The sequence below is a fragment of the Cupriavidus sp. a3 genome (assembly GCF_051015765.1).
Classification (GTDB): Bacteria; Pseudomonadota; Gammaproteobacteria; order Burkholderiales; family Burkholderiaceae; genus Cupriavidus; species Cupriavidus oxalaticus_A.
In genome coordinates, this window is record NZ_CP170643.1 from 1,079,107 (window position 1) to 1,135,986 (window position 56,880).

Genomic DNA, 56,880 nt, shown 5'->3' on the forward strand with positions numbered 1-56,880 from the left:
TGGGCAGCGCTTCCAGCTCGGCGCCAAGGTCCTGCAGGGCGGTCATGTCGCGCTTGCGCTGCGACTTGCTTTTCGGTTCGTCGTCTTCGGGCTCCGGCGAAAACGCGCCGGGGAAGCGCGAGCCTTGGGAATTACGGGAATTTCGCGTCATGACCGGCATTTTATCTTGCTATGATTCCCGCTTGGACTTTTGATGACCCCCAGGCACGGATCCCCCATGGACCAGATCGCAGAACAGACCGCGCATTTCACCTACACCCAGGCCCAGCTCAGCGAGATGGCCGCCGATGTGCTGCGTGTGGCACGCGAGCTGGGCGCAACGGACGCCGCCACGGAGATCTCCGAAGGCAGCGGCCTGTCCGTATCGGTGCGCAAGGGGCAGGTGGAAACGATCGAGCAGAACCGCGACAAGGTGGTCGGCGTCACGGTCATGATCGGCAAGCGCCGCGGCAATGCCAGCACCTCGGACTTCTCGCCGGCCGCGCTGCGCGCCACTGCCGAGGCAGCCTACAACATCGCCCGCTTCACCGCGGAAGACGAGTGTGCGGGCCTGGCCGAGGAAGAGCTGCTGGAGCGCTCGCCGCAGGACCTGGACCTGTTCCATCCGTGGACCATCGATGCCGAGGCCGCCATCGACATCGCCACCCGCGCCGAGGCCGCCGCCTTCGCGGTGTCGCCGCGTATCCGCAACAGCGACGGCGCCAGCGTGTCGGCACAGCATTCGCAGTTCGTGCTGGCGACCACGCGCGGTTTCTCGGGCGGCTATCCGTATTCGCGCCATTTCATCTCGTGCGCGCCGATCGCCGGCAGCGGCAGCGGCATGCAGCGCGATGACTGGTACTCGTCCAAGCGCGCGCCGCTGGCACTGGCCAACCCCGAGGACATCGGCCGCTACGCCGCCGAGCGCGCGCTGGCGCGGCTGCAGGCGCGCAAGCTGTCCACGCGCCGCTGCCCGGTGCTGTTCGAGGCGCCGCTGGCCGCCGGCCTGCTGGGCGCCTTCGTGCAGGCGGTGTCGGGCGGGGCGCTGTACCGCAAGTCCACCTTCCTGTGCGATACGCTGGGCAAGGCCGTGTTCGCGCCGCACGTGCAGATCCACGAGCAGCCGCACACCCCGGGCGCGATGGGCAGCGCCCCGTTCGACGAAGAAGGCGTGCGCACGCGCGAGCGCGACGTGGTGCGCGACGGCGTGGTGCAGGGCTACTTCCTGTCGACCTATTCTGCGCGCAAGCTCGGCATGAAGACCACCGGCAACGCCGGCGGCTCGCACAACCTGACGCTGCACAGCAACCTGACCGAGCCTGGCGACGACTTCCCGGCGATGCTGCGCAAGCTCGGCACCGGCCTGCTCGTGACCGAACTGATGGGGCAGGGCGTCAACTACGTCACCGGCGATTATTCGCGCGGCGCGTCGGGCTACTGGGTCGAGAACGGCGTGATCCAGTACCCGGTGGAAGAAATCACCATTGCCGGCAATATGGCCGAGATGTTCCGGCAGATCGTTGCGATCGGCGCCGATTCGCTGATCCGCGGCACCAAGGAAACCGGCTCGATCCTGATCGAGCAGATGACCATCGCCGGCAACTGATCGGCACTGACCGACTGGCGAGCCGCCTGCGGGCGGCTCGCTTGCGTTTACGCGAGGAACATGCGGTACGCCGGGTTGTCGCTGACTTCCTGCCACGGATAGCCCAGCGTGGCCAGCCGCTCGCGGAAAGCCTGCACCTGGCCGTCGGTCACCTCGTCGGTCACCTGAATGCCGGCCAGCACCGATCCCGTATCGCCGCCCTGGTTGCGGTAGTGGAACAGGCTGATGTTCCAGTCCGGCGCCAGCGCCGACAGGAAGGCCATCAATGCCCCCGGCTTCTCGGGGAATTGAAAGCGGAACAGGCGCTCGCCGCGCGCCAGCGGCGAGCGGCCGCCGATCATATGCCGCACGTGCTCCTTGGCCACCTCGTCGGCGGTCAGGTCGATCGCCGGGAAGCCGTCGGCGTGCAGCGTGTCGAGGATCTCCGTCGCCTCGCCGGCCGTGCGCAGTTGCATGCCGACAAAGACGTGCGCGGTCTGCGCATCGGCAATCCGGTAGGTGAACTCGCTGATCTGCCTGTGGCCCACGCGGGCGCACAGGCGCCGGAACGCGCCGCAGGTTTCGGGCAGCGTCACGCCGAACATGGCTTCGCGCGCATTGCCCAGTTCGGCGCGATCCGCGACGAAACGCATGCGCTCGAAGTTGATATTGGCCCCGGAGGTCACCGCCACCAGCGTCTGGTTGCGCAGGCCCTCGCGCATCGCATACTGCTTGGCCGCTGCCACCGCCAGCGCGCCGGCGGGTTCCAGCACGCTGCGGGTGTCCTCGAACACATCCTTGATCGCCGCGCACAGCGCGTCGGTGTCGACGGTGACGATCTCGTCCAGATAGCGCCGGCACAGCCTGAAGGTCTCTTCGCCGACCAGCTTGACCGCGGTGCCGTCCGAGAACAGTCCCACTTCCTCCAGCTCGACGCGCCGCCCTGCGCGCACCGATTGCGCCATCGCGCACGAGTCGTCCGTCTGCACGCCGATGACCCTGATCTCCGGCCGCACCGCCTTGACGTAGGTGGCCACGCCCGCGGCGAGGCTGCCGCCGCCGATCGGCACGAAGATCGCGTGGATCGGGCCGCGGTGCGCGTTGAGGATTTCCGCCGCGACGGTTCCCTGGCCGGCGATGACATCGGGGTCATCGAATGCCGGGATGAAAGTCAGTCCGTGCTCGGCCTGCAGCTGCATCGCATGACGGTAGGCGTCGGTATAGGAGTCGCCGGCCTGCACCACCTCGACGGTGGGCCCGCCGTGCGCGCGCGCTGCGTCGACCTTGACCTGCGGCGCCGTGGTCGGCACTACGATCAGCGCGCGCACGCCGAGCCGCGCCGCGGACAGCGCCACGCCTTGCGCATGGTTGCCGGCCGAGGCGGTGATGACGCCGCGCCGCAGCGCTTCGGGGCTCAGCTGCGCCATCTTGTTGTAGGCGCCGCGCAGCTTGAACGAGAACACCGGCTGGGTGTCTTCGCGCTTGAGGTAGACCTGGTTGTGCAGCCGCGCGGACAGGTGCCTGGCAAAGTCCAGCTCCGTCTCGCGCGCCACATCGTAGACGCGCGCGGTCAGGATGCGCTTCAGGTAGGCGTGATGGTCGGATGCGGCGGAGGTGGCGACTTCGGTGGCGACTTCGGTGGTCGCTTCGGCAGTGGCTTGCATGGAGTGGCTCCGGGATTCGTTGTCGATTGCCCTGGAGCCGGAAAACAAAACACCCGCCTGCAGGGCGGGTGTTTGCGGAAATCTGGTTCTGGACGCGCGCTAACCCACCATTCGGAGAATGGTGCGAATAATTCGCGCGATGGGGAGGTGACGGCGGTCCATGGGGCAGACTTTGGGCGATGCGGCGGGATTTGTCAATGCCGCCGGCATCGGCTCAGGACTCTTCCGAAGGCGGCCGATCGTAGGTGACGAACGCATAGTCGAAGCCGTTGGCCTCGGAATGATGCGTCTCGCGCGCGGTTTCCAGCCATTGCGTGCGGTCGATCGGCGGGAAGAAGGCGTCGCCTTCCACGTCGGCATCGATTTCGGTCACGACCAGCCGGTCGGCGCTCGGCATCGCCTCGGCATACAGCTGCGCGCCGCCGATCAGGAAGATCTGGTCGACGCCCACGCACAGGCGCTGCGCGTCTTCCAGCGACGTTGCCACCTCGGCGCCTTCGATGCGCAGGTCCGGGTTGCGGCTGACCACGATATTGCGCCGGCCCGGCAGCGGGCGGCCGATCGAGTCCCAGGTCTTGCGGCCCATGATCACGGGCGCGCCCATGGTGGTGCGCTTGAAATGCGCCAGGTCTTCGGGCAGGCGCCACGGCAGCGTGTTGTCGCGGCCGATGGTGCCGTTGCGGGCCTTGGCGACTACCAGCGTCAGGATCGTCATACGGCCACCGGTGCCTTGATGGCGGCATGCGACTGGTAGCCGTCCAGTTCGAAGTCTTCGTAGCGGTAGTCGAAGATGCTGTCGGGCTTGCGCACGATCTTCAGTCGCGGCAGCGGCAGTGGCTCACGCGCCAGCTGGGTCTGCACCTGCTCGAAGTGGTTGTTGTAGATGTGGCAGTCGCCGCCGGTCCAGATAAAGTCGCCCACTTCCAGCCCGGCCTGCTGCGCGATCATGTGCGTCAGCAGCGCATAGCTGGCGATATTGAAGGGCACGCCCAGGAAAATATCGGCGCTGCGCTGGTACAGCTGGCACGACAGCTTGCCGTCGGCCACGTAGAACTGGAAGAACGCGTGGCAGGGCGGCAGCTTCATGCGCGGGATATCGGCCACGTTCCAGGCCGACACGATCAGCCGGCGCGAGTCCGGGTTGGCGCGGATCTGCGCCATCAGGTCGGTGATCTGGTCGATATGGCGGCCATCCGGCGCCGGCCACGAGCGCCACTGCGAGCCGTACACCGGGCCCAGTTCGCCGTTCTCGTCGGCCCATTCGTCCCAGATGCTGACGCCGTTTTCCTGCAGCCAGCGCACGTTGGTCGAGCCCTGCAGGAACCACAGCAGTTCCAGGATGATGGACTTCAGGTGCAGCTTCTTGGTGGTCACCACCGGGAAGCCTTCGCGCAGGTCGAAGCGCATCTGGTAGCCGAACACCGAGCGCGTGCCGGTGCCGGTGCGGTCGGCCTTGTCGGTGCCATGCTCGTACACATGGCGCATGAAGTCGAGATACTGTTTCATCGGCGCGGGGCAGGGGATGTGACGCGGGCGCTGGGACCCGCAAAGCAGGCATTTTAAAGCAAGAAGGGCCACCCTTCCGGGCGGCCCTTCCGTCAGCGGGCCGGGGCGGCTGCCCCGGCACGGCGGCAAGCCTTAGTGGCTGCCAGCCGGTTCCTGCTGGTCGCGGCGCTTCTGCACCAGGTAGCCGGCACCCAGCACGCCGCCGATGATCAGCACGTACAGGCCCCAGTTGACTACCGGGTTGGCCTCGAAGAAGGCCTTGACCAGCGGCTCGTGCACGATCATCTTGACCGCCGTGAACGCCAGCACGCCCGCGCCCACGTAGATGATGGCCGGGAAGCGCGACATCAGCTTGAGCACCAGGCTCGAGCCCCACACCACGATGGGGATGCTGATCAGCAGGCCCAGCACCACCAGCAGGAAGCTGCCGTGCGCGGCGCCGGCCACGGCCAGCACGTTGTCCACGCCCATCACCGCATCGGCGATGATGATGGTCTTCATCGCGCCCCACAGGGTCGCGGCGCCCGAGCCGTGCCCTTCTTCACCGCCTTCGTCGGAGAGCAGCTTGTAGGCGATCCACACCAGCGCCAGGCCACCGACCAGCAGCAGCCCGGGGATCTTCAGCAGCCAGACCACGCCGATCGTCATGGCCGAACGCACCACCACGGCACCGATGGTGCCCCAGATGATGGCCTTCTTTTGCAGGTGCGGGGGCAGGTTGCGTGCCGCCAGTGCGATCACGATGGCATTGTCGCCGGCCAGCACCAGGTCAATGACGACGATCGACAGCAGCGCCGTTAGGAACTGCATCGTGAACAGATCGGTAAACCACTCCATGAACTCTCCTCAGGGTACAAAACAGCGCAAACGCGCACGCTTAACGTTGGTTCGCCTGGATTCGCGGAGCACGGGGCATGGGGGCGCCTTTGCAAACCATGAAGTCCAGGTTGCAAAGGTCTTGCTCGACCACAAGCGCGGTATGCGCACCGGTGGTCAGCACAACCGGAGACGAAGTCCCGGAATGACGATTGTGCTAAGGGCATCAGCCCCGGAGCTACTCCCCTTTGAGGGTCGCGGGCCACGGAGGCCGCGCTGGGCGGCATTATAAACGAACTGTTGCCGGTGTGGCGCATTAGGGGAGATACCGACTCAAGTTGCGGTGGGTGCTGCATCGTGCCCCTCCCGGCATGCAACGGTGCGCAATCCGCCGGATGCACCTATCCTTGAAGCTCGGTTCCGCCCGATGCGCGCCGGACAGCACAGGAGCGGGTTGCGGAGACCGGCGCGCACGACATGCACAGCGCGACCTTGGGGAATACGCAGTGAAGCAGTGACCATTCGCGACCACACAAGGAAACGTCATGCCGGCTGTCCCGAACCCGCCGAACGCCCCTTCCCAGCACACCCAGCAGACCACTCCCCGCAACCACCACAACGGCCATGCCGTCTCGCCGGCGCCCGGCGCCCAACCCGCGCTGGTCGCCCTGGCCGACGGCCACGCCCACCGCCCGCCGCCACAGCCCGAGTTCGTGCAGCAGTATTGCGAGGACAGCGGCGCCCTGCGCCGGCAAGTGCTGGCCGGGCTGTGCGCCGAGCCGGCCGCGATCAGTCCCAAGTTCTTCTACGACGTGCTGGGCTCGCGCCTGTTCGAGGCGATCACCGACCTGCCCGAGTACTATCCGACACGCACCGAGGCAGCGATCTTTGCCAGCGCCGCCCCCGCCATCGCGGCACGCGCCGGCAGCGGCTGCGTGCTGGTGGACCTGGGCGCCGGCAATTGCGAGAAGGCCGCGCGCCTGTTCGGCAGCCTGCGGCCGGCACAGTACGTGGCCCTCGATATCTCGGTCGATTTCCTGCGCACGACGCTGTCGGCGCTGCAGCAGCAACATCCCGCCATCCCGATGCTGGGGCTGGGCGCCGACCTGTGCTCGCCGTTCGACCTGCCGCGCAATGTCAGGCGCGGCAGGCGGCTGTTTTTCTACCCGGGCTCGAGCATCGGCAATTTCTCCCCGATGGAAGCGCTGGCGCTATTGCAGCGGCTGCGCGGCGCGGCAGGGCGCGGCGATGGCGTGCTCATCGGCGTCGACCTGCACAAGGATGAGGCGGCGCTGGTGTCCGCCTACGACGATGCGCTGGGCGTCACCGCTGCCTTCAACCGCAATATGCTGCGCAACGTGAACCGGATCGTCGGCACCGACTTCGTGCTGGCAGACTGGCGCCACGTGGCCAGCTTCGACCGCGAGGCGTCGCGCATCCAGATGCACCTGGCGGCATGCCGCGACGTGCGCGTGCAGTGGGAGGGCGGCGCGCGCGAGTTCGGCGCGGGCGAGCGCATCCACACCGAGGATTCGTACAAGTACAAGCCTGACGATTTCGCGCTGCTGCTCGAAGCGGCCGGGTTTGAGGACCCGGTCTGCTGGACCGATCCGCGCGGCTGGTTCGCGGTGTTCCACGCGCGCGGCTGAGCCTGCCGGCCCTGCCCCGGGTTGCCGCCGGGCTGCTCCGGGCAGGGCCGGCAGGTGGTGTCATAATGGCCGCACCGGCGTGCGCTGCAGGCTGCACGCCGGTGCGGCCATTGCCTCCCCACTCCATCTAACTGCGAACTGCGCGGACTTGTCGATGAGCGGCTTTCCCATGCTTCCCGATCTCTATTTCACCGGCGGCAAGGCGGCCTGGTCCGACCCGCGCCGGCTGCCGCGCGAAGGCCTGGCGCAGGCGCTGGTCGAGACGCGCAACCGCACGCTGGCATGGCTGGCACCGTTCGGCCAGACCCGCCGCGCCTGGGACGTGCCGCGCCAGTATGACGCCGACCCGCCGCTATGGACACTGGGCCATGTTGCCTGGCATGCGGAGTGGTGGTGCCTGCGCGGCGTGCGCCAGGTAGACCGCGGCGGCGTGCCGGTGCCGGTGGCGTCCGAGCCCTCGCTGCTCGACGGCGCCGACGAATGGTTCGATCCCGACCGTATCGGCCCGGACGAGCGCTGGGAAGTCACGCTGCCCGACGTGGCCGTGGTCAAGCGCTATGCCGCCGATGTGCTCGACGGCTTGCTGCGCCGGGTGGCATTGCTGCCCGGCGACAGCGACCTGACCCTGTACCCGTACCGCCGCGCGCTGTTCCATGAAGATGGGCAGGGCGAGGGGCTGGCCGCGCTGCTGCAGGCGCTGGGCATGGCGCCCGCGGAATCGGCGCCCGCCACGGGCCTTGCCCGGCCAGCCGGGCAGGGCGGCACGCTGCAGTTCCCGGGCGGGCGCTTCACGCTGGGCTGGAGCGAGGCGGACGGCTTTGCGTGGCCCGACGAACTGCCGCCGCAACCGACCTATGTGCCGGCCTTCGAGATGGATGTCGCGCCGGTCAGCAACGCGCAGTTCCTGGAATTCATCGAAGACGGCGGCTACGAGCGGCCCGCGTGGTGGTCGGCGTCGGGCCGCCAGTGGCTGATGACGCAGGAGCGCTCGTCCCCGCGCTACTGGTCACGCCATCCGGACTCGCGCCAATGGATGGTGGAGCGCTTCGGCACGCTGCGCACGCTCAATCCCGACGAAGCGGTGCGCCACGTGACGCTGTTCGAAGCACAGGCGTGGTGTGTGTGGGCCGGCCGGCGCCTGCCGGCGGAATCGGAATGGGAGCTGGCAGCCACGCAGAACCGCGGGCTGCAATGGGGCGCGTTGCGCGAGTGGACGGCGACGCCGTACGAGCCTTACGCGGGCTTCAACGCGGCGCCGTCGGACGGCGAGTTTGTCGGCCGCTTCAGCACGCACCAGGCGGTGCGCGGCGTATCGTTCGCCAGCCCGTCGCGGCTGCGCCATGCGCGGGCGCGCTGGGCGCTGCTGCCGGAGGATGACCTGGCGTTCGTCGGCTTCCGGACCTGCGCGCTGTAGCGTCTTTCGCGCGCATGCAAAAAGGGCACCCTCGGGTGCCCTTTTTGCTGCCGGTGGCAAGGTGCGCTCAGCGCACCGGCCCATCAACGCTCGTAGCGCGAGCGGCTGTTGCGGTTGCCGCCATTGCCACCGTTGCCACCATAACCGCCGCCAAAGCCGCGGTTGCCGTCACGGTTGCCGAAGCTGCGGCCTTCGCCGTTGCCGCGGTAGCCGCCGCCGTTGCGGTTGTCGTCGCCGAAGCTGCGGGCGCCATCGCGGTTGCCGAAGCCGCCGCGGTTGTCATCGCCGAAGCTGCGGCCGCCTTCGCGGTTGCCGAAGCCGCGAGCGCCGTCGTTGGCGCCACGATAGCCACCATTGCCGGCGGTGCCGCCCTGGCCACGGTAGCCGCCTTCACGGTTGCCGAAGCCGCCGCGGTTGTCGTCGCCGAACGGGCGCGCGCCTTCCGTGCGGTTGCCGAAGCCGCGGCTTTCGCCGCCGAACTTGCGGTCGCCAAAGCTGCGCTCGCCGCCGTTGCCGCCGAACTTGCGGTCACCGAAGCTGCGTTCGCCGCCACGGTAGCCGCCGCCATTGCCACGGAAATCACCACGGCCGCCCGGCTTGCCGCCGAAGTTCGAGCGCGGCTTGGGCTGGCGGCGCGGCTCCAGGCCTTCGATCACCGAAGCGTCGACGCGCTGGTTGGTAAAGCGCTCGATGCGGCGCCACTGGAACACGTCGCCGTGGTTGACCAGGTTGATGGCGATGCCCGAGCGGCCCGCGCGGCCGGTGCGGCCGATGCGGTGCACGTAGTCCTCGGCCTGCTTGGGCAGGTCGAAGTTCACCACGTGGGTGATGTCGGGCACGTCGATGCCGCGTGCGGCCACGTCGGTGGCCACCAGGATGCGCAGGTTGCCGCGGCGCAGGGCCGTCAGCGTGCGGTTGCGCGCGCCCTGGGTCATGTCGCCGTGCAGCGCGCCGGCGGCAAAGCCGGTGTCGGACAGGCGCTCGGCCAGCGAGTCGGCATCGCGCTTGGTCGCGGTGAAGACGATGGCCTGCTTCAGGCCGACATCGCGCAGCAGGTGGTCAAGCAGGCGCTCCTTGTGCGACATGTCGTCGGTGTAGTGCAGGCGCTGCTCGATATGGCTCTGGTCGGCGCGGGCCGCGGCGATCTCGATGCGTTGCGGATCCTTCAGCTGGCGCGAGGCGAGCTGGGCGATGCGCGCATCCAGCGTGGCCGAGAACATCAGCGTCTGGCGAGAAGCCGGCGTGGCGTTGACGATGGCGTCGATGTCGTCGGCAAAGCCCATGTCGAGCATGCGGTCGGCCTCGTCGAACACCAGCATCTGCAGTGCCGACAGGTCGATGCGGCCGGCGTCGATATGGTCGAGCAGGCGGCCCGGCGTCGCCACCAGGATGTCAGGCATCTTGGACAGCGCGGCCAGCTGCTTGGGGTAGGGCATGCCGCCCAGGATGCTGGCGCAGACGATGCGGCGCAGGTTGCGGCCGTACTTGGCGGCGGCTTCGGTCACCTGCAGCGCCAGTTCGCGCGTCGGGGTCAGCACCAGCAGCGCGGGCTGGGCCGGCGACGGACGGGGGCGCTTGCCCTTCATGCGCTTGGCGGGTTCAGTCGAGCGCTGCGGCGCCGGCATTTCACTGATGCGCTGGATCGCCGGCAGCATGAATGCGGCGGTCTTGCCCGAGCCGGTCTGGCTCGACACCAGCAGGTCGCGGCCGGCCAGGAAGGCGGGAATGGCCTGGGCCTGCACCGGAGTCGGCGTGTTGTAGTTCAGTTCGGAAAGCGCGCGCAGGATGGCCGCGTCGAGGCCAAGCTTGGCAAAGCCGCTTTCGGTCGCAGCGGTTTCAGTGGCGGCCTGGGCTTCGGCTGCCGGGCTGCCGTTGAGCATGGCGTCGAGCTTGTCGAGCGGGCTCTCGATAATCTGGGCAGCGTCGGAAGTGATCGAAGCGTCGGTCGCGGAGGCAATAGCTTGCTCCGCACGAATGTCGTGCTGGGTCATGTCGTAATGATCAAATAAATGCATGGCACCCCGAACGCAGAATGGGGTGGGCGCAGTGCAAAGTCTTAAAAAGGCTTCGGCGCCAATCGGTGAGGCCGTTACGACAGACACAGCTGGCAGTACGGCGGCAGGCAGGGCGTTGGCTGGTTCCGCTGGGCGGTCCGGCCATGTCCCTGGCAGGCAAACAGCTCAGGTTTCAGGCTGTTCAACAGGATCGGAGACGAGGCGACGTCAGGTGAGCGGTGCGTTCTGCTGGGCGGCTGGCGCAAACAACAACTAGGCGTCCGGCAGCGAGGAAACAGAGCTTGGGAGGGCAGCGGATTCGCCGCGGCATTGAGGTGAAGCCGGTGCCGGGCGGTTGGCGGATCTCACAGTTGCGAAACTCACGGCGCGGATTATAGCAGAGTGAGAAAATTTTGTTGCACTGCGAAAACGTAACCAGATATGTCAGCCTGGCGTCACCTGCATGCGCCGCTGGCGACACCCTGGCGCGCCGCAGGCGCCGGCCGGGTTGAAAGGCCGCGGCCCCTGCCTATACTGGAGGCGCGAGCACACAGGATGCCCGCACGGGGCGGACGAAAAACGTTCCCGCTTTGACCTCCTCCAGCGGCATTGCGCCACTGCTAGCGGCAAGCATTGCGGTCATTGCCCCAAGCGCCAGTCTTCCTGCGACTCTCCGGGTGGTCCGGATGGGCGTCCGCTTCATGGGCGGAATCATGGGAAGCCTGCCTGGCAAAGAATGACCGAACTGTTGACCGCGTGACCGAGAAGGTCCGGGCCCGTCCGCAACCAAGCCCGCCAGTGACTGGCGGGCTTTTCATTTGATCGACCGCTTCTCTCTACCCGTTGCCGCCCGCGCTTAGCCGCCCGTCCCCTTGTCTGCAGGTTTTCGGGGCAACCGGCCCAGCGGGACTTCCCGCGGCATCACGTGGCGATTGCCGGGCAGGCCGCCCGGGTAATCGACGATGCGCGCCGGTCCGCTGCGCCGCAGCCCATGCCATCCCTGGCCGCCGGCGGTGCGCCCGCCGCCCAGGATGGCGGTCATGGCCTGCCGGTCGAGATCCACGCTGTCGGACAAATCCTTGATGACGATTACTGCCATGGCTGTCTCCGGTAATGCGGCGCCACGGCCATGCGGCCGCGGGACCGCTTCAGTATAGGCGGCGGCCCGCGGTGCACTTGCGGGCCGGCCGCCGCTCCCCGTATTACCCAGGCGCTCAGACCGCGGCGAAGTTGCCGGCCCATTGCGACGGGTTGACATCGACGCTCACAGGGCCTGCGCCGTGGCCGACGAAGCTGTTGTTGAGCGTGTTGACATTGATGCTCTGCAGCTGGGCGATGTTCTGGTTGACGTTGACGGTCACGTTGGCCAGCGGGCCGACGTTGCCGACACCGCGGGTGAGCCAGGAATTGCCGCCGCGCACGGCGCGCAGCGAGGCACGGTCGAGGTCTTTGCTGACGGCGAGGTCGCGAACGATGATGGATGACATGATGGCGCTCCTTCAGGTGATTCGATGAGGGTTCCGGAGCGGCTGGCGCGGGGCTTGCATATGGCCACCGCGCGCCGCGGCCGTGGCTGGATCAGCCGTAGATGTTGTTGGTGGCGTTCTGGTTGGTGTGCACGTTCGACTTGACGTGATCCAGGAAGGCCGAGCCGTTGCCGTTCAGGTTGGTAACGGTCTGCATCTGTGCGATCGACTGCTTGGCGTCGATGCTGCCGTCGAACGCCAGCTTGATCGGCGCGTAGACGGCGGCGAAGGGCAGGTAGGCGAGGCCGCCGCGCACGGCGTGCATGCGCTTGCTGTCGAGGGTTTCGGCGGCGGACAGGTCTTTGATGGTCAGCGTGGTCATGATGGTCTCCGGGTCTCGGTATGTGTGAGTGGGCAGCTATGGCGCGGGGCTCAGCCGTAGATGTTGTTGGTGGCGTTCTGGTTGGTGTGCACGTTCGACTTGACGTGGTCCAGGAACGCGGAGCCGTTGCCGTTCAGGTTGGTGACAGACTGCATTTGCGCGATTTCCTGCGTGGCGGTGATGCTCTTGTCGATCGACAGCTTCAGCGGCATGTACACCGCGGCGAACGGCATGTAGGTCATGCCGCCGCGCACGGCTTGCATGCCCTTGCGGTCCAGGGTTTCGGCGGAGGACAGGTCCTTGATGGTCAGCGTGGTCATGATGGTCTCCAGTGGCGGAAGGTATTGCGTTTGGGTTTGGATTCGAGCATCGGGTTGGTGTCGCGCTCGGTTGGGATATCGCAGGGAGCGTGCCAGCGCCGCAGCCGGCTGCGCGCGCCGCGCGCAAATGCCTGAAAACAAGGGGTTTTTGACGGGCATGTCGGCTTTCCGGCACCGGTCGTGTGCGCCATTGCGGGCCACTGGATGGCGGTGCCCGGCCAACATGTGTGGCGCCGGTGTTGGCCCCGCAGTGACAGTCGGCGCCGATCGCGGCCGACGAATGCCGGCGCCGCACGCGCACGGCGTTGCGTGCCGGCAGCGCAGCGCAAGCGCACGGATTGCGCATGCCATGGGTGCGCACTAGTATCCATCGAAGACAGGGCAATTTCGCACTGCACACAGCGCGGGCAACCCTGCCCGAAAACCATGTCAGGGCGAGCCGTGGCCAGTCTTAAAGACCTGATCCGAAAGTTCCAGAGCGGCGGACTGTCCGACGACGAATTCGTTGCGTCGTTCGAGACTGCGCTGGCCCAGGACCCCACTTCGCCCAGCCAGGCGGCGCGCGTGGTCATCGAGGAAAACACCCGATTCCCGTTCCCGCCCGCGGTCTATGCCGAAGTGATGCGGCGCATCGAGCGCCGCAGTGCGACCCAGTACGAGGGCGTTACCGAAGCCACGCGCATGGCCACCGGGCCGCAGACAGGTTCGCTCTACGCGACCTCACCCGAGGCCGGCACCTTGCCGCCGGCGGCACATGCCAAGGGCGTGGGCGATACGCTGAACGGCCGCTTCGTGCTGGAAGAGTGCCTGGGCGTGGGCGGCATGGGCACGGTGTACAAGGCGCTCGACCTGCGCAAGCTGGAGGCGTCCGACCGCAAGCCCTATATCGCCATCAAGGTGCTGAACCTGCAGTTCAGCGGCCATCCCAAGTCGCTGATCGCGCTGCAGCGCGAGGCGCGCAAGGCGCAGACGCTGGCGCACCGGAATATCGTTACCGTTTACGACTTCGACCGCGACGGGCCGGTGGTCTTCCTGACCATGGAATACCTGTCGGGCAATTCGCTCAACCACGTGCTGAAGGCGCCCGGCTTCAGCGGCATGCCGATGGCGCGCGCCATGCCCATCATCAACGGCATGGGCAATGCACTGGCCTATGCGCACGAGCGCGGCTTCGTGCACTGCGACTTCAAGCCTGCCAACGTGTTTCTGACCGACAGCGGCGAGGTCAAGGTGATCGACTTCGGCATCGCGCGCGGCTTCCTGCCGCCGGCTGACGAGTCCGACCGCACCGTGTTCGATCCCGGCTCGCTGGGCGGCATGACGCCGGCGTATGCGAGCCCGGAGATGTTCGAGCACCGCGAGCCAGACCCGCGCGACGATATCTACGCGCTGGCCTGCGTGACCTACGAACTGATCACAGGCAAGCACCCGTACCAGCGCATGTCGGCCAACCAGGCGCGCGAGGCGGGCGTCAAGCCGCCGCAGCCGCCGCAGCTCAGCCGCACGCAGTGGAAAACGATGCGCGAGGCACTGTCGCTGAATCGCGCCACGCGCACGCCAACCGTCGCGCGTTTCCTGCATGGCATGAGCGCGGTGCCGATGACCACGCCGTCGCAGCGTTCGCCGATGATGATCGGCGGTGTCGCCGCCGTGCTCGCCGGGGTGTCGGCGATCGGCTACTACGCCTGGCATGCGCAGCGGCAGCCCGCCACGGCGCCGGCCGAGACGCGTGCGGAGGCGCCCCCCACGCAGCCTGTCACACCTCCCGCGCCGCCAGAAGCGCCAGCGCCGGCGCGCCCAGCGGTGTTTTCCATGGCCGAGGTTACCAAGGCGCTCGCCGCCGTGCCGTGTTCGCTGCTCAACGCCAGCGAAAAGGCCCATACGCTGCGCGTGCGCGGCTTCCTGGCCGAAAGCGTGGGGCCGGCGCGCCTGCGCGAGCAGTTGGCGAAGTTGCCCGGCGTGAAGGGCGTGACCGTCGAGACGCAGCCGCTTGCGGATGATAAGTGCGAGGTGGCGAAACTGGTCGCGCCGTACTGGTCAGGCAATCGCGAAGGCGGCACCGCCTCGTCGTTGCGGTTGCGTGGCAAGAGCTCGCAGCTGACCGATGGCTCGCCGCTGGTGCTGGAGCTGCGTACGCCGGCGCAGGAGTCCTATGTCTACGTCGATTACTTCGCGGCCGACGGCAAGGTCGCGCACATGGTGCCCAGCTCGCGGGTGTCCGCCCACCAGGCTCCGGCAGGGCACCAGGCGACGATCGGCGAAGGTGGCGCCTGGGTTGTGTCGGCCCCCTTCGGCACCGAGCTGGTGGTGCTGCTGACGACGCCGGTGCCGCTGTTCGAAGGGCGCCGCACGGAGGTGGAAGGGCAGCAGGATTACCTGCGCGCGCTGGAAAAGCCGCTGGCGCAGATGGCGCGCACTTATGGCAACGACCGCATCAGCGCGGACGTAGTGCAGATCTCGACGCGTGCGCGCTGACGGGCGCACGCGTTGGCTTGCGCTTCACCGACGGGCTTCGTGCGCGCACGCTATTTCATGTCGCGCGCCACGCGGAAGCCGTTCTGCGACTGCCGCACGCTCGGGCTGTACTTGAAGCGCGTGGAAGACACCATGTAGCCGGCCCCTTCGCGCCACGAGCCGCCGCGGATCACGCGCGAGCCGCACGCGTTCTCGTTCCAGGCGCGCCCGTCCGCGGGAGCGCCCTTGTACGAGCTGTGCCAGCAGTCGGCCACCCATTCCCACACGCTGCCGTTGACGTCATGCAGGCCCCACGGGTTGGCGGCGAACGAGCCCACCGGCGCCGGCGCATCGTTGCTCCACGGATCGCCGCAGTCCTTGCAGTTGGCGTTGCCCTTGCGCATCTGGTCGCCCCACCAGAACGCGCTGGCGGTGCCGCCGCGCGCCGCGTATTCCCATTCCGCTTCCGTCGGCAGGCGGTAGGCCTTGCCGGTGGTCTTGCTCAGCCACTCCACGTACTGTTGCGCATCGTCCCAGCTGACATCGCGGACCGGTGAGTTCTTCGCGCTTTCAGCAATGGTCGGCACGCGCTGGCAGCCGCCGGCGTCGACGCAGGCATTCCACTGCTCGACCGTGACTTCGAAGCGGCCGATCGCGAACGGCTGGCCGATGGTGACGTGATGCGGCGGCTTCTCCGCCGGGTCGCTGGCACTGCTGCCCATGGTGAAGCTGCCCGCGGGCAGCGGGATCAGCACCGGGCATGTCGGGCAATCGCGAATTTCGCCGGCGCGGGCTGGCGGTGGCGCAACGCTGATCGAGCCACCGGCCGCGGCGCCGGCCTTGGGTGCTGCCGCTGAGGGCGGAGCAGGGGCCGGCTCGGAACGGGCAGCGGCAGGTGCCGACGCGGCCGGCGCTCGCGAAACCTGCCCGCCCGAGGAAGTGCCGGACCGGGGCGGCGGCGCGGCCTGCTTCTGTGCCTTAGGCGCGGGCGCAGGTGCCGGCGCCGATGCCGAAGCACGCAGCCGCTCGAGCCGTGACTTGGCCAGCACCGCGAAGCGCCCGTTGGGATATTGCTTCAGGTACGCCTCGTAGTCGGCGGCATAGTTGCTGTTCTTGATCGATTCCCAGAAGCTGAGCTCATACTGCTCGTCGGTGTTCTTGGGCAGGATGCCGGCCAGCAGCAGCGTGTCCGTGGACGCAGCGGACGCCGCACCCATGGAAAGTGCGGTGGAGGCGAGAATCCCGGCCATCGCGGCCAGATGCACGACTGGTAGATTGCGCCACATCTTCACACCTCGTCGGACGGCAGCGAACCCGATTGCATGCCGGCACATGCGTTGCGGACGCTTTGTGGTGTTGCCGAGACCTAGACCGGCTTGCTTCAAGATAGCACAGCGCCTGTGTCCCGGGCCAAGCATTGCAAAGCCGCCCCGCTTCGCCGGGGTCGCATTTTCCGGGCTTGCGTCCTAACCTGAATGACGAATCGCCGAGCGCTGGCCAACAAGCAACAAGAATGGGCTGACGGGACAACGTGATCGGGTTTCGGGCAGATCTCCGGGGAGGGCGTATGTCCAGACGATTCCTGTTCCGCCTGGCGGCGGCCGCCGTGTTCGCGGCCGCGCCATCGCTGTCGCTGTCGACAGCCGCGCCACCCAACGCCGAGGCCTACATCATCTGGCCGCACGACGGCACGGTGATCACCGGCGGCAAGTTCTGGGTGCGCATGGGGCTGCGCAACATGGGTGTGTGCCCCAAAGGCATCGAGCTGCCACGCTGCGGCCACCACCACCTGTTGATCGACGTCGAGCTGCCGCCGCTGGATAAGGAGATCCCGAACGACCGGAACCACCTGCACTTCGGCGCGGGCGAGACCGATGCGCGCATCGAACTGCCACCGGGCAAGCACACTTTGCAACTGCTGATGGGCGACGCCAAGCACATACCGTTCGAGCCGCCGATCTATTCGAAGAAGATCACGATCACCGTGCGCTAGCGTTGCGTGCGGCGTGGCATCGCACGGCCACCACGGGAGAGGGTTATGTCCAGATCCAGACTACTTGCTGCCGCTGCGCTCGCTGCCAGCGTGCTGGTGTCGTTCGCAGCCCAGGGCGGATCCACGCCGGCGCCGCCGAATGCCTATCTCTATATCGGCTGGCCCAATGACGGGCAGGTGATGCCTGCCGGCAAGCCGTTCAAGGTATGGTTTGGATTGCGCAACATGGGGGTGGCGCCAAAGGATGTGAAGTATGCCAACACCGGGCACCACCACTTGCTGATCGACGTCGAGCTGCCGCCAATGGACAAGGAAATCCCGAACGACCGGAACCACCTGCATTTCGGCGCGGGAGAGACTGAAACCATGCTGGAACTGCCGCCCGGCAAGCATACGCTGCAGCTGATCATGGGGGATGACAAGCACATCCCCACAAATCCGCCCGTGTATTCAAAGCGAATCACAATCTACGTAAAGTAAAACGCCCCCCATGTGACCGGCGCGCAGCGCAGCCGAAGGCGTTCCTGCGTTGCCGTCAGCAGCAGGGTACCGGCCCTGCTGTCACAGCACACCCAACACACACCCTCAACGTGTTGGGTCGAACCCACCAGCCAGTGCCCTTCAAAAGCAGCGGCAACCTGAGCCTGAAGGGCAAGGTCGAATAAAAAATCCCTTATTTTCAGGCGTTTACAAAACGCCAACCCCCAGCCGCACCCTCCTGGCACGCTCCCTGCGATATCCCAACCGAGCGCGACACCAACCCGATGCTCGAACCCCAACCCAGGCAACACCATCCTCACCAGGAGCCCATCATGACCACGCTGACCATCAACGACCTGACCACCATCGACACCCTGGACCAGAAGCGCATGCACGCCGTCCGCGGCGGCTTCGCCTATGTCCCGTTCGTCGCCGCCTACATGCCGCTGAAGCTGTCGATCGACAAGAGCATCACCGCCACGCAGGAAATCGCGCAACTGCAGAACGTCACCAACATGAACGGCAACGGTTCGGCGTTCCTGGACCACGTCAAGTCGAACGTGCACACCAACCAGAACGCCACCAACAACATCTACGGCTGAGCCCCGCGCCATAGCTGCCCACGCACCCACGCACACATCGATACCCGGAGAACGATCATGCTGACCATCAAAGACCTGGCCGCCACCGAAACCCTCGACAGCAAGCGCATGCAAGCCGTGCGCGGCGGTCTCGCCTACATGCCCTTCGCGGCGGTCTACGCCCCGATCAAGTTCAAGCTAGACAGCAGCATCACCGCCACGCAGGAAATCGCGCAGATGCAGACCGTCACCAACCTGAATGGCAACGGCTCGGCCTTCCTTGACCATGTCCGTTCGCATGTGGATACCAACCAGAACGCCAGCAACAATATCTATCGTTGAGAAGCTTGTTGAGATGGCGCCGCGCCGCGAGGGTGTCCTCGCGGCGCGCTTCATGTGCCCATCCATGGCCGACTGCATCGGATTTCGCCTGATGCAGATCGGGGTTGGAGCGCGCGCCCGCGCGCACCACAATACAGACAGACCTCCGCGGCCACGGCACGCCAGTGCGTTCCCCGCCGCGCACGCACGCAGGATCGCACCGTGCCCGTATCCCTTACTGCCGCTCCCCGGGTCATGCCGACCCAAGCCTCGCGCCGCCTGGCCTGGCTCGCTTCCGCCGCATGCGCCGCGCTGCTGGCCGGCTGCGCCGATTTCCGGCCGCCGGTGTACCAGCGTCCGGAAACGCCGGCCAAGGCCGAATGGTCGCGCCAGGATTCGATCACGGTGTCGCCAAAGGACGCGGTGCAGCCCAACTGGTGGCACAACTTTAACGACCCGTACCTCGACGGCCTGATCGACCAGGCGCTGGCCGGCAACTACGACATCAAGGTGCTGGCCGCGCGCATCCGCGTGGCGAATGCGCAGATCGGCGAAGCACGTGCCGGCGGGCTGCCGGTGATCGATATCGGCGCCGGTGCGAGCTTCGAGAAAAGCACCGGGCAGAAATCCACCTGGACCTACAACGCGGGCGCGCAGCTGAACTGGGATATCGATATCTGGGGCAAGGTCGAGAAGGGCGTGCAGGCGCAGACCGCCGAGTTCCGCGCCACCGAGGCCGACTGGCGCGCCGGCTACCTGACGCTGGTGTCCAATGTATCGACCACTTACTTCACGATCCTGCAGTTCGACGAGCAGATCGAGCAGCAGACGCGCACCGTCGCCAAGAACGGGCAGATCCTCACCACTTACCAGGCCATGTACCAGAATGGCCTGGCGCCCAAGATCCGCGTCATGCAGCAGCAGGCTGAAATCAACCGGCTCAACAAGGATTTGCTGGAGCTGCGCCGTTCGCGCGATGTGGCGGAAAACGCGCTGGCCACGCTGGTGGGCGTGCCCGCGGGCAACCTCAAGGTACCGGCGGGACGCCTGCAGGACCGCGTGCAGCCGCCCAGCGTGCCGGCCGGCCTGCCGTCGCAGTTGCTGGCGCGCCGGCCCGACATCGTCGCGGCCGAATATCGCGTGCTGGCGGCCTACAACATCGTCGGCCAGGCGCGGCTGGCGCAGCTGCCCAGCATCAGCCTGACCGCGCGCGGCGGCACCGCCAGCTTTGCGCTGAGCGACCTGCTCAAGTCCTTCACCTTCGGCTTTATGCCGAGCATCAACCTGCCCATGCTCGATCCCAGCGTGCGTGCGCGCGTGAAGACCACCGAAGCGCAGGTGGGCGTGGCGGAAAACGAATATGGCCGCGCCGTGATGACGGCGTTCGAAGAGGTGGAGAGTGCACTGGTCAACGTCGATGCGCACAAGAAGCAGCGCGTAGAGCTGCAGCAGCAGGTGGAGCAGCTGCGCGTGGTGTCGGCGCAGATCGAGGCGCAGCTCAGGGAAGGCGTGGTTTCGCAGCTCGAAGTGTTCGAGACCGAGCGCTCGCTGCTGAACGCACAGCTGCAATTGTTGGCGGTCCACCAACAGATTCTGGCCGACACTGTCACGCTGTACAAGGCGCTTGGCGGCGGCTGGCCCGACACCGAAGTGCGCAACACGGCGGCCAGCCAGCCGCAATAGTGCGCTCGCTGCCGCGCGGCGCGGGCCGGTGCCTGCGGTACCTGCCACGACCTTCACGCGCGGCGTGACGCATGCGTACGCAACGCGTTGCGCAATGCCTTGCGCCACGCGTGCAGCCCTTGCCTCTTTCCCTGCCCGACTCAGTGAAAACACGCGCCTGCACGCGTGCCGCAGCCGATTGACTAGCCTAAGCCGTCGCCTACTATGTTCTTAGTCGCTTCACCCCCCTTGGCCGGCCGCCGCGGCAGCCGCGCTGTTGGCTCCCTGGAAACATGGCTCCTGACGAAGCACTGATCATGGAAATGCCGGTGAAAATGGCCCAGGGGATCGCTCGGGAGTCGAGCCAGGAACTGGCAAGGGAATTCGATGTGTTCCTGACGCCGGTCTCGCGGCCGGACCTGGGCGAGATCCGCATCGACGAAGACCTGTTCCCGGTCGGCCGCACCGAGCTGCCATTCGCCGCCTATCCCGAAGACCTCGCGGCGCCGCTGTCGCGGCGCCATGCGCGCATCTTTGCCGAGCAAGGCGCGGTCTATGTTGCCGACCTGGGCAGCAAGAACGGCACGCGCGTGAACGGCGCGGCGGTGGCGCGGCAGCCGGCGCAACTGCGCGATGGCGACGAGCTGGCATTCGGCCCGGCGCTGTCGTTCCGCGTGCGGCTGTCGCCGCGGGCACCGCAGCCGGAGCCGCCGCGGGTCGCGCTGACGCTGCTGCCGGAACGCGACGATGTCGGGCTGCAGCCGATTCATGTCGACGGCTTCCCGTACCTGATCAGCAAGGCCGACGATGCCTTTGCGCGCTATCGCGACAACTATCCGCAGCAGGTCAACTACCTGTCGCGCCGGCACGCGCACGTGTACCTGAAGGGCGGCGTGCCGTTCCTGGAAGACCTGGGCAGCACCAACGGCACCTTCGTCAACGGCAGGCGCCTGGCGGACCACGGCGTGCCGCTGGACAACGGCGACCGCATTGCGTTCGGCGGCAGCCATTTCGTCTACAAGGCCGAGGTCCGCCGCGCCGGCGACGACGATGCCACCGCGACGCGGACCACGCTGGAGCCCGCCGTACCGGCGCAGGTGCCGGCTGAACCGGCCGCACACGACGCCGCACACGACGAAGATGACCGCACCACCTTTGTCGGCGCCGCCGATTCCTTCCTGGACATCTTCTGCGTCGACTACGCCTCGCACCAGGAAGACGAAGTCAACGCCGACGCCGAAGCCCAGGCCGCTGCCGCGACCGCCGCGCCAGACCGCGCGCATCCGCCGCGCAAGCGCGGACGCATTGCGCTGCTGCTGGCGGAGGCGGCGCGCAGCTTCGGCCTCGACGACGGCGCACGCCTGCGGCGCGCCGCGCGCTGGGGCGGCGCGCTGTTGCTGCTGGCCGTGCTGGCCGGCGCGGCGCTTTACTGGCGCGGCGCCGACGAGCGCGCGGTGCAGACCCTGCATGCGGCGGGCGACTACGCCGGCGCGGCGAAGGCGGCCGACCGCTATCTCGCACGCCATCCCGGCGATGCAGAGGTGCAGGCGCTCGGCACCGAAGCGCTGCTGCGCGCCTACGTGCCCGGCTGGGTCGCGAAGCTCAAGGCCGGCGACTTCGGCGGTGCCGATGCCGCGCTCGCGCAGATGCGGCAGCTCGGCGCGAATAACGCCGACGCCCGGCCGCTGGTGGCCGAACTCGAATGGATCGGCCGGCTCGAACGCTATGCCGCGCAGCGGGGTGCCGATGCGCCGATCCGCCTCTACGCCGATGAGGCGCCGATCCGCGAGCTGCTGGCGCACTGGAACCAGGACACCATCGCGCACCAGCGCGCGCTGGGCCGCATTGCCGCCGACGTGCCGGCATTCCGCGACCTCTATGCCGATGCGCTCAGCGACGTGCGCCGGCTGCAGAACGATGCGTCTGTCTACCTGGCGGCGATCGGGCGGCTCGACACCAGCATCGCCACCGAACTCGGCCGCGATCGGCCGGAAGCGCTGCAGCCGGTGATCGCCGACTATCGCGAGAAATACCCGCGGCTGGCGGGCCTGGACCAGGTGCAGGCGGACCTGGACCGCTACACCGCGCTGCTGCAGGCCTTGCGCGCGCGCCGCCCCGGCACGCTGGTGGCGCGGCTGGCGGACAGCCGCTTCGCCACGCCGCCGTTCCAGGCGCAGTTCGCGCAACTGTCGCCGCGGCTGCCGCCGCCGGAGATGGCAACGCAGTACGCCAGTGCGGCCAGCGCGTGGCAGCAGGGCGACAGCAACACCGCGCTAGCGGGATTCAGGCGCATCCAGGGCGGCGCATGGAGCGACGATCTCGCGCGCGACCTCGCGCACAAGCAGAAGGTGGCGGCGCAGTTTGCCGAGCTGCAGGCCGCGCGCGGCAGCAAGGGCTATGAAGACCGCCTGCTCGGCTTCTACGCCATGCTCGACGCCGACGAAGACAAGTTCTTCGCCAGCGCGGTGGAAGCCGATGTCAACGGCGTGCGCGACAGCGCGCTGCGGCGCGCGCGCGAACTGATGGGCAGCGCCGTGGCCGCGTGGAAGCAATACCGCAGCAACGGCGTGATCGGCAGCGAGCAGCGGCTCGAACCCGGCATCTCGCCCAGGTTCCGCGCGCAGGCCCGGCTGCTGTCGCAGGCGCAGGACGATGCGCGCCAGGGCATGCGCATCTTTACGCAGCTGCGCGCCGGCGAAAGTGCGGACCTGGCGCAGCTGGCCAAGGTCGAGGAAGAGATCCGCGCCGAGGCCGACCAGCAGCGCCATGCGCTGCGTGAATTGCGCACCGTGCTCGATCCCGCCGTCCTCAAGACCAAGCTCGAGCTGATCGGCGGCGAAGACAGCGGCAAGGTGCCCGCGGATGCCGCCCCGAGTGACGCGGCCAACGCGGCCAACGCGGCGAACCCCGCGCCGCAGCAGCCAGCGAGGCAGCCATGAAAGACGATTCCCGCCAGGCCGGCCTGAAGCCGCTGTCCGAAGCGCTCGAAGACCACAGCGCCGAGGGTATCGGCCTGCTTACCGCCGAACCGTCGCGGCTGGGCATGCTGACCATCGTCACCACGTTTGCGCTGGTGGTATGCGGGCTGGTGTGGTCCTTCGTCGGCCATGCCGATGTCATCGTCACCGCGCAAGGCACGCTGGCACCCGAATCGGAAGTGCGGCGCTTCTATGCCCCTGTCGACGGCGAGCTGGCCGACCTGTACGTCGCCGAAGGCCAGCCGGTGTCCAAGGATGACGTGCTGGCGCGGCTGAACGCGCGCGGCGCGATCGAGGCCGCCGCCAATGCGCTGGAAGCGCAGCTCAAGCTGGAGGATTCCGAGCGCGAATGGAAGCAGTTCCCGGAGAAAAAGGCGCTGATGGAACGCCGCGCCAACGCGCTCAAGCAGCAGATCGACGTGGCCACGCGCCAGCACGAGAACCGCCTTGCCCAGGGCACCACGCGGCTGGCCGAGGAACAGCGCGCGCAGCTGCAGGAGGCGCGCAGCAACCTGGAAAACGCCCGGCGCGCGCGCGAGTTTGCGCGCCAGGAGCAGGACCGCTATGCGCGCCTGCTGGCGCTGCCCGGCGGCGGCGGCGTGTCGCAGTCGCAGCTCGATGCCAAGCGCGCCGCGGCGCAGGACGCCGAGAACAACCTGCGCGTGGCGCAGTCGCGGCTGAGCGAGCTTGATGCCCGGCTGTCCCGCGAGATGACCCAGGCCAGCGCGCTGCTCGAAAGCAGCGGGCAGGACCTGGCCGGGCTGCGCGTGCAGTACGACGCGGCGCTGCGCGAGATCGCCAGCACCGAAGACAAGCTGCGGCTGCAGGTACAGACCGCGCGGCTGGTGGCGGACGCCGCCGCGCGCATCCGCTTCGAGAATATCGACAAGGACAATTTCCTGCTGATCCTGGCGCCGGTGTCGGGCGTGATCACCGATGTCACCTCCACCCAGCGCGGCGACAAGGTGCAGGCCAACACGCCGCTGGGCGGGATCGCGCCCAAGGATGCGCGCCCGGTGGTCAAGATCGTCATTGCCGAGCGCGACCGCGCCTTCCTGCGCGAGGGGCTGCTGGTCAAGCTCAAGTTCAGCGCCTTCCCGTACCAGCGCTACGGGATCATCGAAGGCACGCTGGAATTCATTTCGCCCGCGACCAAGCCGGGCCCCGACAAGCAGCCGGTCTACGAGGGCAGGGTGCGCCTGGCGCGCGACTACTACACCGTGGCCGACAACAAGTATCCGTTGCGCTATGGCATGACCGCCACGGCGGAGATCGTGGTGCGCGAGCGCCGCCTGATCGACCTGGGGCTCGACCCCTTCCGCGAGGTGGCGGGGTAACCGCCGGCAGCACCGGCAGCAGCCGGGGGAATACAGGAACAGCCAATCCGGATGCCCGTGCTAACGCATAGGGCCGTCAAAAGGAGCCTAGACATGACTGGCATTGTCCGTATCGACGACGAGGTGCTCGGCGTCGAGGAATTCGTTCGGCTGCTCAAGCTGACCGGGCAGTTCGAAGGTCTGGTCGAGCAGATGGTGCGCGACAAGCTGACGGTGCACGCCGCGAAGCGTCAGGGCATGGTGGTCACGCCCGAAGAAATCCAGGAGCGCGCCGACCAGTTCCGCCGCGTGCAGGGGCTGCACCGCGCCGCCGACATGAACCACTACCTCGATGCGCTCAATGTCAGCCTCGACGAGTTCGAGGCGTTCATCACCGACAACCTGTACCAGGAGCGGATGATGGAGCAGGTCTGCAGCGACGCCGCGGTGCAGGAGTACTTTGCGCTGAACTCGCCGCGCTTCGACAGCATCGAGGTCAGCCATATCGTGGTCGACAGCGAAGGCAAGGCCAAGGAGCTGATCTCTTACCTGCAGGACGATCCGGACGCGTTCGCCGACATGGCGCGCGAGCATTCGATCGCCGACACGCGCGAGCACGGCGGCGCGATCGGCAAGGTGCTGCGCGGCTCGCTCAAGACCGATATCGAGGCCAAGGTATTCAACGCGGAGCCGGGCGACCTGCTGGGGCCGTTCCCAGCGCCGGACCGCTCTTTCTTTGAAGTCTTCCTGGTGCGCGCCAAGCATCCCGCCACGCTCGACACCGAGGTTGCGGTGGAAGTGCGGCGCCTGCTGCGCGAAGACTGGCTGATGGGCAGGGCGCAGGAACATGTCATCGAAGCCCGCTAGCGAGTCTGGCGAAGGCGCCGCCGCTGCCGCTGCGCCGACCGCACCGACAGCGCCGACAGCACCGGAACGGCCCGAGGGCGGATCCGCGCTGGCCACGTTCCTGGCCGGCGTCGAAATCCTGTCGGTGCTGACGCCGGAGGAAGTGTCGCGCCTGGCCGAGGCCGCGCAGGTGCTGACCTTCGGCTTTGGCGATACCGTCTGCAATGCCGGCGATGCGGCGCCCGGCCTGTTTATCGTCAAGTCGGGATCCGTGCGCGTGTTCAACGAGGAACACGGCAAGGAAATCAGCATGGGCGTGCGCAAGGTTGGCGAGGTCTTTGCCGATATCGCGCTGCTGCGCGAGTACCGGCACGAGTCGTCGGTGCGCGCCTCGGGAAAGACCGAGCTGCTGATGATCCCGCGCAGCGTGGCCGAGCCGGTGGTCGCCGGCAACCCGGCCGCGCTGGCCTTTGTCACCAGCTATGTCGCGATCAGTTCCGCCGGCGGCTTTGTCGCGCGGCTGTTCGACCTGCGCGGCAAGCTCGACAAGCAGGAACTGGCCGACGCCGTGCGCAGCGTGGGCGTCAAGCGCGTCAGCGCCGGCAAGGAAATCCTGAAGCAGGACGGGCGCGAGGACCGGCGCCTGTACGTGGTGCGCCAGGGCACCGTGCGCGTGGTGCGCAGCGAAGAAGGCAGCGAGTTCCCCCTGGCGACACTTGGGCAGGGCGACATCTTCGGCGAGCGCGCCTGCGTGATGCGGCAGGAGCAGCTGGCAGCGGCCGTCGCCGAGACCGACGTGCGCCTGCTGGTCATTCCCGAGAAGACCGTGCAGCTGATCCTGGAGCGCAACCCGCGCCTGCGCGAGGTGCTGGAGGAGCGCATCCGCGCGCTCGACCGCGAGCTGCATCGGCAGAAGAAGCTGGCCGAGCGGCGCAAGCGTCCCGTGCTGCTGGACCTGCATTCCAGGCCCGAACTGGGCGAGAAGCTGATCCGCCGCTTCGGCCTGGTCGAGCAGGCCGAGGAAATGGACTGCGGCGCGGCCTGCCTGGCAATGATCTGCCGGCACTACGGCATCCCGATGACGCTGGGCAAGCTGCGCGAACTGGCCAACGTGACCACGCAGGGCGCCACGCTCGACAGCCTGGCGCGCGCCGGTGAATCGCTCGGCTTCACCACGCGCGGCGTGCAATGCACGCGCGACTCGCTGATGGGCTTCGAGCTGCCGTTCATCGTGCACTGGGAGGGCTACCACTACGTGGTGGTGTACGGCATCTCGTCGCGCTGGGTGTGGGTGGCCGATCCCGCCATCGGCTTCCGCAAGATGAGCGCGGAGGAGTTCGAGCGCGGCTGGAGCGGCACCTGCCTGCTGTTCTCGCCGGGCGAGAGCATGACGCAGCTGTCGGTGCAGCGCTCGCCGTGGCTGCGCTTCATCGGCTACCTGGCGCCGTACAAGAAGATCCTGGCGCACCTGTTCCTGGCGACCTTCGTGATCCAGATGCTGGGCGTGGTGCCGCCGCTGATCATCCAGAACATCCTCGACGGCGTGGTGGTGCACCAGAACGTGGGGCTGCTGCACCTGCTGATCGTGGGGCTGATCATCTCCAACGTGTTCTCGCAGCTGATGTCGACGATCCGCGCGTACCTGGCCAACTTCATGGTGCGCAACATGGACTTCGCCATGATGTCGCACTTCTTCAAGCACACGCTGTCGCTGCCGCTGTCGTTCTTCGCCAAGCGCAAGACCGGCGACATCTTCGCGCGCTTCCAGGAGAACCAGACCATCCGCGCCTTCCTGACCGAGTCGACGGTGACCACGGCGCTGAACCTGCTGATGGTGTTTATCTACTTCACCATCATGTTCCTCTACAACGTCAAGCTGACGCTGCTGCTGATCGCCTTCGTGATCCCGATCGCGGCGCTGACGGTGGTGGTGACGCCCAGGGTCAAGACCTATGCGCGCGAGGTCTTTGCCGCGTCGACCGATGCCAAGGCCTACCTGATGGAAACGCTGGGCGGCGCGGAGACCGTCAAGGGCATGGGCATCGAACGGCCGGTGCGGCTGCGCTGGGAGCGCAAGTACACCAAGGCGCTGGAAGCGCAATACAAGGCGCAGGCTTTCCATATCCTGGTGGGGCTGGCGAGCCAGCTGCTCAATGCCGCGACCACCATCGCGGTGCTGTGGGTGGGGGCGACGCTGGTGCTCGAGCGCGAGCTGACCATCGGCCAGCTGATCGCCTTCAACGCCTTCATGGGCAGCGTGCTGGCGCCGCTGATGGGACTGGTGGCGCTGTGGGGCCAGCTCAACGATGCCGGCGTGGCGATGGAGCGGCTCGGCGACGTGCTCGACCTGGAGCCGGAGCAGAAGCCGCAGGACGTGCTGTCGCGCGTGATGCTGCCCGACCTGCAGGGCGAGATCGTGATGAAGGATCTGTACTTCCGCTATGGCGGCGAGGACACGCCCTACGTGCTGGAGAACATCAGCTTTACCATCCGGCCGGGCGAGATGGTCGCCATCGTCGGGCGCAGCGGCTCGGGCAAGACCACGCTGGCCAAGCTGCTGGTGGGCTTCTACAAGCCGACCGAGGGCTCGATGTCGGTGGACGGCTACGACCTCAACGTGATCGACGCGGCGTTCTACCGCGCCCAGGTCGGCTATGTGATGCAGTCCAACCTGCTGTTCTCGGGCACCATCGCCGAGAACATCGCCTGCGGCGACGACAGCCCGGACCGGCGCCGCATCGAGGAAGTGGCGCGCATGGCCGATGCCCACGCCTTTATCAGCAAGCTGCCGCTCGGCTACGAGCAGGTGGTGGGCGAGCGCGGCATGGGGTTGTCGGGCGGGCAGATCCAGCGGCTGTGCATCGCGCGCGCGCTGTACCACGACCCGCGGCTGCTGGTGTTCGATGAAGCGACCTCGGCGCTCGACACGCAGTCCGAGAGCAACATCCTGGCGAACATGCAGGAGATCCTGCGCGGGCGCACCGCGGTCATCATCGCGCACCGCCTCAGCACCATCATGCAGGCCGACAAGATCCTGGTGCTGTATGAAGGCGCGATCGTCGAGCAGGGCCGGCATGAAGAGCTGCTGGAACGCAAGGGCATGTATTACCAACTGGTGCAGAAGCAACTGAGCGCAGCATGAAGCTATACAACCAGGGTGCCACCCCCGCCTCGGTCACCTCGCCGGTTTCGTTCGCCGGCCTGATCGAGAAGATCGAGATCCTGCGCTCGACGCTGCGCTGGGCGTCGCGCCTCGACCGGCCCGAGATCGAGAAGCTGCTCAAGCAGGCCACCACGCTGCGCGACGAGGTCATGGGGCTGTCGCACAAGGAACGCTTCGTGCAGGCAGCGTCTTCTGCCGAAACCGGGGCCGACAGCGCGGCCAAGAACGCGCCGCCGCAGCAGGAGGTCGAACGCATGCCGCGCGAGCGGCGCCAAGCGCTGATGGAGCGCAGCTTTATCTTCGAGGGGACCTTCGGCGACAACCCCAAGCTGCTCGAAGCGCTGGAAATCGCCGAGAAAGCCGCGCCGACCGACCTGCCGGTGCTGATCGACGGCGAGAGCGGCACCGGCAAGGAACTGATGGCCAAGGTGATCCACGCCAACGGTTCGCGCACCGACAAGCCGTTCATCTCGGTCAACTGCGGCGCGATCCCCGACAGCCTGCTCGAGTCCGAGCTGTTCGGCCACAAGAAGGGCGCGTTCACCGGCGCCAGCAACGACCGGCGCGGCAAGTTCGAAAGCGCGCATACGGGCACCATCTTCCTCGACGAGATTGGCGAGCTGCCGCTGACGGGGCAGGTCAAGCTGCTGCGCGTGCTGGAAGCGCACGAGATCCAGCGCGTGGGCTCGGACGAGATCATCTCGGTCGATGCGCGCATCGTCGCCGCCACCAACAAGGACCTGCGCAAGATGAGCGAGGCCGGCACCTTCCGCGAAGACCTGTTCTACCGCCTGAGCGTGATCCATGTCAGCCTGCCCGCGCTGCGCGAGCGGCACGACGAGATCCCGCTGCTGGTGTCCTACTTCAGCGACGAGGCCGCCAGCATGCTCAAGCGCGCGCCGGTCAGGCTGACGCCGCGGCTACGCGACTTCCTGCTGCACTATGACTACCCGGGCAATATCCGCGAGCTGCGCAACCTGATGTACCGGCTTTCCTGCCTGGCTGGCGACACCGCCGACCTGGCGCAGCTGCCGCAGGACATCCGGCCCAGGCCGGCGGCGCTGGCGGTGGTTGGGACGGCAACAGCAGGGGGAGCGGGGGCCGACATCGCCATGCCCACCTCGCTCAGCGAGGCCAAGCGCGCGGCCAGCGACGAAGCCGAGCGCGCCTTCCTGGAGCGCGGGCTGCAGGAAGTCGGCGGCACCGTCGCCGAGCTGGCGCGGCGCTTCGACATGAACCGCTCGCACGTGCAGATGCTGCTGAAGAAGCACGGCATCCATTCCAAGGATTTCCGCGCCAGCCGGCAGGCTGACGGGAGCAAGGGGTAGCAAGGGGTAGTAAGGAGTAGGGGCGCTGCTCAGGTGTCCAGCTCGGGATTGACCAGCGTCTTGTCCGAGCCGTACGGATCGGCAGCGCGGATCACCACCACCGAGATGTTGTCGCGCCCGCCGGCATCGAGCGCCATCTGCAGCAGCGTCTGCGCGGCTTGCGGCGGATCCTGTTGCGCCAGCACCGCGGCGATGTCGGGGTCGTCGACCTCATTGCTCAGGCCGTCGCTGCACAGCAGGAAGACGTCGCCATCGGCAACTTCGGTCAGCAGCTGCTCCGGCGCCAGCGTCGCCGCGGCGCCGACGGCGCGCGTGATGGTGTTCTGCGCGGGATGGTGGCGCGCCTGCTCGGGCGTGATCAGTCCGCGCGCCAGCAGGCGCTCGACCTGGTTGTGGTCGCGCGTCAGCCGCACCAGCTCGCCGCCGCGCAGCCGGTACAGCCGGCTGTCGCCCGCCCACAGGCAGCCGCAGCGCCGGTCGCCGGCCAGCAGCACCACCACCGTGCTGCCGATGCAGCGCACCCCCAGCCGCGCGGCTTCGTCGACCAGCGCCAGGTTGACCCCCTGCATCGCCGCGCGCGTGGCTTCCATCCGGTCTTCCAGCAGCGGCTGCGGCGGCAGCGCGGCCAGCGCCTTGACCACGGCCTGGCTGGCGAAGTCGCCGACGGCGTGACCTCCCATGCCGTCGGCGACCGCCCACAGCTGCTGCGCGGGCAGGTCCAGGCACGCATCCTCGTTGCGTTCGCGTACGCGGCCGACGTCGGTACAGGCCGCCGAGGTCCACTGGAAGTGCGAATCGAAACCCAAATCTAGCCTCCGCTCCGCATCGCGCGCCCCTTTATTGCCCCATTCTTGCCCCGTCGCGCCGGGGCGTGCCACGACGCTCGCTCAGACCAGGCGGCCGTCGTTCCTTGCGCCCTGGTCGCCCTGGACGCTGATATTGGAGTTGGGCGCGTTGTTGCGGATATCGATGTTCTGGAACTGGTTGTTCATCTGATCAGCATAGAAGCTGTAATTGATCTCGTAAAAGTTGAACACCGCGCCGGCCGGCAATGGCGATGAAGGCACGAACGGGCGGATCCACCCGAACACCCACTGCCCGCCGGCACCGCGCACGCGGGCCATGGTGTCGGAAGCAAGTTCGCGGCAGCTGGCAAGATCGTGGATAGCGAGGGTGGCCATATTTCTGTCTCCAGTTAGTGGCGGCTTGGTGCCGGGGCGGTACCGGAATAGAGCAAGGCGCGTGCCAGCGCTCGCGGCCGTTGCCCGGGTCGGCGCCAGGGCGCCGTGCGGCGCGGGTTGGCGGCTGGCGGCACGGCGACGCGCCATCAGCGGATCGTCGCTATGCGTTGGGCTGGCACCGACACCGGCGCGACCAGCTGTCGGAAATTCCCCGTCACTGTTCTGCACCCCGGCATAACCCCGCTGCAGCCGTAATTTTCCTCCTCTGTCCTCTGATATGTGCCGCGGACCACCGATGCAGCATCTGCGCCGCAGCGGTGTCGGCTGACTCCCGGCAAGAGGATTTTGATATACTCCCCTCCTGCTTCAGGGTCCCCTCGCCGTAGTTCAATGGATAGAACGAGCGCCTCCTAAGCGCTAGATACAGGTTCGATTCCTGTCGGCGGGACCATCCACGCTTCAGCTTTCTTCCCATCCCCAAACAAGCAGGCGGGCGGCCGGAGTCCCAGGGCCCTGGCAGGGCAGGGTCAGCGCCGTCTCGGGCCCGAACAGCCTGGTACGGCGATTGCGCCGTTAGCGGTGGTGCGAGGTGGAGCAGTTCTATTTGGCTTGGCGGTTTTGGCCGCAATGTCATTTATGACATTGCCACGTTTCTGCCCCGCGGCACGCGGGTTGCGCGGAAGCGCACTGACATCGTCGGGGTTGACCAGGTCTGGAACCGTCCAGCCGGTCAGGTCGTAGTCATCCATTGCCGAACGGGCGAAAGCCTTCATCTGGTCCAGGTTGCCCGTGTTCTGCGCCGCCGACAGGTTGGTCAACCGCGTGGCGTCGTTGCCGCCGATGTAATTGATCTCGTAAAGTTCATGACGTGCGCCGAACTCGGTGCCGATGGCATCCCACAGCAGCTTCATGACCTTGACGCGTTCCTCGGCCGGCGCGCCGCCGGAACCGCGCAGGTACTTGTCGAGATAGGCTCGTATCTCGGGCACGCTGAAGTCGATCGCATGTGAGTTCAGGTAAATCAGGCCGCTGGCTACGACCTGCTCGATGATATTGCGCACGCGCGGCAATGCCTCCTGGTTCAGTACGCGGTAGGCGCCGGCAAAGTGCGGATCGGGATGGACGTGGCCATGCCAGGGCACTTCGCTCTTGGCCATCGCATCAGACAAGGCCCAGAAAGCGTTGCGCCATGCGATCACCTCGCCGAGGTGCACCTGAACGCCATACAGGCCGCGGGTGCCGGTGATCTCCAGCGCGCGGGCCAATAGTCCGATGATAAAGTCGAGCTTGACCGCGACACGCGTACAGCCGTGGAGCGATGCGCGCTCCAGGTATCCGGAGCCGGATTGTATGGCGTCCGCCTGCGGGACCTCTCCGTGCATGAAGACGTTCTCCCACGGCACGAAAACATTGTCCATCACGAGAATGGCGTCGTTCTCGTCCAGGCGCGATGACAGGGGATAGTCGAACGGGCTGCCGAGTACCGCGGCCCGATATTCGTTCGAGACCCGGCACAGAAGCTTCAATCCCGGGGCGTTGGTGGGTACGATGAACTTGGGCCCTCGCGCTGGCGTGGCGTCGACATTGGCAACATAGGTGTAGTGAGTCAGCGCCGCGCCGGTGGCAACGACCTTGGCCCCGCTCACGTAGATGCCGCCATCGTCTTCATGGACCACACGCACAAATACGTCCGATGTGGCCGACGGCGGCAGATCGCGATCCACCGGGGGATTGACTATGGCGTGGCCCAGGTACCAGGTCCGCTCCTGAGCCTTGCGATACCAATGTCGGGCGTTTTCCTCGTAGCCCTTGTAGAACGCCGGGTTGGCCCCCAGCGTGGCCAGGAACGAGCCCTTGTAGTCCGGAGACCGTCCCATCCAGCCCCATGCGCACTTCTGCCAGCCAGCAATCGCATCGCGCTGCGCCACCTGCTCGGCCGCATCGCGCGGGGCGCGAAAAAAGCGCTGGGTAAAGCCGCCCCATTCGGTCGGAACGCAGAGTTCGGTGTGGCGTTCCGGATCGTGCAGCGCCTGGTACATCCGGGCAATCATGCGCGCCATGTTGCGAAAGGCCGGATGCTCGGCGACATTGCGTACACGCTCTCCGTAGATCCACACTTCGCGCCCATCGTCCAGGCTTTGCAGGAATTCCTTGCCGGTGAACGGCACATAGACGCGGTCGTAGGTATTGCGCAGGTCGTCGAACATATCGCTTGGCTTCTCGCGGAAAGAGTATGTGCCGTACCGCAAGGCGGGCACGCCAGAGCTTCGGTGCGCAAACGCGCAGGCCGAAGCTGCATTGACGATACATTGTTATGCCATGGCAATGACGCGGCGTTTGTGTCCGGGGCCGCTTTCGCTATGTCTGAATGTGAATCCGGCCAGATGCAGATTCGATTCTTGGCGACAGCCTCAGGCAAATTCCCCCATCCCGATTCGATCACCAGGGGGCCAATTGCGCCTTGCTTGCCTATACTTCCGCAAAGGCAAAGGTTGCGTTCCCGACACCTGCCGGCAGCGGCCTTGCCCTACAGGGAGATCGCCATGGTACGCGTCGGACTTCTCGTACGTTCACTAGTGTTGTTGCCGCTTCTCGGGCTCGCCAGTTGCATCTCGGTGCAACGCACCGTTTCCGATCCGCCGCCGAGCGGCCGTACCATCATCGTGCCGCCGGGTTCCACCGTGACATGTACGCCCGGGCCGTGCGAGGTGCGGTAAATCGTTCGGCTGCCAGCAGGCCAAGCGGCGTTGCATCCTGCAGTCTGGGCATGGCGTTGTTCAGTGCGCGCTGGACTTGGAAAAAAGCTGAATCACCGCGACGCCGGCAATGATCAGGCCGATCCCCAGGCAAGCGGCCAGATCCGGGATCTGCCGGTACAGCACCACCGCGATCAGCGTCACCAGCACGATCCCGGCCCCGCTCCAGATTGCATACGCAATCCCTACCGGCACGGTCCGCATCACCATCATCAGCAGCCAGAACGCCGCCACGTAGCCGCCCACCACCAGCACGCTGGGCACCAGCCGCGTGAATCCTTGCGAGGCCTTCAGGCTGCTGGTGGCGATGACTTCGGCGACGATGGCGAGGGCGAGGAGCAGGTATCCGTTCATGGTTGGGGCTGGAAAGAGGGGCGGCAACGCAGCCAGACCGGCATCTTAGCGCCGCCGCCATGTTGCGCCAAAGCCGCGTCCCTCCGTCGTGGTGGTTGTGCGCAGCGGCATTGCGGTTTTCAATGAAACAAAATACAGAACTAGGCACGCCCCGCGGGCGTGCATTACCAGGCAGTCGCGGTATTGCGGCCTGACCAAGCCGGCACGAACCTTACGATGCCGGCGGCTGGCTTTTGGGTAAGGGGAGCGGTATGAATCACACCGGCATCGAAGACGCGGCCGTCTGGCCAACGACGCAGTCCGGGGAGAAGGCGCTGGAGGCGGACACGACGCCATGGCAGGACACCATCGCCGCGGCGGACCATGCGTTGGAAGAAGCCACGCGCATCCAGCGGGGCGTGCAGCACAACCTCAAGCTGATGCAGGAGGTCCGGTCGCTGCGCGAAGAACTGCGCAAGGCCCATGCGGAAATCGACCGCTACCGGGGCATGCACGCGCGGGTGGTGGTCGGTATGCGCCAGCTGGAAGACGACCACACGGGGACGATGAGCCGGTTCAAGGCAGAAAACGAAATGCTGCTGGTGCGCCACCGGGTCTACAAGCTGATGGCCGAGCACTACGCCCGCATGGCGTTGCGGCTGGACCCGCAGACCTTCGCCACGCACCGCGACCGCGTGCTGCAGCACATCCTGTTCCAGCGCCGCAAGGGCGTGCCGCCGGATGCGGTCAGCGCCGCCGACGTTGCCTTCATGATGCTGTAGCGGCGCCTGGGGGGGACGCTCAGGGTCGTTCAGGGCGCGCGCGGGCGCCTCAGCTTGTCGAACCTCCGGTCATGCCGGTGGCCGCCATCACCAGCGCGGCCATCAGGAAGGTCCATGCGGCGCGCCTTCCCCTGGCCTGGCTACGTCAGTCCGACACCTTGTCGCTCGGGAACTTGAACGAGTCGCGCAGCAGGTAGCTCATCGGGATATCGAGCCGGATGCCGTGCGGCGGAATCGGCGCCTGGAACCACTTGCGGTACAGCCGCTGCGTGTCCTGGTCATAGATCGACGCCACCAGCGTCTTGTCGACCAGCTGCTTGAAGGCCGCGTCGTGGCGCGACAGCATGATGGCGTAGGGCTCGATGGTGAGCAGGTCGCCGGTGACGCGGTAGTCGTCCGGGCGCGCCGCGTTGGCGCGCAGGCCATAGAGCAGCACGTCATCCATCACGAAGGCATCGGCCTTGCCGGCCTCGACCATGGCAAAGGCCTGGGCGTGGTCCCTGGCCTCGACCAGCCGCAGCTGCAGCGCGCCGGACTCATCCATCTTGCGCAGCGTGGCCAGCGGCGTCGTGCCGGTGGTCGAGACTACGGTCTTGCCGCGCAGGTCCGGCCACCGGTTGATGCCCGACGCCGCCTTGACCAGCATGCGGCTGCCGGCGATGTAATGCGGGATGGTGAAGGCGACCTGCTCGCGCCGCTCGCGGTTGTTGGTGGTGGAGCCGCATTCCAGGTCGGCCTTGCCCTCGACGATGGCCGGGATGCGGCTGGCCGGCGTGACCGGCACCCAGTCCACGCGCAGCGACGGCAGCTTCAGCGCGCCGCGCACGGCGTCGGCAACCTTCAGGCACAGGTCGACGGCATAGCCGACCGGCTTGCCGTCGGCGACGAAGGAGAACGGCACCGAGCTTTCGCGGTGGGCGATGCGGATGGCGCCGGTCTGCCTGATCCGGCGCAGCACCGGCGCGACGTCGGACGGCGCCGCGGCGGCAGGGTCGGTGGCAGTGGTGGATGCGCTGGCGGCGGCGGATGGTGCCGGCATGGCCGCAGCCAGCAGCGCCACTGCCAGCGCGGCCAGGGCAGGGCATGACAAGACGGGCGCGCGCTTCCCGCAGGAAGGCAGGCGCCCCGGACCCGGATCGAACATGTAACCCCCGTACAAAAATGACTGGAACCGGCGCGGGCAGCGGCCGGAGGCCAACCACCCGTTCCGTCTTCTGGCCGGCTGTGGCGCCGGCTCTGCGTTGTCTTGCCTGTCGTCTTGCGTGTCGTCTTGCCTGTCGTGCCGGCACCCCGGGTGTGCAGGACAAGCCATTGTTCCACGCGGCACCGGGTCCGGACAACTGGCGGCGCGGCAAGCGTGCCCGGCGAGCAACGCCGGGTTGACGGGACTTTCCCTTACGGATTTGTCCGACTGGAGCGGGACCGGGCCCATTGATACTCTGTTTGCGTGCCTTGCGAGCAGGGCACCGAGGAGAGACTCTTGGGCCCGCAGTGCGCGGGCCCTTCTTTTTTGGGCCGCCTGCCCGGGGGCCGCGTGTCTGGGGCCGCCTGCGGCCGGGGTCGTCTACAATGCGGGCTGCCGCGCCATGCCCGGCAACCATCCCCGTCCGATCCGGCTCCGTCTTTCCATTCGTCGTCTTTTCCCATGGCCCTGTTTTCCATTACCGACGCCCAGCTCGCCTTCGGGCACGTGGCTTTGCTCGACCACGCCGATTTTTCGCTGGAGTCTGGCGAACGCGTGGGCCTGATCGGGCGCAACGGCTCGGGCAAGTCCTCGCTGCTGAAGATCGTGGCCGGGCTGTCGGCGCCTGACGATGGCCTGATCGCACGCCAGAGCGGTGTGACCAGTGCCTACGTGCCGCAGGAGCCGCAGTTCGAGCCGGGCATCACCGTGTTCGACGCGGTGTCGCAGGGCATGGGCGATGCGCATGACCTGCTGGTGCGCTACGAGGCCGCGGCCGATCGCGTTGCCGAGCACCACGACGACGAAGCCGCGCTGGCCGAACTGCACCGGCTGCAGTCCGAGCTGGACGCCGCCGGCGCCTGGCAGCTGCGCACCCGCGTGGAAACCACGCTGGCCCGGCTGGGGCTCGATTCGCACACCCGCGTCGACGCGCTCTCCGGCGGCCTGCAGAAGCGCGTGGCGCTGGCGCAGGCGCTGGTCGCCGAACCCGACATCCTGCTGCTGGACGAGCCGACCAACCACCTCGACGTGGAGGCGATCCGCTGGCTGGAAGACCTGCTGCTCGCCTTCCGCGGCAGCGTGCTGCTGATTACCCATGACCGCGCCTTCCTGGACCGCGTGGCCACTCGCATCGTCGAGCTGGACCGCGGCCGGCTGGTGTCCTTCCCCGGCAACTTTGCCGCCTACCAGGCGCGCAAGGAAGAAATGCTGGCCGCCGAGCAGGTCGAGCAGGCCAAGTTCGACAAGCTGCTGGCGCAGGAAGAAGTGTGGATCCGCAAGGGCGTGGAGGCGCGCCGCACGCGCAGCGTATCTCGCATCCAGCGCCTGGTGGCGATGCGCACCGAGCGCGCCGCGCGCCGCGAGGTGCAGGGCAACGTCAAGCTGGAGGTATCGCAGGCGGACCGCTCCGGCAAGATCGTGTCCGAGCTGACCGACGTGAACAAGGCCTATGGCGACAAGGTGGTGGTGCGCGATTTCACCGCCACCATCATGCGCGGCGACAAGGTTGGCCTGATCGGCCCCAATGGCGCCGGCAAGACCACGCTGCTGCGGCTGATCCTGGGCGAGCTGGCGCCGGACAGCGGCACGGTGCGCAACGGCAGCAACCTGCAGGTGGCGTACTTCGACCAGATGCGCACCGCGCTTGACCTGGAAAAATCGCTGGCCGACACCATCAGCCCGGGCAGCGACTGGGTCGAGGTCAACGGGCAGCGCAAGCACGTGATGAGCTACCTGGGCGATTTCCTGTTCGCGCCGGAGCGCGCGCGTTCGCCGGTCAAGTCGCTGTCGGGCGGCGAGCGCAACCGCTTGCTGCTGGCGCGGCTGTTCGCGCGGCCGGCCAACGTGCTGGTGCTGGACGAGCCGACCAACGACCTCGATATCGATACGCTGGAGCTGCTGGAAGAACTGCTGCAGGACTACAGCGGCACGGTGTTCCTGGTCTCTCACGACCGCGCGTTCCTGGACAACGTGGTGACCTCCACCATCGCCGCCGAGGGTGAAGGCGTGTGGCGCGAGTCGGTGGGCGGCTATTCCGACTGGGTCGAGCAATCGGCCCGCGCCGCCGGGATCCAGGCTGCGCGCAAGCCGGAGCAGAAGGCGGCCGAGTCGGCCAGGGGCAAGGAGTCGCGCGAGGCGCGCGGCGCCAATCGTTCGGTCAAGCTGTCATACAAGGAGCAGCGCGAGCTGGATGGCCTGCCGGAGCGCATCGCCGCGCTGGAGACCGAGCAGAAGACGATATCGGCGCAGCTGGAGGATGGCTCGCTCTATGTCAGCGACGCGGCCAAGGCGGCGCAGCTCGCAACGCGGCATGATGAGATCGAGATGGAATTGCTGGAGGCGTTGGAGCGGTGGGAGGTGTTGGAGGGGAAGGTGAAGGGGGAGGGGATATAAGGAGCGACAGGCTCTCGGCTTGTTCAAGCGCCGGTGTCGCTGTTGGTGACATGCTGTCGGCTGTTTATGCGTCCGCTGTCGCTGCTTATGACATGCTGTCGGCCGTTGAGCCGCCTGGTTCCGCCCTCCTGGGCGGGTCACTTTTTGTCCGAGCGACAAAAAGTAACCAAAAAGCGCGTTTACTGCCCTGCGGGCGGTCACTCTTATCGTAGTGGGCTTGGGCTTTCGTACGGGGCTTTGCTTCGTTGCAGAGCAGGACTGCCTGACGCCTTGGTGCGCCAAGGTGGCCTGCGATTAAAGCGATGTTTGAACGAGCCCAGAGCTGTGGCGGGCCCCTGCTGCCGACCGCAACGTAGGAACGCCTACGGCTGCTGCGCTGCGCGCCGGCCCTAAGGTGGCAGGGCTGCGCCCACGTCCTGATCCGGGCTTCGGGCCCGGCGTCCTTCACGACCGCGCTGTGCGAGCGCAGCGATGCACTCCGTGCCCAAGCCCCCGACCTACGATACTGAGCGCGCGCAGCGCAGCCGTAGGCGTCCCCGCGTTGACGCCGGCAGCAGGCGGCCTGCGCCCGGCATGGGGATCGTCCAATAGTGGGTCGACGCAGCCACTATCCCAAACTCACCTGGCGTAGCAGGTTTGAGCCACCAGCCACATCGAACGGAAATCACCACCGCCCGACCCACCCACGCCGCCAAATTGATAGCCAGCCGCTCAGGCGACGCGTTTTTTGGTTACTTTTTGTCGCTCGGACAAAAAGTGACCCGCCCAGCAGGGCGGAACCAGGCGGTTCAACGGCCGACAGCATGTCATAAGCAGCGACAGCAACGCTTCAACGGCCGACAGCTTGTCACAAACAGCGAAAGCGGCGATTCCACGGGCCTGCCCAACCTCACCCGCACCAAGCCAGCACCATATTCGTCAGATCAACCACAAACGAAGGCCGCAGATACCCCACGAAGCCAAGCGCCAGCACCCCGCCCAGCACCGCCAGCCCGGCTGCCTTCGCCATGCGCGCGCGGCCCGCAACCATCACGCCGCCACCGGCTGACCACGCACCAGCGCCTGCTCGCGAATCGGCAGGTTAACCAGCGCCGCCAGCACTCCCAGCCCGATCGAAATCAGCCACACCGTGTTGTACCCACCGGTACGGTCATAGAGATAGCCCCCCAGCCACGCCCCAAGGAAGCTGCCGATCTGGTGCGAGAAAAACACCACCCCCGACAGCATCGACAGGTACTTCACCCCGAACACCTGCGCGATGATGCCGTTGGTCAGCGGCACCGTCGACAGCCACAGGAACCCCATCAGCGCCGCGAATACCCAGGTGCTCGCCACCGTCAGCGGCAACAGCAGGTAGCCGGCGATCACCACGGCGCGCGCCAGGTAGATAAACGCGAGCAGGTAGCGCTTGGGCAGCCGCTGGCCCATGGCGCCGGCGGTATAGGTGCCGAACACATTGAACAGACCGATCAGCGCCAGCGCCACGACGGCCACCTTCGGGTCGGTCAGGCCCTGGTCCTTCAGGTACGGCGCAAGGTGCACGCCGATAAACACCACCTGGAAGCCACACACGAAGTAGCCCAGCGTCAGCAGCTGGTAGTTGCGGTTGCCGAAGGCCTCGCGGATCGCCTGGCCGATGGTCTGGTGCTGGCCGGCGCCGTGCGCCATCTCGCTCGGTTCGCGCAGGGTCAGCGCCAGCGGGAGCATCACGCAGGCCATCAGCGCCATCACATAGAGCGCGTTCTGCCAGCCCAGGCCGGAAATCAGCCCCTGCTCCACCGGGATCATCAGGAACTGCCCGAACGATCCCGCCGCGGCGGCGATGCCCATCGCCCACACGCGCTTCTCGGGGCTGGCCACGCGGCCGATCACGCCGTAGACGATGCTGTAGGTGGTGCCGGACTGGGCGATACCGATCATCACCCCGGCGCCGGTGGCAAAGGCCGTGCCGCTGGTCGCCAGCGCCATCACCACCAGGCCCGCCACATACAGCGCCACGCCGACCAGCATGATGCGCAGCGCGCCGAACTTGTCGGCCAGCGCGCCGGCGAAGGGCTGGCTGGCGCCCCACATCAGGTTCTGCAGTGCCAGCGCGAAGGCGAAGGTCTCGCGGTTCCAGCCGTGCGCCTGCGTGATCGGCAGGTTGAACAGGCCGAAGCCGTGGCGGATGCCCATCGATAGCGTGACGAGCAGGCCCCCGCACACCAGCACGGTGGTCAGGGAAAGTTGTCGGTTTTGCATGTCTTGGCTCGGTGTGCGGCTGGCCGCGCGGTGGCGCGGCGCCGGCATGGATTGTCTGTGCTTGTTGTGAACCGTGCCGGGACGGCAATCTGGCTTGCCGTGGGCGGGGTGGTGGCGAGTTTACCCCGGACGCGGAAAACGCGTACGCCACCCGCTTGATGCCGGCGGCGCGGCAGAAAGTGGCGGCGCCGCGGCAAATGCGGCGCGGGCCCCGGCGGCAGCCGCAAGCGTTTTTCAGCGGGAATACCGCCCCGCGCATCCATTACAATGCAGTGCCCGGTGCCCCGGCGCGTGCACAGTTGTACGCCCGCGGCAGCCGGGACATCCACTTTCGTAGCGACTCCATGGCGAGCAAAACCAGTCAGTACAGCGAATCTTCCATCCGGGTCCTGAAGGGCCTGGAGCCGGTCAAGCAGCGCCCCGGCATGTACACCCGGACCGACAACCCCCTGCATATCGTGCAGGAGGTGATCGACAACGCCTCGGACGAGGCCCTGGGCGGCCACGGCTCCGAGATCCTGGTGACCCTGCACCGCGACGGCAGCGTCAGCGTGGAGGACGACGGCCGCGGCATCCCGGTGGGCATCCACCCGGAAGAAGGCGTGCCGGTGGTCGAGATCGTCTTTACCCGGCTGCACGCCGGCGGCAAGTTCGACAAGGGCAAGGGCGGCGCCTATGCCTTCTCGGGCGGCCTGCACGGCGTGGGCGTGTCGGTGACCAACGCGCTGTCGACGCAGCTGGACGTGACCGTCTGGCGCGACGGCATGAACTCGACGCTGACGTTCTCCGGCGGCGACGTGACCTCGCCGCTGGCCTCGCGCAAGCTCGAGCGCGGCGAGAAGAAGAACGGCACGCGCGTGCAGGTGTGGCCGGACGCCAGGTATTTCGATTCGGCCGCGATCCCGCAGGCCGAGTTGCAGCGGCTGCTGCGCAGCAAGGCCGTGCTGCTGCCGGGCGTCAAGGTGACGCTGGTGCTCGAGAAGAGCGGCGAAACCCAGACCTGGCAGTACGACCAGGGCCTGAAGGGCTACCTGGTCGAAGCGCTGGCGCAAGGCAGCGGCTCGGAGCTGGTGATACCGATGTTCGAGGGCGAGCATTTCGCCGATCCCGACGCCAACCCCGGCGAGGAAGGCTTTGCCGACGGCGAAGGCGCCTCATGGGTGGTGGCCTGGACCGAGGACGGCGCGCCGGTGCGCGAGTCCTACGTCAACCTGATCCCCACGCCGGCCGGCGGCACGCACGAGTCCGGCCTGCGCGAAGGCCTGTTCCAGGCGGTCAAGAGCTTTATCGAGATGCACGCGCTGCAGCCCAAGGGCGTCAAGCTGATGAGCGAAGACGTGTTCGCGCGCGCCTCGTTCGTGCTCTCGGCCAAGGTGCTCGACCCGCAGTTCCAGGGCCAGATCAAGGAACGCCTGAACAGCCGCGACGCGGTGCGGCTGGTCTCCACCTTCAGCCGCCCGGCGCTGGAGCTGTGGCTGAACCACCATGTCGAGTACGGCAAGAAGCTGGCCGAGCTGGTGATCCGCCAGGCGCAGGCGCGCACGCGCGCGGCGCAGAAGGTCGAGAAGAAGAAGGGCTCCGGCGTGGCCGTGCTGCCCGGCAAGCTGACCGACTGCGAATCCACCGACGTGACCCGCAACGAGCTGTTCCTGGTCGAGGGCGATTCCGCCGGCGGCTCGGCCAAGATGGGCCGCGACAAGGAATTCCAGGCCATCCTGCCGCTGCGCGGCAAGGTGCTCAACACCTGGGAGACCGAGCGCGACCGGCTGTTCGCCAACAACGAGGTGCACGACATCGCGGTGGCGATCGGCGTGGATCCGCACGGCGCCAACGACGAGCCCGACCTGTCCAACCTGCGCTACGGCAAGATCAGCATCCTGTCGGACGCGGACGTGGACGGCGCGCATATCCAGGTGCTGCTGCTGACGCTGTTCTTCCGCCACTTCCCCAAGCTCATCGAGGCCGGCAACGTCTATGTGGCGCGCCCGCCGCTGTTCCGCGTCGATGCTCCCGCGCGCGGCAAGAAGCCGGCGCAGAAGCTGTACGCGCTGGATGAAGGCGAGCTGGTGGCCATCCAGGACAAGCTGGTCAAGGACGGCGTCAAGGATGGCAGCTGGCAGATCTCGCGCTTCAAGGGCCTGGGCGAAATGAGCGCCGAGCAGCTGTGGGAAACCACCATGAACCCCGACACGCGCCGCTTGCTGCCCGTGACGCTGGGCGAATACGACCTGCCGCAGACCGTGGAGATGATGAACATGCTCATGGGCAAGGGCGAGGCCGCGCAGCGCCGCAGCTGGCTGGAAGAGAAGGGCAACGAGGTCGAGGCCGATATCTGACCACTGGAGCGCCGGCCCGCGATTGGGGGGATAATCCCCCAGTCCGCAGACCAGCAGGAACGCACGATGACGACGAGACCCCCCGGCAATCCATGGCGCAGGACGGCAGCCGCCGTGCTGGCGCTGGCCGGGCTCGCCTGCGCGCCGGCGGCCCATGCCGAGCTGTGGGGCTATATCGATGCCGACGGCATCGCGCACTTTGCCGACCAGAAGCTCGACTCGCGCTACAAGCTGTTCATGAAGGACGGCGGCAAGCTCGACAGCGCGCGGCTGGCAGCGATCCAGCGCGGCAGGGCGCCAGCCGGCGCGGACGGCGCTGACGATATCGACCTCGAACAGCACAAGCTCTACCGGTACGTCGTCAACCATCCCAATATCAAGACCGTCGAGCCGCTGATCCACCAGATCGCCAGCAGGCAGGACGTCGATCCCGCGCTGGTCAAGGCGGTGATGGCGGTCGAGTCGGGTTTCAACCCGGGTGCGGTCTCGCCAAAGGGTGCGATCGGGCTGATGCAGGTGATTCCCGACACCGGCGCGCGCTTCGGCGTCAGCGCCGACCAGCGCCGCACGGTCGAACAGAAGCTGGCCGACCCGCGCACCAACATCACGGCTGGCGTGCGCTACCTGCGCTGGCTGATGCAGCTGTTCCCGAACAACCTGGAACTGGTGCTGGCGGCGTATAACGCGGGCGAAGGTGCGGTGCAGCGTTACAACAACCGGATTCCGCCGTACCCCGAGACGCGGCAGTATGTCAGCACGGTCCTGCAGTTCTACCGGTTCTACCAGCCCGCCCAGGGCGCGGGGCCCATGCGCGCCAGTGCCATTGCCGACGGGCCGCGCGTAAAGATGGTGATCGGCGGGCGGCGCAATATGCCCTGACCGGCATGACCGAACCACAAGCAACCCGGCGCGCTGCTGCAATATGGCGCGCCGAATTCTTGCCTATCCATGGAACAACAAGACATCACGTTTCAACCTGAAGAGCCGGCCGATTCGCTGACGCTGGCCCGCTACGCCGAGCGCGCCTACCTTGACTACGCCGTCAGCGTGGTCAAGGGCCGCGCGCTGCCGGAAGTGGCCGACGGCCAGAAGCCGGTGCAGCGCCGCATCCTGTTCGCGATGCACGAGATGGGCCTGCGCGCCGATGCCAAGCCGGTCAAGTCCGCGCGCGTGGTCGGCGACGTGCTGGGCAAGTTCCACCCGCACGGCGACCAGTCCGCCTATGACGCGCTGGTGCGCCTGGCGCAGGACTTCTCGCTGCGCTACCCGCTGATCGACGGCCAGGGCAACTTCGGCTCGCGCGACGGCGACGGCGCCGCGGCGATGCGGTACACCGAAGCGCGCCTGACGCCGATCTCGCGGCTGCTGCTCGACGAGATCGACCAGGGCACGGTCGACTTCGTCCCCAACTACGACGGCTCGATGCAGGAGCCGAAGCTGCTGCCGGCGCGGCTGCCGTTCGTGCTGCTCAACGGCGCCTCCGGCATCGCGGTGGGCATGGCCACCGAGATCCCGCCGCACAACCTGCGCGAGGTCGCCGCGGCCACCGTGGCGATGATCCGCAACCCGAATATCTCGCTGGCCGAGCTGCTGGCGCTGATGCCGGGCCCGGACTATCCCGGCGGCGGCCAGATCATTTCGCCGGCGGCGGACATTGCCCAGATCTACGAGAACGGCCGCGGCAGCCTGAAGGTGCGCGCGCGCTGGACCATCGAGGAAATGGCGCGAGGCCAGTGGCAGATGGTGGTGAACGAACTGCCGCCGAATACTTCCGCGCAGAAGGTGCTGGAAGAAATCGAGGAAATCACCAATCCCAAGATCAAGGCCGGCAAGAAGGCGCTGACGCCGGACCAGCAGCAGCTCAAGGCCACCGTGCTGGCGGTGCTGGACGCGGTTCGCGACGAATCCGGCAAGGACGCGCCGGTGCGGCTGGTGTTCGAGCCCAAGAGCAAGAACATCGACCAGCAAGAGTTCATCCAGGCGCTGCTGGCGCATACCAGCCTGGAGTCGGGCGCGCCGATCAACCTGGTGATGATCGGCACCGATGGCCGCCCGCGCCAGAAGGGCCTGCGCGAGATCCTGGGCGAGTGGATCGCGTTCCGCTTCGACACGGTCACGCGCCGCACGCGCCATCGCCTGGGCAAGGTCGAGGACCGCATCCACATTCTCGAAGGCCGGATGCTGGTGCTGCTCAATATCGACGAGGTGATCCGCATCATCCGCGAGAGCGACGAGCCCAAGCCCGCGCTGATCGAAGCCTTCGAGCTGACCGACCGCCAGGCCGAGGACATCCTGGAAATCCGCCTGCGCCAGCTGGCGCGGCTGGAAGCGATCAAGATCGAGAAGGAACTGAAGGACCTGCGCGAAGAGCAGGCCGACCTGGACGTGCTGCTCAAGTCCGAGACCATGATGCGCCGCCGCATCATCAAGGAGATCGAGACCGACGCCAGGCAGTACAGCCCGGAAGACAAGGATCCGCGCCGCACGCTGATCCAGGAAGAACGCCGCGCCGCGGCCGAAGTGCGCGTGATCGACGAGCCGGTGACGGTGATCATGTCGCAGAAGGGCTGGGTGCGCACGCGCCAGGGCCATGGCCACGATCCGCAGCAGTTCACCTTCAAGGCGGGCGATGCGCTCTACAACACCTTTGACTGCCGCACCGTCGACGTGCTGCTGGTGTTCGGCACCAATGGCCGGGTCTATTCCGTGCCGGTCTCCAGCCTGCCGGGCGGGCGCGGCGACGGGGTGCCCATCACCACGCTGATCGAGTTGCAGTCCGGCAGCCAGGTGGCACACACCTTTGCCGGCAGCGCCAGCCAGCGCATGCTGATCGCCACCGCCGGCGGCAACGGCTTCCTGACCACGGTGGCCGACATGACCGGCCGGCAGAAGGGCGGCAAGTCGTTCCTGACGCTGGACGACGGCGATGCCCCGCTGCCGCCGGCGCCGATCGGCGACGAGGCCACGCATGCGGCCTGCCTGTCCGGCAATGGCCGCCTGCTGCTGGTGGCGCTGGATGAGGTCAAGGTGCTGTCGGCCGGCGGCCGCGGCGTGATCCTGATGGAGCTGGAGCCCAGGGAGAAGCTGCTGCAGGCGGTGGCCGTGGGCGCGCCGGGGCTGATGCTGTCGGGCGCGGGCCGGGGCGGCAAGCCGTCGTCGCAGAAGCTGGCCGGGCAATCGCTGCTGCCGTATGTCGGCAAGCGCGCGCGCAAGGGCAAGCAGATCGAGGCGAAGCTGAAGGAGCCGAGGATCGATCCGGTGCGGGTGGAGGCGCCGGGCAACGGCAACTGAGTTTCGCCGGAGCCAGTGTTTGCTCCCCTCTCCCATTCATGGGAGAGGGGAGCAAACAGCAGGATCAATCCACCCCCACAAATCCCCCCGTCTGATGCGCCCACAACCGCGCATACAGCCCCCCATGCGCGAGCAATTCCGCATGCGTGCCGCTCTCCACGATATGCCCGTTGTCCAGCACCACCAGCCGGTCCATGCGCGCGATCGTCGACAGCCGGTGCGCGATGGCAATTACCGTCTTGCCTTGCATCAGCGTTTCCAGGCTGTCCTGGATCGCCGCTTCCACTTCCGAATCCAGCGCCGAGGTCGCTTCATCGAGGATCAGGATCGGCGCGTTCTTCAGCAGCACCCGCGCGATCGCGATGCGCTGGCGCTGTCCGCCTGACAGCTTCACGCCGCGTTCGCCCACCTGCGCCTCCAGTCCGGTATTGCCGTGGGCATCGACCAGGCCGGGAATGAACTCGTCCGCGCGCGCGCCGTGCAGCGCATTGGCCAGGTCGGCCTCGGTGCTGGAGGGTTTGCCGTACAGCAGGTTCTCGCGGATCGAGCGGTGCAGCAGCGAGGTGTCCTGCGTCACCATGCCGATCTGCGCGCGCAGGCTTTCCTGCGTGACATCGGCGATGTCCTGCCCGTCGATCAGGATGCGGCCGCTTTCCACGTCATAGAGCCGCAGCAGCAGGTTGACCAGCGTCGACTTGCCCGCGCCGGACGGGCCGACCAGGCCGATCTTCTCGCCCGGCCGCACCGTCAGGTTGACGCCCTCGATCACGCCCGAGCCCTTGCCGTAGTGGAATCCCACCTGCTCGAAGCGGACTTCGCCCTGCGTCACGCGCAGCGGCTGCGCATTGGCGCGGTCATTGACCTTGCGCGGCACGGCGATGGTCTTCATGCCGTCCTGCACCTGCCCGACGTTCTCGAAGATGCCGTTGACCACCCACATGATCCAGCCGGACATATTGTTGATGCGGATCACCAGGCCCGTGGTCAGCGCGATCGCGCCAGTGGTGACATGCCCGGTGCTCCACAGCCACACCGCCAGCCCGGTGGTGCCGGCGATCAGCGCGCCGTTCATGGCGGTGATGGTGACGTCCATGCCGCTGACCATGCGTCCGGCCAGCCGGGTCTTTTCGGTCTGCTCGGCCATGGCGTCGCGCGCGTAGTCCTCTTCCTGCCGGGTATGGGCGAACAGCTTGAGCGTGGTGATGTTGGTATAGCCGTCGACGATGCGCCCCATCAGCCGCGAGCGCGATTCGGTGGCGATCACCGAGCGCTCCTTCACGCGCGGCACGAAGTACAGCAGCGCGGCCACGTAGCAGGCGATCCACAGCAGCAGCGGGATCATCAGCCGCCAGTCCGCCTGCGCGAACAGCACCAGCGAACTGACGGCGTAGATCACCACGTGCCACAGCGCGTCGACCGCCTGCACGGCGGAGTCGCGCAGCGAGAAGCCGGTCTGCATGATGCGCTGGGCGATGCGCCCGGCAAAGTCGCTCTGGAAGAACGACAGGCTCTGCTTGAGCACGTAGCGGTGGTTCTGCCAGCGGATCAGGTTGGACAGGCTGGGGTTGATGACCTGGTGCACCAGCACGTCGTGCAGGCCGAAGAAGATGGGCCGCAGCAGCACCGCCACCACCAGCATCCACACCAGCTCGTTGCGATGCCGGCTGAAGAATTCCGCGCCGGGCGTGGTCTGCGCCATGTCGACCAGCCGGCCGAGGAAGCTGAACAGCGCCACCTCGATCAGCGCGCCGACCAGGCCCACCAGCAACAGCAGCACGAACACGCCCCAGACTTCGCGCAGGTACCAGGTGTAGAAGCGCAGGACCTGGCCTGGCGGCTCGCGGTCGGGCATGGGACGGAAGGGGTCGATCAGTCTTTCCAGGCGACGCAACATGGCAGGGTTCCCGTTGTGTGCCACGGCGCGCCCAGTCGTCCGTGTTGTCCTTGCAGGATCCGGGGGGCGCTTGCGGCGGATCAGACGCAACATGATACGCGCGTTGCCCAATGGAAAAGCCCCACCAGGGGCGGGGCCTTGTCCGAAACGCCTTGCCGAAATTGCCGCGGCGGCAGGGCACTCAGGGGTGGTGGATCACCATATGCGTGAACGGCGGCACGTAGGCCTGCAGCGTCACGAACAGGCCCACCAGGATCGCCAGTACGATCGAGTGGAAGAACACGTAGCGCAGGATGTCGCCTTCGTGGCCGTACCACTTGGTCGCCGTGGAGGCCACCACGATGGACTGCGCGTCGATCATCTTGCCCATCACGCCGCCCGAGCTGTTGGCCGACGCCATCAGCACCGGCGACAGGCCCAGCTGCTCGGCGGTGGTCTTCTGCAGGCCGCCGAACAGCACGTTCGAGGCCGTGTCCGAGCCGGTCAGCGCCACGCCCAGCCAGCCCAGCATGGTGCCGAACAGCGGGTAGAGCACGCCGGTGTGGGCGAAGGCCAGGCCCAGCGTGGCATCAAGGCCCGAGTAGCGGGTCAGGTAGCCGACGCCGAACATCGCGCAGATGGTCAGCAGCGAGTAGCGCACCAGCTTGATGGTTTCCCAGTACTCCTTGAACAGGCGCGGCACCGAGTAGCCCATCAGCAGGCCGCCGGCGATCGCCGAGACAAAGATGCCGGTGCCGGCCATCGACAGCACGTTGAAGTTGAACACGGCGCCTTCGATGACTTCCTTGGGCACCACCGGCGGCACCTTGACGATGGCCTTGTCGAGACCCGGGATCGGGAATTTCCAGGCCCACACGCTATCCATCAGCTTCTTGAACTCGGGGATGCCCCAGACGAACACGAACACCGTCAGGATCACCCACGGCATCCAGGCCTTGGCCACCGAGATGCCGGCCGAGGCGGCGCTGGCGGCGGCATCGGCTTCCAGCGCTTCGGGATGGTCAACCTTGGATTCGTCGTGGCGGCCCAGGATCTTGGTCGAAGTCCAGATTTCCTTCGGATGCCAGACCTTCAGGAACAGCGTCAGCGCGCCCATCGACACCAGCGCCGCGATCACGTCCACCAGCCACGGGCCGTGGAAGTTCGACACCAGGAACTGCGGGATGGCAAAGCTCACGCCCGCGACCAGGATCGCCGGCCAGATCGCCAGCATGCCGCGGAAGCCGGCAAAGGCCCAGATCAGCCAGAACGGCACGATCACCGAGAAAAACGGCAGCTGGCGGCCGATCATGGCCGACAGGTCGAGCAGGTCCAGCCCCGTCACCGAAGCCAGGCCGATGATCGGCGCGCCCAGCGCGCCGTAGGCCACCGGCGCGGTATTGGCGATCAGCGCCAGCCCCGAGGCGGCCAGCGGCGAGAAGCCCAGGCCGATCAGGATGGCGCCGGTCACGGCCACCGGCGTGCCGAAGCCGGCCGCACCCTCGAAGAAGGCGCCGAAGCTGAACGCCACCAGCAGCAGTTGCAGGCGGCGGTCCTCGGTAATGCCGGAGATCGAGTTCTGCAGCACCTTGAACGATCCGTTCAGGGTGGTGAGCCGGTGCAGGAAGATGATGTTCAGCACGATCCAGCCGATCGGGAACAGCCCGGAGACGATGCCGAGCCCCGCCGCCTTGCCGGCCATCGCCGCCGGCATGCCGAACACCGTGGATGCGACCACGATGCCGATCAGCAGCGCCAGCCCCGCGGCCAGGTGTGCCTGCATATGAAAGAACGCCAGCGCTGCCAGCAGCACGGCGACGGGAATGCCCGCGGCAATGGTCGACAGCGCCATATTGCCCAGCGGGTCATAGACTTGACTCCACACGATCGAAATCCTCCTCAGGTTGGCTCGGGAGCCCGGGCGATCTGCGTGCCCTGGGGCGACCCGCTTGCGCTTTGCACCGGCGCGCGGCATCCGCCGCGCGCGGGAAAGAACCAGCGATTGTAGGAACGGGTTCCGTGTTCGCTTCCGTACATTGCGTCATGCATGGCATGAGCCACATTCAGGGACTAGGGATTCCCCGAAGGGCATGGCAGCGCACGTGGGACGCACCCGGCACACCGGCCAGAGTACTCTAAACGGCGCCTGTTGCAAAAGTATGCCTGCCTGCGCGTGGCCCGGATGACTGGCCTGGCAGCCATGGCGGGGGACTGGCGCGAGCGCGGTGTAGCGGCGCATACTGGCGTTCGCCATGACGCGGGCGCTGCCCGCATGCCAACATCGAACGAGCTGCCCCATGACTGAATTCCTGCCCGCGTGGCCGCTGCTGACCGCCTTCGTGCTGGCCAGCCTGGCGCTGGCCATCACCCCCGGCCCGGCCGTGGTCTATATCGTGACGCGCACGCTGGCGCAGGGCCGGCAGGCCGGGCTGGCGTCGATCGGCGCGGTGGCGCTGGGCAACCTGGGTAACGCCATCGGCGCCTCGCTGGGGCTGGCGGTGCTGTTCTCGGTGTCGGCGCTGGCGTTCTCGGTGGTCAAGTACGCAGGTGCGGCCTACCTGATCTGGCTCGGCATCCGCGCGCTGCGTGGCGGCGCTGCGGCGGCGGGCGGCGGTACGCCGGAGGTGGCGCAGCGCAGCCTGCGCCAGGTGATGCGCGACGGCTTCGTGGTGGCGCTGCTCAACCCCAAGACCGCGATCTTCTTCGCCGCCTTCCTGCCGCAGTTCATGAACCCGGCCGGCTCGGCGCTGGCGCAGAGCCTCGCGCTGGGCGTGGCCTTCGTGCTGATCGCCGCCACCACCGACGCCTGCTACGTCATGGCCGCGGCCGCGGTGATGCCGGCGCTGCGCCGCGCCGGGCGGGCACGCGCATTCGGCCGCTACCTGACGGGGGCGGCGTTTATCGGGCTGGGGATCTTTACGGCGACTTCGGGCTCGCGTGCCGCGAAATAGGCAGCTAGAAGCAGAGGAAGGAAAAACTGCCGCCGCTCAGCGCAGCGGCAGTTCCAGGATGCCGCCGGCGGCAGGGCGGGCACGCATTGCCGCCAGCCAACGCTGCAGGTCGGGCCGCGGCTGGTGCTGGATCGGCAGGCCCATCCAGCGGTGCGCGGCGCAAGCCAGCGAGATATCCGCCATGGTGAAGCGGTCGCCGCCGATGAACTCCCGGCCCGCCAGCGCCTTGTCCAGCAGCGCCGCCAGCCGCTCGGTGCGGGCGCACGAGGCCTGGATAGCGGCTTCGTCGCGCTCGCCGTCGGGCGTGCGCACCAGGTTCAGGAACGCCGTCACCATGGCCGGGCTGAAGGCCGTGGTCTGCCAGTCCATCCAGCGGTCGGCCGAGGCGCGCGCCTTGACGTCTTCGGGCCACAGCGTGCCCTCGCCGTAGCGCGCGCACAGGTAGCGCACGATCGCGTTCGATTCCCACAGCACGAAGGGCTCGCCGCCCACGTCCGTGCCGCGGAAATCCTCGATCACCGGGATCTGGCGGTTCGGGTTCAGGCGGACGTAGGCCTCGGTGTCGAGGTCGCCCTTGTTGACGCCGATATCGACGCGCTCATGGTCCAGGTGCAGCTCGCGCGCGCACCAGACCACTTTCTGCACGTTGATGGAGGAGAGTCGGCCCCAGATACGCAGCATGTCGGCTCCTGGATTGCGCGCCCGTGCGGCGTCAGGCCGCGCGCGCTTGCCTGGCGGCAGCGGCGGCGATGGACTCGCGGAACAGCTCGCCCAGGATCGCCACGCCCTGCTCGATGCGCTCGGGCGGCACCGTGACGAACGCCAGGCGCAGCGCATTGCGCTTCGGGTTGCTGGCGTAGAACGGCGCGCCCGGCACATAGGCCACGTTGCGCTTCACCGCTTCTTCCAGGATAGCCATGCTGTCCAGCCCTTCGGGCAGCTCCATCCAGATAAACATGCCGCCTTCGGGCGTGTTCCAGGTCACGCCTTCCGGCATATGGCGCTTGAGCGCGTCCAGCATGGTCTGGCACTGCTTGCTGTAGAGCTCGCGGATGGTCGGGATATGGCGGTCGAGCAGGCCGTCGCGCACGGTCTCATAGGCCACGCGCTGCGTGAAGGTCGGCGTATGCAGGTCCGATGCCTGCTTGGCCTGGCACAGCTTGAAATGCAGCTCGGGCGGGGCGATCACGTAGCCCAGGCGCATGCCGGGAGCCAGGATCTTCGAGAACGAGCCCATGTAGATCACGCCGTCCGGATTCATCGACAGCAGCGTCGGCAGCTGGTCGCCGGTATAGCTGAGCGCGCCGTACGGATCGTCTTCCACCACCAGCACGCCCAGTTCCTGCGCGCGCGCCACCAGTGCCTGGCGGCGCTCCAGCGGCAGGCGGCGGCCGGTTGGGTTCTGGAAGTTGGGCAGGGCGTACAGGAAGCGCGCGCCGGCGGTCAGCTCGGGCGTCAGCGCCTCGGGCACCAGGCCCTTGTCGTCGGTCGGGATCGAGACGAACTCGGGTTCGAACAGCGAGAACGCCTGCAGCGCGCCGAGGTAGCTGGGGGTTTCCACCATCACCTTGCTGCCCGGGTCGATCATCACCTTGGCGATCAGGTCCAGCGCCTGCTGCGAGCCGGTCACGATCAGCACGCGCTCGACGCCCACGCCGTGGCGCTTGGCGATGAATTCACGCAGCGGCAGGTAGCCTTCGGTGGCGGCGTATTGCAGCGCCGCCTGCGGGTTGTCGGCGAATACGCGGGCCGTCGCTGCCTCCATGGCCGCTACCGGGAACGATGCCGGCGAGGGCAGGCCGCCGGCGAAGGAAATGACTTCCGGACGCTCGGTGACCTTGAGGATTTCGCGGATGGCCGAGCTGGTCAGTTGCTGCGCCCGGCGGGAGATGGCCCATTTCATGATGTGTCTCTTGTGGTCTGGGAGGGTGTTTCTGTGTGGCAAGGCCGGCCGGTGGCGGTCGCCCGGGCCGCCGGCCGGCGGAAATTACTGCACCTCGACGATCATCTCGATCTCGACGCAGGCGCCCAGCGGGACCTGCGCCACGCCGAAGGCGCTGCGCGCGTGCTTGCCCTTGTCGCCAAAGACTTCGGCCAGGAACTCGGAAGCGCCGTTGGTGACCAGGTGCTGCTCGGTGAACTCGGTGGTGGAGTTGACCAGGCTCATCACCTTGACGATGCGGGTGACGCGGTTCAGGTCGCCCACGTGCGCGTGCAGCGTGGCCAGCAGGTCGATGGCGATGGCGCGCGCGGCGGCCTTGCCCGATTCGGTGTCGATGTCCTGGCCCAGCTTGCCGGTCCATACCTTGCCGTCCTTGCGGGCGATATGGCCCGACAGGAATACGGTATTGCCGGTCTGCGCGGCCATCACGTAGGCGGCGGCAGGGGCGTTGGCGGTCGGCAGTTCGACGCCGAGGCGGGCAAGGGTGTCGTAGACGGACATGCGTTGGACTCCTGGTCAGTGAATGCGTCCTGGAAGGACAGGGGACGTTTCCGGGGCGGCGGCAGGTGCGCTCTGGCGCACGGCGGCGTTGCGGCCGAGGGCCACGACAGCGATCACCGCCACCGCGAAGGCGATGGTGGGGGCGTCAAGCGGCTCGGCCAGGATCAGCGCGCCGCCCGCCAGCGTCAGGAACGGCTGCAGCAATTGTATCTGCCCGACGCGGGCCACGCCGCCTTTTGCGAGGCCGGCGTACCAGAAAAGGAAGCCGACAAACATCGAGAACACCGAGACATAGGCCATGCCGGCCCAGGCACGCGGCGACGCCGCGGCGATCGCCGGCAGGTCGCGCAGCGCCAGCCAGGCCACCACCGGCACCAGCACCGGCAGCGACGCCACCAGCGCCCAGCTGATCGTCTCCAGCCCGCCCAGCTCGCGCGACAGCTTGCCCCCCTCGGCATAGCCCAGTGCGCCCAGCACCACCGCGGCAAACAGGTACCAGTCGGCGTGCTGCAGGCCGCCGGCGCCTTGCCAGGCGGCAAAGCCGACCACCAGCGCGCTGCCGGCCACGGCCGACAGCCAGAACGCCGGCGACGGCCGCTCGCGCCCGAACCAGGCCGCGAACACGGCCGTGACCAGCGGCAGCAGGCCGACCACGATGGCGCCGTGGCTGGCCGGCACCTCGCGCATCGCCAGCGACGAGAACACCGGGAAGCCGGCCACCACGCCCAGCGCAGTCACCGCCAGCCGTTGCCACTGGCCGCCGCGCGGGCGGCGTGCCGCGGCCAGCGCGCCGCGCATGGCCAGCAGCGCCAGCGCCAGCAGCGCGGCCAGGACGGCGCGCGCCAGCGCGACGAAGATCGGGTCCAGCTCGGCCACTGCCATGCGCGTGAACGGCAGGGTCTGGCTGAAGATGGCCACGCCGATGAAGCCGAGCAGCATGCCGCCTGAATGGGGCGCGGCCGGTATGGAAGCAGGCGAGGGAGTTTGCGAGGGAGTTTGCGAGGGAGCGGACATGGTTGGCGTCTTGTGTTCTTGTCGTTCGGTTCAATGCACGCCGGGCCGGGCGCTGACAGCGATCCACAGCGCGGTCAGCGCCAGAGCCGCGCCCATGGCACGGTTAAACCAGCGCACGCGCTCGCCCTCGCGCAGCCATTGCCGCAGCGCCGCACCCAGCGCGCCGTACACGCCGTTGCTGACGAAGCCCAGCAGTGCGAATACGCCGCACACCAGCAGCAGGCGCTGCAGCGGCGCGGTGGCGCCGGCCATATAGGACGCCGCCACCGCCAGCGCCAGCATCCACGCCTTGATGTTGGCGTACTGCAGCACCGCCGATTGCCACACGTTCAGCGGCCGCAGCACCTGCCTTTCGGCCAGTGTCGTGCCGCGCGCGATCTTCCACGCCAGCCACAGCAGGTAGGCCACGCCGGTTAGATGCACCGCCGATGCCAGCGCCGGCTGGCCGAGGACCAGCGCGCCCACGCCGACCGCGCACAGCGCCAGGATGCTGGCAAAGCCGAACGCTACGCCGACGCAGTGCGGCAGCGTCGCGCGCAGGCCGAAGTTGGCGCCGGTCACCGCGGCAATGGCGGTGTTGGGGCCGGGCGTGAACAGGCCGACCGCCAGCAGCGTCAGCAGGGCCAGGAACTGCGCCGCGGTCAGGCCGGTGAGCAGGCCGGAGGTCACGGCCGTCATGCGAACGCCACCACGACGCGGCGGTTGGTGCGGCTCTTCTTCTCGATTTTGGTTACCGCCACGGTGCCGATCTCGCTGGTATTGCCCACATGCGTGCCGCCGCAGGGCTGGCGGTCGACGCCGGGGATCTCGACGATGCGGATGCTCGAGGTCCCCGCCGGCGGCGCCGCGCCGATGGTGCGCACCAGTTCCGGCTGCGCGGCCAGCTCCTGCGGCGTGATCAGCGTGATCCGCACCGGCGTTTCCGCGCGGATCAGCGCGTTCAGGCGCTCGGTCAGGCCGGCCTTGTCCAGCGTCGACTCCGGCAGGTCGAAGTCGATCCGCGCCGAGTCCGGCGAGATGCCGCAGCCGGTCACCGGCACCGGGATCAGCGAGCCCAGCAAATGCAGGCAGGTATGCAGGCGCATCAGCCGGTGGCGGCGCGCCCAGTCGATGGTGACCGTGACGCGCTCGCCCACGCGCGGCAGCGCGGCGTCCGGCGCAGGCATATGCAGGATGCGGCTGCGGTCTTCGGCATAGATCGTGTCGACGATGGTCACGGTGCGGCCGTCGGGCAGCGCCAGCGTGGCGGTGTCGCCGGCCTGGCCGCCGCTGCGCGCGTAGCAGACGGTCTCGTCCAGTTCGATGCCTTCTGCGCTGGCCGCCAGCACGGTGGCGGTGCAGTGAACGAGATAGGGATCGTCGTCGAAACGCTTGCGGGTCGCGGACATCGGTGTCTCCTTTGGATTCTTGTTGCTTGTCTGGTCTGGCTAGCGCAGCGTGCGGATGCCCTGCGGGGTTTCGATCTCGGCCGACAGTTCCGGCTGGCCCTCGCCCTGTTCGATCGCGATCAGGTGGTCCGCGCCCAGCCAGGCCAGGCCCTGCCGCAGCAGTTCGGCGCGCGGATGGCGCCCGGACAGCTTGCGCAGCGCCAGGTCCTGCCGCGGCAGGCTGATGCCAGGGTAGGCGGCCACGTCCCACTGGATCAGGCTGGGGAGCAAGCCGTCGCCGGCGGCATCGGCCTCGCCTTGCCAGCCGGGCAGGGCGCCGTCTTCGGGCACCGTGATGCGCCAGCGCAGGTCGCCGCGCGTCATCGGGATCACCGGCGCGATCCGGGCCGGGTATTGCGACTGCCACAGCGTCAGGTCGGCGGGGCGCTCGACGCGGGCGGCCCAGTGCAACAGGAACGGACCGTTCTCCAGCCGTTGCCGTACCGCCTCGGTGTCGAGGCCGAACCAGCGCGGCCGCGCTGGCGCGGCGGCGGCCGGGTCGATCGCGATCACTTCCAGGTAGATGCCGCCGAACATGCCGAGCACGCGGTTGTGCGTGCCCATGGCGGCATGCGCACCGCCACCCTGGGGAGCAATCCCCAGCAGGTCGGCGACATGGGCGGTGCCGGCGTCCAGGTCGGGCGCGGCGATGACGAGGTGGTCGAGAGCGAGCTTCATCTTGGCTTGATGGTAGACAAGGTAGTCGGTACAGTACCGGTACAGTTCTGCGTATCGTCTTCAGTACAGTTGCAGGAGCAGCACATGGATGCGAACACCA

General features: G+C 67.4%; 47 protein-coding genes and 1 tRNA gene (2 of these 48 cut by a window edge). 22 read left to right on the plus strand and 26 right to left on the minus strand.

What is annotated here, in order from left to right; all coding sequences use genetic code 11:
- Positions 1–151, minus strand: partial view of a ribosome biogenesis factor YjgA gene (gene yjgA, locus ACAD63_RS05075; RefSeq protein ID WP_276609583.1) — the beginning only. 455 nt of this gene lie to the left of the window's left edge; the window shows 151 of its 606 coding nt (coding positions 1–151); its start codon is at positions 149–151; its stop codon lies beyond the left edge, outside the window.
- Positions 152–217: 66 nt separating this feature from the next.
- Between yjgA and pmbA the strand changes: the two genes are divergently transcribed.
- Positions 218–1,585, plus strand: coding sequence for a metalloprotease PmbA (gene pmbA, locus ACAD63_RS05080; RefSeq protein WP_135705614.1), 1,368 nt, complete (start codon positions 218–220; stop codon positions 1,583–1,585).
- A 47-nt stretch (positions 1,586–1,632) separates the two neighbouring features.
- On the opposite strand, the gene ilvA is transcribed toward pmbA, so the two are convergent.
- The 4 genes from ilvA to ACAD63_RS05100 form a co-directional block, all read right to left on the minus strand.
- Positions 1,633–3,228: a threonine ammonia-lyase, biosynthetic gene (gene ilvA, locus ACAD63_RS05085; RefSeq protein ID WP_434033521.1), complete on the minus strand. Its 1,596-nt coding sequence runs from the start codon at positions 3,226–3,228 to the stop codon at positions 1,633–1,635.
- 214 nt (positions 3,229–3,442) lie between these two features.
- The gene (locus tag ACAD63_RS05090) at positions 3,443–3,943 is read right to left on the minus strand and encodes a dihydrofolate reductase (protein ID WP_133093066.1); all 501 of its coding nucleotides are present in this window, start codon (positions 3,941–3,943) and stop codon (positions 3,443–3,445) included.
- Complete coding sequence (locus tag ACAD63_RS05095) at positions 3,940–4,734, minus strand: thymidylate synthase (protein WP_133093065.1); 795 nt, start codon at positions 4,732–4,734, stop codon at positions 3,940–3,942. Before ACAD63_RS05095 ends, ACAD63_RS05090 begins: the two co-directional genes overlap by 4 nt.
- Before the next feature lie 132 nt (positions 4,735–4,866).
- Positions 4,867–5,571 (minus strand): TerC family protein, encoded by a 705-nt coding sequence (locus tag ACAD63_RS05100; protein WP_133093064.1) that lies wholly within the window; start codon positions 5,569–5,571, stop codon positions 4,867–4,869.
- Between the two features lie 524 nt (positions 5,572–6,095).
- Between ACAD63_RS05100 and egtD the strand changes: the two genes are divergently transcribed.
- Both egtD and ACAD63_RS05110 read left to right on the plus strand, forming a co-directional pair.
- A complete protein-coding gene (gene egtD / locus ACAD63_RS05105; protein ID WP_195427348.1) occupies positions 6,096–7,199 on the plus strand; it encodes an L-histidine N(alpha)-methyltransferase in 1,104 nt (367 codons plus the stop codon).
- A gap of 154 nt (positions 7,200–7,353) precedes the next feature.
- Positions 7,354–8,613 carry an SUMF1/EgtB/PvdO family nonheme iron enzyme gene (locus tag ACAD63_RS05110; RefSeq protein ID WP_195427349.1) on the plus strand — a complete coding sequence of 420 codons (1,260 nt, stop codon included), beginning with the start codon at positions 7,354–7,356 and terminating at the stop codon, positions 8,611–8,613.
- Between the two features lie 83 nt (positions 8,614–8,696).
- Here the strand turns inward: ACAD63_RS05110 and ACAD63_RS05115 are convergent, their stop codons facing one another.
- The 5 genes from ACAD63_RS05115 to ACAD63_RS05135 form a co-directional block, all read right to left on the minus strand.
- Positions 8,697–10,604 (minus strand): DEAD/DEAH box helicase, encoded by a 1,908-nt coding sequence (locus ACAD63_RS05115; RefSeq protein ID WP_434033522.1) that lies wholly within the window; start codon positions 10,602–10,604, stop codon positions 8,697–8,699.
- Between the two features lie 859 nt (positions 10,605–11,463).
- On the minus strand, positions 11,464–11,706 hold the full coding sequence (locus ACAD63_RS05120) for a hypothetical protein (protein ID WP_133093060.1): 243 nt from the start codon (positions 11,704–11,706) through the stop codon (positions 11,464–11,466).
- 115 nt (positions 11,707–11,821) lie between these two features.
- On the minus strand, positions 11,822–12,094 hold the full coding sequence (locus ACAD63_RS05125) for a hypothetical protein (protein ID WP_133093059.1): 273 nt from the start codon (positions 12,092–12,094) through the stop codon (positions 11,822–11,824).
- A 91-nt stretch (positions 12,095–12,185) separates the two neighbouring features.
- Positions 12,186–12,455: a hypothetical protein gene (locus ACAD63_RS05130; RefSeq protein WP_133093058.1), complete on the minus strand. Its 270-nt coding sequence runs from the start codon at positions 12,453–12,455 to the stop codon at positions 12,186–12,188.
- 50 nt (positions 12,456–12,505) lie between these two features.
- On the minus strand, positions 12,506–12,775 hold the full coding sequence (locus ACAD63_RS05135; protein ID WP_116320898.1) for a hypothetical protein: 270 nt from the start codon (positions 12,773–12,775) through the stop codon (positions 12,506–12,508).
- A gap of 426 nt (positions 12,776–13,201) precedes the next feature.
- Between ACAD63_RS05135 and ACAD63_RS05140 the strand changes: the two genes are divergently transcribed.
- A complete protein-coding gene (locus ACAD63_RS05140) occupies positions 13,202–15,250 on the plus strand; it encodes a protein kinase domain-containing protein (protein ID WP_135705609.1) in 2,049 nt (682 codons plus the stop codon).
- Between the two features lie 50 nt (positions 15,251–15,300).
- Here the strand turns inward: ACAD63_RS05140 and ACAD63_RS05145 are convergent, their stop codons facing one another.
- The gene (locus ACAD63_RS05145; RefSeq protein ID WP_434033523.1) at positions 15,301–16,647 is read right to left on the minus strand and encodes a formylglycine-generating enzyme family protein; all 1,347 of its coding nucleotides are present in this window, start codon (positions 16,645–16,647) and stop codon (positions 15,301–15,303) included.
- A gap of 149 nt (positions 16,648–16,796) precedes the next feature.
- Between ACAD63_RS05145 and ACAD63_RS05150 the strand changes: the two genes are divergently transcribed.
- The 10 genes from ACAD63_RS05150 to ACAD63_RS05195 all read left to right on the plus strand — a co-directional run bounded on the left by ACAD63_RS05150 (position 16,797) and on the right by ACAD63_RS05195 (position 29,897).
- Positions 16,797–17,222 carry a DUF4399 domain-containing protein gene (locus tag ACAD63_RS05150; RefSeq protein WP_133093055.1) on the plus strand — a complete coding sequence of 142 codons (426 nt, stop codon included), beginning with the start codon at positions 16,797–16,799 and terminating at the stop codon, positions 17,220–17,222.
- A gap of 45 nt (positions 17,223–17,267) precedes the next feature.
- Positions 17,268–17,702 (plus strand): DUF4399 domain-containing protein, encoded by a 435-nt coding sequence (locus tag ACAD63_RS05155; RefSeq protein ID WP_133093054.1) that lies wholly within the window; start codon positions 17,268–17,270, stop codon positions 17,700–17,702.
- 332 nt (positions 17,703–18,034) lie between these two features.
- Positions 18,035–18,304, plus strand: coding sequence for a hypothetical protein (locus ACAD63_RS05160; protein ID WP_133093053.1), 270 nt, complete (start codon positions 18,035–18,037; stop codon positions 18,302–18,304).
- Between the two features lie 57 nt (positions 18,305–18,361).
- Entirely contained in the window at positions 18,362–18,625 is a 264-nt protein-coding gene (locus ACAD63_RS05165) for a hypothetical protein (RefSeq protein WP_133093052.1), read from the plus strand.
- Between the two features lie 234 nt (positions 18,626–18,859).
- Entirely contained in the window at positions 18,860–20,287 is a 1,428-nt protein-coding gene (locus ACAD63_RS05170) for an efflux transporter outer membrane subunit (protein WP_165971429.1), read from the plus strand.
- Positions 20,288–20,559: 272 nt separating this feature from the next.
- Complete coding sequence (locus ACAD63_RS05175) at positions 20,560–23,205, plus strand: FHA domain-containing protein (RefSeq protein ID WP_135705607.1); 2,646 nt, start codon at positions 20,560–20,562, stop codon at positions 23,203–23,205.
- The gene (locus ACAD63_RS05180; protein WP_133093049.1) at positions 23,202–24,581 is read left to right on the plus strand and encodes an HlyD family efflux transporter periplasmic adaptor subunit; all 1,380 of its coding nucleotides are present in this window, start codon (positions 23,202–23,204) and stop codon (positions 24,579–24,581) included. The genes ACAD63_RS05175 and ACAD63_RS05180 overlap by 4 nt, the downstream gene beginning before the upstream one ends.
- Positions 24,582–24,674: 93 nt before the next feature.
- Positions 24,675–25,427: a peptidylprolyl isomerase gene (locus ACAD63_RS05185; RefSeq protein WP_133093048.1), complete on the plus strand. Its 753-nt coding sequence runs from the start codon at positions 24,675–24,677 to the stop codon at positions 25,425–25,427.
- Positions 25,408–28,548 carry a peptidase domain-containing ABC transporter gene (locus ACAD63_RS05190; RefSeq protein ID WP_434033524.1) on the plus strand — a complete coding sequence of 1,047 codons (3,141 nt, stop codon included), beginning with the start codon at positions 25,408–25,410 and terminating at the stop codon, positions 28,546–28,548. The genes ACAD63_RS05185 and ACAD63_RS05190 overlap by 20 nt, the downstream gene beginning before the upstream one ends.
- On the plus strand, positions 28,545–29,897 hold the full coding sequence (locus ACAD63_RS05195) for a sigma-54 interaction domain-containing protein (RefSeq protein ID WP_133093047.1): 1,353 nt from the start codon (positions 28,545–28,547) through the stop codon (positions 29,895–29,897). Before ACAD63_RS05190 ends, ACAD63_RS05195 begins: the two co-directional genes overlap by 4 nt.
- 29 nt (positions 29,898–29,926) lie before the next feature.
- On the opposite strand, the gene ACAD63_RS05200 is transcribed toward ACAD63_RS05195, so the two are convergent.
- Complete coding sequence (locus ACAD63_RS05200) at positions 29,927–30,703, minus strand: PP2C family protein-serine/threonine phosphatase (protein ID WP_133093046.1); 777 nt, start codon at positions 30,701–30,703, stop codon at positions 29,927–29,929.
- An 81-nt stretch (positions 30,704–30,784) separates the two neighbouring features.
- Positions 30,785–31,078, minus strand: a complete 294-nt coding sequence (locus tag ACAD63_RS05205) for a hypothetical protein (RefSeq protein WP_133093045.1) — start codon at positions 31,076–31,078, stop codon at positions 30,785–30,787.
- A 376-nt stretch (positions 31,079–31,454) separates the two neighbouring features.
- Here ACAD63_RS05205 and ACAD63_RS05210 point away from each other — a divergent pair.
- A tRNA-Arg gene (locus ACAD63_RS05210) sits at positions 31,455–31,529 on the plus strand.
- Positions 31,530–31,605: 76 nt separating this feature from the next.
- On the opposite strand, the gene ACAD63_RS05215 is transcribed toward ACAD63_RS05210, so the two are convergent.
- Entirely contained in the window at positions 31,606–33,285 is a 1,680-nt protein-coding gene (locus tag ACAD63_RS05215) for a 4-hydroxyphenylacetate 3-hydroxylase N-terminal domain-containing protein (RefSeq protein ID WP_195427351.1), read from the minus strand.
- A gap of 570 nt (positions 33,286–33,855) precedes the next feature.
- Positions 33,856–34,188 carry a DMT family transporter gene (locus tag ACAD63_RS05220; protein WP_133093043.1) on the minus strand — a complete coding sequence of 111 codons (333 nt, stop codon included), beginning with the start codon at positions 34,186–34,188 and terminating at the stop codon, positions 33,856–33,858.
- Between the two features lie 251 nt (positions 34,189–34,439).
- On the opposite strand from ACAD63_RS05220, the gene ACAD63_RS05225 reads away from it, so the two are divergent.
- Entirely contained in the window at positions 34,440–34,949 is a 510-nt protein-coding gene (locus ACAD63_RS05225; protein WP_135705604.1) for a hypothetical protein, read from the plus strand.
- Between the two features lie 145 nt (positions 34,950–35,094).
- Here the strand turns inward: ACAD63_RS05225 and ACAD63_RS05230 are convergent, their stop codons facing one another.
- On the minus strand, positions 35,095–35,988 hold the full coding sequence (locus ACAD63_RS05230; protein WP_135706296.1) for an amino acid ABC transporter substrate-binding protein: 894 nt from the start codon (positions 35,986–35,988) through the stop codon (positions 35,095–35,097).
- A 606-nt stretch (positions 35,989–36,594) separates the two neighbouring features.
- Here ACAD63_RS05230 and ACAD63_RS05235 point away from each other — a divergent pair.
- Positions 36,595–38,526 carry an ATP-binding cassette domain-containing protein gene (locus ACAD63_RS05235; protein WP_195427352.1) on the plus strand — a complete coding sequence of 644 codons (1,932 nt, stop codon included), beginning with the start codon at positions 36,595–36,597 and terminating at the stop codon, positions 38,524–38,526.
- A gap of 1,029 nt (positions 38,527–39,555) precedes the next feature.
- Here the strand turns inward: ACAD63_RS05235 and ACAD63_RS05240 are convergent.
- The gene (locus ACAD63_RS05240) at positions 39,556–40,767 is read right to left on the minus strand and encodes an MFS transporter (protein ID WP_195431890.1); all 1,212 of its coding nucleotides are present in this window, start codon (positions 40,765–40,767) and stop codon (positions 39,556–39,558) included.
- A 344-nt stretch (positions 40,768–41,111) separates the two neighbouring features.
- Between ACAD63_RS05240 and ACAD63_RS05245 the strand changes: the two genes are divergently transcribed.
- The 3 genes from ACAD63_RS05245 (at position 41,112) to parC (ending at position 46,394) form a co-directional block, all read left to right on the plus strand.
- On the plus strand, positions 41,112–43,103 hold the full coding sequence (locus tag ACAD63_RS05245) for a DNA topoisomerase IV subunit B (RefSeq protein ID WP_133093039.1): 1,992 nt from the start codon (positions 41,112–41,114) through the stop codon (positions 43,101–43,103).
- A gap of 66 nt (positions 43,104–43,169) precedes the next feature.
- Positions 43,170–43,982, plus strand: coding sequence for a lytic transglycosylase domain-containing protein (locus ACAD63_RS05250; protein ID WP_133093038.1), 813 nt, complete (start codon positions 43,170–43,172; stop codon positions 43,980–43,982).
- Positions 43,983–44,051: 69 nt separating this feature from the next.
- Positions 44,052–46,394: a DNA topoisomerase IV subunit A gene (parC, locus tag ACAD63_RS05255; protein ID WP_135705601.1), complete on the plus strand. Its 2,343-nt coding sequence runs from the start codon at positions 44,052–44,054 to the stop codon at positions 46,392–46,394.
- A gap of 64 nt (positions 46,395–46,458) precedes the next feature.
- Here the strand turns inward: parC and ACAD63_RS05260 are convergent, their stop codons facing one another.
- Complete coding sequence (locus tag ACAD63_RS05260) at positions 46,459–48,288, minus strand: ABC transporter ATP-binding protein (RefSeq protein ID WP_195431891.1); 1,830 nt, start codon at positions 48,286–48,288, stop codon at positions 46,459–46,461.
- A 181-nt stretch (positions 48,289–48,469) separates the two neighbouring features.
- On the minus strand, positions 48,470–50,152 hold the full coding sequence (locus ACAD63_RS05265; protein WP_135705599.1) for an L-lactate permease: 1,683 nt from the start codon (positions 50,150–50,152) through the stop codon (positions 48,470–48,472).
- Positions 50,153–50,564: 412 nt separating this feature from the next.
- On the opposite strand from ACAD63_RS05265, the gene ACAD63_RS05270 reads away from it, so the two are divergent.
- Complete coding sequence (locus ACAD63_RS05270; protein WP_135705598.1) at positions 50,565–51,218, plus strand: LysE family translocator; 654 nt, start codon at positions 50,565–50,567, stop codon at positions 51,216–51,218.
- A 36-nt stretch (positions 51,219–51,254) separates the two neighbouring features.
- Here the strand turns inward: ACAD63_RS05270 and ACAD63_RS05275 are convergent, their stop codons facing one another.
- The 7 genes from ACAD63_RS05275 to ACAD63_RS05305 form a co-directional block, all read right to left on the minus strand.
- Positions 51,255–51,899 carry a glutathione S-transferase family protein gene (locus ACAD63_RS05275; RefSeq protein ID WP_133093033.1) on the minus strand — a complete coding sequence of 215 codons (645 nt, stop codon included), beginning with the start codon at positions 51,897–51,899 and terminating at the stop codon, positions 51,255–51,257.
- A gap of 31 nt (positions 51,900–51,930) precedes the next feature.
- Positions 51,931–53,121: a PLP-dependent aminotransferase family protein gene (locus tag ACAD63_RS05280; protein WP_133093032.1), complete on the minus strand. Its 1,191-nt coding sequence runs from the start codon at positions 53,119–53,121 to the stop codon at positions 51,931–51,933.
- 84 nt (positions 53,122–53,205) lie between these two features.
- Positions 53,206–53,661, minus strand: a complete 456-nt coding sequence (locus tag ACAD63_RS05285) for a RidA family protein (RefSeq protein WP_133093031.1) — start codon at positions 53,659–53,661, stop codon at positions 53,206–53,208.
- Positions 53,662–53,676: 15 nt separating this feature from the next.
- Complete coding sequence (locus ACAD63_RS05290; RefSeq protein WP_135705597.1) at positions 53,677–54,600, minus strand: DMT family transporter; 924 nt, start codon at positions 54,598–54,600, stop codon at positions 53,677–53,679.
- A 105-nt stretch (positions 54,601–54,705) separates the two neighbouring features.
- Positions 54,706–55,353: a LysE family translocator gene (locus tag ACAD63_RS05295; protein WP_195431892.1), complete on the minus strand. Its 648-nt coding sequence runs from the start codon at positions 55,351–55,353 to the stop codon at positions 54,706–54,708.
- The gene (locus tag ACAD63_RS05300; protein WP_133093028.1) at positions 55,350–56,063 is read right to left on the minus strand and encodes an alanyl-tRNA editing protein; all 714 of its coding nucleotides are present in this window, start codon (positions 56,061–56,063) and stop codon (positions 55,350–55,352) included. The genes ACAD63_RS05295 and ACAD63_RS05300 overlap by 4 nt, the downstream gene beginning before the upstream one ends.
- Before the next feature lie 39 nt (positions 56,064–56,102).
- Entirely contained in the window at positions 56,103–56,780 is a 678-nt protein-coding gene (locus ACAD63_RS05305) for a VOC family protein (RefSeq protein WP_135705595.1), read from the minus strand.
- Between the two features lie 84 nt (positions 56,781–56,864).
- Between ACAD63_RS05305 and ACAD63_RS05310 the strand changes: the two genes are divergently transcribed.
- Positions 56,865–56,880: the beginning of a PLP-dependent aminotransferase family protein gene (locus tag ACAD63_RS05310; protein ID WP_135705594.1), read on the plus strand. 1,523 nt of this gene lie beyond the right edge of the window; the window shows 16 of its 1,539 coding nt (coding positions 1–16); it begins with the start codon at positions 56,865–56,867; its stop codon lies beyond the right edge, outside the window.

What these genes read in the sequence shown, in the direction of transcription:
- ACAD63_RS05280 (WP_133093032.1), bottom strand. Translation starts at nt 53,121, where the DNA reads ATGAAATGGGCCATCTCCCGCCGGGCGCAGCAACTGACCAGCTCGGCC.
- ACAD63_RS05240 (WP_195431890.1), bottom strand. Translation starts at nt 40,767, where the DNA reads ATGCAAAACCGACAACTTTCCCTGACCACCGTGCTGGTGTGCGGGGGC.
- ACAD63_RS05235 (WP_195427352.1), top strand. Translation starts at nt 36,595, where the DNA reads ATGGCCCTGTTTTCCATTACCGACGCCCAGCTCGCCTTCGGGCACGTG.
- ACAD63_RS05130 (WP_133093058.1), bottom strand. Translation starts at nt 12,455, where the DNA reads ATGACCACGCTGACCATCAAAGACCTGTCCGCCGCCGAAACCCTCGAC.
- ACAD63_RS05250 (WP_133093038.1), top strand. Translation starts at nt 43,170, where the DNA reads ATGACGACGAGACCCCCCGGCAATCCATGGCGCAGGACGGCAGCCGCC.
- parC (WP_135705601.1), top strand. Translation starts at nt 44,052, where the DNA reads ATGGAACAACAAGACATCACGTTTCAACCTGAAGAGCCGGCCGATTCG.
- ACAD63_RS05275 (WP_133093033.1), bottom strand. Translation starts at nt 51,899, where the DNA reads ATGCTGCGTATCTGGGGCCGACTCTCCTCCATCAACGTGCAGAAAGTG.
- ACAD63_RS05270 (WP_135705598.1), top strand. Translation starts at nt 50,565, where the DNA reads ATGACTGAATTCCTGCCCGCGTGGCCGCTGCTGACCGCCTTCGTGCTG.
- ACAD63_RS05135 (WP_116320898.1), bottom strand. Translation starts at nt 12,775, where the DNA reads ATGACCACGCTGACCATCAAGGACCTGTCCTCCGCCGAAACCCTGGAC.
- ACAD63_RS05180 (WP_133093049.1), top strand. Translation starts at nt 23,202, where the DNA reads ATGAAAGACGATTCCCGCCAGGCCGGCCTGAAGCCGCTGTCCGAAGCG.
- ACAD63_RS05305 (WP_135705595.1), bottom strand. Translation starts at nt 56,780, where the DNA reads ATGAAGCTCGCTCTCGACCACCTCGTCATCGCCGCGCCCGACCTGGAC.
- ACAD63_RS05215 (WP_195427351.1), bottom strand. Translation starts at nt 33,285, where the DNA reads ATGTTCGACGACCTGCGCAATACCTACGACCGCGTCTATGTGCCGTTC.
- ACAD63_RS05190 (WP_434033524.1), top strand. Translation starts at nt 25,408, where the DNA reads ATGTCATCGAAGCCCGCTAGCGAGTCTGGCGAAGGCGCCGCCGCTGCC.
- ACAD63_RS05150 (WP_133093055.1), top strand. Translation starts at nt 16,797, where the DNA reads ATGTCCAGACGATTCCTGTTCCGCCTGGCGGCGGCCGCCGTGTTCGCG.
- ACAD63_RS05165 (WP_133093052.1), top strand. Translation starts at nt 18,362, where the DNA reads ATGCTGACCATCAAAGACCTGGCCGCCACCGAAACCCTCGACAGCAAG.
- egtD (WP_195427348.1), top strand. Translation starts at nt 6,096, where the DNA reads ATGCCGGCTGTCCCGAACCCGCCGAACGCCCCTTCCCAGCACACCCAG.
- ACAD63_RS05245 (WP_133093039.1), top strand. Translation starts at nt 41,112, where the DNA reads ATGGCGAGCAAAACCAGTCAGTACAGCGAATCTTCCATCCGGGTCCTG.
- ACAD63_RS05160 (WP_133093053.1), top strand. Translation starts at nt 18,035, where the DNA reads ATGACCACGCTGACCATCAACGACCTGACCACCATCGACACCCTGGAC.
- ACAD63_RS05155 (WP_133093054.1), top strand. Translation starts at nt 17,268, where the DNA reads ATGTCCAGATCCAGACTACTTGCTGCCGCTGCGCTCGCTGCCAGCGTG.
- ACAD63_RS05195 (WP_133093047.1), top strand. Translation starts at nt 28,545, where the DNA reads ATGAAGCTATACAACCAGGGTGCCACCCCCGCCTCGGTCACCTCGCCG.
- ACAD63_RS05220 (WP_133093043.1), bottom strand. Translation starts at nt 34,188, where the DNA reads ATGAACGGATACCTGCTCCTCGCCCTCGCCATCGTCGCCGAAGTCATC.
- ACAD63_RS05205 (WP_133093045.1), bottom strand. Translation starts at nt 31,078, where the DNA reads ATGGCCACCCTCGCTATCCACGATCTTGCCAGCTGCCGCGAACTTGCT.
- ACAD63_RS05115 (WP_434033522.1), bottom strand. Translation starts at nt 10,604, where the DNA reads ATGACCCAGCACGACATTCGTGCGGAGCAAGCTATTGCCTCCGCGACC.
- ACAD63_RS05100 (WP_133093064.1), bottom strand. Translation starts at nt 5,571, where the DNA reads ATGGAGTGGTTTACCGATCTGTTCACGATGCAGTTCCTAACGGCGCTG.
- ACAD63_RS05175 (WP_135705607.1), top strand. Translation starts at nt 20,560, where the DNA reads ATGGCTCCTGACGAAGCACTGATCATGGAAATGCCGGTGAAAATGGCC.
- ACAD63_RS05185 (WP_133093048.1), top strand. Translation starts at nt 24,675, where the DNA reads ATGACTGGCATTGTCCGTATCGACGACGAGGTGCTCGGCGTCGAGGAA.
- ACAD63_RS05125 (WP_133093059.1), bottom strand. Translation starts at nt 12,094, where the DNA reads ATGTCATCCATCATCGTTCGCGACCTCGCCGTCAGCAAAGACCTCGAC.
- ACAD63_RS05230 (WP_135706296.1), bottom strand. Translation starts at nt 35,988, where the DNA reads ATGCCGGCACCATCCGCCGCCGCCAGCGCATCCACCACTGCCACCGAC.
- ACAD63_RS05095 (WP_133093065.1), bottom strand. Translation starts at nt 4,734, where the DNA reads ATGAAACAGTATCTCGACTTCATGCGCCATGTGTACGAGCATGGCACC.
- ACAD63_RS05260 (WP_195431891.1), bottom strand. Translation starts at nt 48,288, where the DNA reads ATGTTGCGTCGCCTGGAAAGACTGATCGACCCCTTCCGTCCCATGCCC.
- ilvA (WP_434033521.1), bottom strand. Translation starts at nt 3,228, where the DNA reads ATGCAAGCCACTGCCGAAGCGACCACCGAAGTCGCCACCGAAGTCGCC.
- ACAD63_RS05140 (WP_135705609.1), top strand. Translation starts at nt 13,202, where the DNA reads ATGTCAGGGCGAGCCGTGGCCAGTCTTAAAGACCTGATCCGAAAGTTC.
- ACAD63_RS05145 (WP_434033523.1), bottom strand. Translation starts at nt 16,647, where the DNA reads ATGCTTGGCCCGGGACACAGGCGCTGTGCTATCTTGAAGCAAGCCGGT.
- ACAD63_RS05290 (WP_135705597.1), bottom strand. Translation starts at nt 54,600, where the DNA reads ATGCTGCTCGGCTTCATCGGCGTGGCCATCTTCAGCCAGACCCTGCCG.
- ACAD63_RS05285 (WP_133093031.1), bottom strand. Translation starts at nt 53,661, where the DNA reads ATGTCCGTCTACGACACCCTTGCCCGCCTCGGCGTCGAACTGCCGACC.
- ACAD63_RS05225 (WP_135705604.1), top strand. Translation starts at nt 34,440, where the DNA reads ATGAATCACACCGGCATCGAAGACGCGGCCGTCTGGCCAACGACGCAG.
- ACAD63_RS05090 (WP_133093066.1), bottom strand. Translation starts at nt 3,943, where the DNA reads ATGACGATCCTGACGCTGGTAGTCGCCAAGGCCCGCAACGGCACCATC.
- ACAD63_RS05120 (WP_133093060.1), bottom strand. Translation starts at nt 11,706, where the DNA reads ATGGCAGTAATCGTCATCAAGGATTTGTCCGACAGCGTGGATCTCGAC.
- ACAD63_RS05295 (WP_195431892.1), bottom strand. Translation starts at nt 55,353, where the DNA reads ATGACGGCCGTGACCTCCGGCCTGCTCACCGGCCTGACCGCGGCGCAG.
- ACAD63_RS05300 (WP_133093028.1), bottom strand. Translation starts at nt 56,063, where the DNA reads ATGTCCGCGACCCGCAAGCGTTTCGACGACGATCCCTATCTCGTTCAC.
- ACAD63_RS05170 (WP_165971429.1), top strand. Translation starts at nt 18,860, where the DNA reads ATGCCGACCCAAGCCTCGCGCCGCCTGGCCTGGCTCGCTTCCGCCGCA.
- ACAD63_RS05110 (WP_195427349.1), top strand. Translation starts at nt 7,354, where the DNA reads ATGAGCGGCTTTCCCATGCTTCCCGATCTCTATTTCACCGGCGGCAAG.
- pmbA (WP_135705614.1), top strand. Translation starts at nt 218, where the DNA reads ATGGACCAGATCGCAGAACAGACCGCGCATTTCACCTACACCCAGGCC.